Below are 57,671 nucleotides of genomic sequence, written 5' to 3' on the forward strand. Positions count from 1 at the left end.
CTATAATAGGTGAATCCGATTTCGTCCATTTCTTCTGGGTCGTAAATATTTCTACCATCAAAAATGAGTTTCTCGTTCATCAATTTTTCCAGAATCCTAAAGTTGGGCATCCTGAATTCAGACCATTCGGTAACCACAATCAATGCGTCTGCCTCAATAATGGCATCATATTCATCTTTAGCATATTCAACTTTGTCTCCTAAAATGCGATGGGTTTCCTCCATAGCAACTGGATCATAAGCTCTAACAGTAGCTCCGAGTGCTTTTAATTGCTCTATAATTACCAAAGAAGGAGCTTCACGCATATCATCGGTTTTCGGCTTAAAGGCCAATCCCCAAAGTCCAAATTGTTTGCCTTTCAAATTCTCTCCAAAGTGTGCTTTTATCTTTTCAACCAATACTGATTTTTGGCGATAGTTGACATTTTCAACAGCTTTTAGAACTTCCAACGAATGACCATACTCATCTGCAGTACGCACCAAAGCTTGAACATCTTTTGGGAAGCAGCTACCTCCATATCCTGTTCCTGGATAAATGAACTTGTTCCCAATTCTTGAATCGGAACCTATACCTTTACGGACCAAATCAACATTGGCACCAACCAATTCACAAAGATTAGCGATATCGTTCATAAAACTAATCTTGGTCGCCAGCATCGAGTTTGCGGCATATTTTGTCATCTCTGAAGAGAAAATATCCATGAACAACAATGGGTGACCGTTCATCAAGAATGGCTTGTAAAGTCTACGCATTACCTTTTCGGCACGCTTGCTTTCAATACCCACTACTATACGGTCGGGCTTTAAGAAATCATCTACAGCACTTCCTTCTTTCAAAAATTCTGGATTAGAAGCCACATCAAAAGGAATTCTGACATCGCGGTTGGACAACTCTTCTTCAACAGCTGCTTTTACTTTGTAGGATGTACCTACCGGCACGGTACTTTTGGTGATGATTACTTTGTAATCTTCCATATGTTGACCAATCTCCCTAGCCACTCCAAGGACATATTTTAAATCGGCACTTCCATCTTCATCTGGAGGGGTTCCCACGGCGATGAAAACCGCATCACTTTCTTTGATTCCCTTCTCTAAACTGGTAGTAAATGCTATCCTTCCCTTGTCAATGTTTCTTTCTAAAAGTACATCCAATCCTGGTTCATAAATAGGTACTTCACCGTTTCGAAGTTTTTCGATTTTTTTCTCATCGATGTCAACGCAGGTGACATTTATACCTGTTTCTGCAAAACATGTACCTGTTACCAGACCTACGTAACCTGTACCAACAACTGTTATATTCATAATTTTAAAGTGTATTTAAGGTTTGCTATATGTTTAATTATCTTACGTACCAATCTAAATCTTGAGTTCCTCCTGAGTTGGCCCAATTGACAAACTTTGGATACTCAATGGTAATGGGAATAGTCTCCCGTGGAGGGACAAAATCCCCGAATATGTTCAATGCCCAAGGCAAATTCTTATCGGTTTTATAATATCTGTCTTCACCAGAGTCGCTATCGTCATCTGAGGTTCCAAGTAGACCAGCTTTGCTGGTAGGTGCAAAATCTGGAAGGTGTACTTCCCGTGCCCTGTTTCCTCCTGATATTAAAAATGGATTGAATGGAACCTGACCCAAAGCCTCGTAGCTCACTGGGGTACTAAAGTCAATGACCAATTCTATGGTATCACCTTCCATCTGTTTGGTATTTCCGGCAATGAATATTACGGTCTCATTCGCTTCAGTTCCCGATTCTGTTCCATTGGGACTATTGTCGATGAATGCAGCATTCAACACTTGTCCTTCAACACTTTCAATAGATGATGGTGCAATCGGAAGTGTTATTCCAAATCCATTCTCTAAAGAACCTCCAATATGATCGATGGTAAATGTGCCTTCAATTCTTGCCACAAGATTGGAAGTGTTAGTGATGATATTATATCCGTATGACACAACTAAGTCGTTGAAATCATAATCTCCCTTGCTCGGCCACAAGTCTTCATAAGCCAACACCCCTGTAAGGTTTTCGCTGGGTGAAAAGTTGTTAAAGGCCAGATTTGTATCAAAAGGAAATTCATCCAGCTCGTCGTTTACCCCATCTCCATCTTCATCATTGGCCGGAATCAATGCAACTACATTGGTCAGTTCAATAGATTCTACCGGATTGGCTCTTGCATAGAATACGGCATCATTAAAATCATCATCAGAGTTTCCATCCCTTCGTAAATCCTCAAAGGCCAAGAAATTGATTTCTCGCGCACTATCGTACAACTGAACCATATGGGTGTTTAGATCGGATGCTTCGGGATTTAAACTTGGATCGGAATAAAAAATATTGTTGCCGTCCCCTACGGTAGAACCATTCCAACCATTGGCCACTATAAACCAAGAGACTACCGTGTTAGCAGGAAATCTTCCCAGATGAACTCGGTCTCCAGGAACCAATCCACCGCCGGACCCGACCATAGAGGTATTTGGAAAAATGATATTGTGGGTAGTAATGTCGTCAACAGTGGCTGGTTTGGAGCCCACTGGATACGTATAATATCCAAGGGCATTTCTATATCCGGCTCCCTCTGAAACAAAGGTCACCCATACATCGGCCAAATCTGTTAAAACCAAACTGGTTTCCGAAGAATTGGCTAAAAACTCTGGATTCGCCACTGGAACCCTACTGTATTCGGGAAGTGACATATTAATGTCATCTAGCAGGTTTTGCTGAATAACATCGGGCAATTCCATTTCGGCCGGCACCCCAAGGTTATCAAACCCACTTAAAAAAGTATAAGGGACTTTTCCTGCCAAGTTGCTGGTTCCCTTATTGTTTCTAAGAATTTTTCCTTTATTGCTGGATGACCTTTCATATATAGGTCTATAATCAAATGAGACACTGCCATTGTTAACGGCCAAACGAACATCCCTGGTCAGTCCAATATAATCGGAGTAGAATAGGACACTATCGGTTTGTGCCTCAACTTGGAATTTATTTTCGAAATGTCCATTGGCATCAAAAGTGGCCCGTCCTAAAATGATGCTATCTTGAGTACGTGTTTTACCATAAATTGAAAAAACAGCTTTACCCAAAAACTCGGGTACATCCAAGGTCACTTGGATTTCCTTACTTGTAGCATAGTCAAAACTTGCAGCAACGTTTAAGGCCGCCAATGGATCTGACTCCTCATTAGATGGCTCCTCACTGGACGGCTCATCCTGTGGTGGATCCAATTGATTTTCACTTACGCATCCGCAATACATGGAAAGCAATGCAAGAAGTAATGATACTCGTAAGACCTTGAACATTTGTTGTAAGGATTAATATTTTTGTAAATATTATCTTACATTTTAAGAAGGAAAAGTATTTGTTGTAAAGTGCTGGATTCGTGTTGTAAACGACTAACAAAAGGATTCTTACCCCAGAAATTTACTTATACTCAATATATAAAAGTTGGTCTTCTTCGTTTAAGGTAAGGATGACTTGACTTCCATAAAAATCCGTTACGTCTTCCAAATCAGCCATGATAAAATCTTTGGAGCTTATCACAAATTCACTAGGCTGCACGGATGTTTTGATCATGAAGGATTTTAAATAGCAATTTTTACTAGCAACAGATTTGAAAGTCCACATATTGGTATGCCATTTGACATCAAAGGTTTTTCCCGTTTGCTGATTCAATAACTGGACCGTATTGACACGTATTTGTTCACCTATTTTTTCCGTGTTTTGATTTTTAAATGAAGTTTCAAAACAAGCTGAACCACTAGAGGTCACATAACCATCGATACTCTCTTCGGAATGGTTATGTATTTCATAATTACCACAAAGTAAACTGGCAATCTCCTTTAGTTTATTGGGAGCAATAAACAGTTTGCCATCTTCTTCAAAAACCTGGATAAAAGGAAATGTGCCTGGGCTTTCTTCTTTTTTAAGACTGTTTTGAACAACAGCTTCTCCCATATGGGAATAGACATAAGTTTTGCTTTGCTTTTTTAATACTAGGTTCACCACTGCATTATTGGTTTCACTAGAAATCATTCTATAAACCATAAATCCACTGAAAAAGACCATTCCCAAAACAAGGTAAATACCCCAGCGTTTCTTTTTTTGTGCCATATGAGCCGATTTAGCCCCTTAAAAATAGAAAATATAGCATCGTACTGCTTTTTAAATTGACAAAAGCCAGTGTACGATTGATAAAACTGGAAATGAATCTCTATCCTAATTCTGTCTTATGTATGAGGTTCCAAGAAATTGCCCTCCAAAATGCCTTAAAGTGAGCCATTTCCCTTTTCAATAAAAACATCAGACTATTCTTGGGAATGGAAACTAGGCATTGAAACAAAAGGCTTATTCCCAATTGAAATGGTTTGAAATTACGTCTAGCAAACAAGATTCTGTTTCGGGAAATGTAATAGGTTTTCAATGGGCTAAACTTCCCTGTAGAAATGGACTCTTTGTGTAAAATGTATGATTTGGGCTGATAGTAAATCTTATAACCTGCTCGCTTGATCATTTCGGCCCAATCATGTTCCTCATAATATAAAAAGTAGATTTCGGTCATCATTCCTACCTTGTCAACGACTGTTCGAGGTACCATCATAGCGGCGCCATGGATGGACTCCGTTTCACCAGCCGTATCAAAACGACCGTCGTCTTTTTGGTGATATCCAATGCTACTATTTCGAATGGTCCAGTGGTTCATAGGGGTGTAACCTGCATATTGAATCAACTCAGGGTTCCAATGAAATTTGATTTTGGGGCTTACCATTCCTATAGTTTCATCTTTCTGGAGTGTTTCCACCAACGGTTCAATAAATCTTTCCGGAACAATGGTATCGTTGTTAATAAATAATAGATATTCTCCTTTGGATGCTTTCACACCCAAATTGTTTCCACCGGCAAAACCCAAATTTTCCTTGCTCTTAATCAAACAAACCTCTGGAAATTGCTCTTTGATCACATCCGGGTTGTCATTAGGCGATGCGTTATCCACCACAATAATCTCAACATTAGGATAACTTAATCCCTTTAGGGATTGCAACATTTCCAATGTCACCTCAGATTCATTGTAATTTATTGTGATAATCGATACTAAAGGTTTCTGTTTTTCCATGCTTCAAGGATTATGCTTGATTCAGCTGTAATTTTGCTTTTTTCAGTTCTAATTCTTCTGTAGCCGTCTCTTTCGCAGCCATAATTTTCTTATCAATTTTAGGAGCGATGAACATAAATACCATACCTGTGTACATCAAAATACAGGTCGGAAATTGTCCAAAAACACCATTTCCATAGGACGCTCCCATGATACCGAACATACCACAAACCAGTGCGGCAATCTGCCCCTTGAGCCAGTCGTCCCGTATTTTGAACATGACATTATACGCTCCGGTAATCAAAACAAAAAAGAGGATAAAAAGGTGTATATAAAGACCCACCACACCCGTATCGGCCCAAATAGCCACAAACCAACTATCAGTGGCCGTGTTAGCTAAAAATGTATGCGGCGTAAAACGTTGCCCCCAGTTACCTGTAGAGCCTATACCTCCACCAAAAGGCCTGGAAGACAAATAACTAGCTAATTTTCTTTGATTAGCCAAACGAACCTGTAAGGAGGCATCGTTAGGATCAAAAGCAGTTCGCATTCGTCTAACCTGTGCATTATTATTGAGCAATGTGGTGTATTTAAAAAATACAAACACTCCAATACCCATTATAGCTCCTGCAATAAGGATTGGAATATTTTTTCTAAGAATTAAGAACATGACCCCTCCAGCAGCTGGCACAGCGATTGCTCCTCTGGTTCCTGAAATCATCATTCCGTAAAGTCCGGCCAAAGCCACAACAATGCAGAATATTCTGAATTTTTTACTCTTAGCGAAGAGCGCCAAGACTCCAAAGACCACCCCCGCATGGCCTTGCGAAGCTCCAAACTGGCCTGCATCTGAATAGAATGAGAAGACTCTTAGTTTTCCGAACAATATATGGGTCAAAGACCCACCATTATCCAACCATCTTTGTTCAAAAGGATCTACACCAAACATTACTTGTTGAAATCCTTTTAAGGTTCCCAAAAACGACATAATACCCCAGATGATAAAAAACAATTTTAAGTCTTTGGAATCATTGTAAATGATGAAAAGTAGGGGCACAATCAACCATTGGTATAAGGCCAATCCGCGCATGGCATAGAACCATGCTTCAAAACTTACGGCCTCGGGGTTCACTGCTTGAAAAAGTGCATATCCAAACCAAATGGTGACCAATAAGGTCAACTGTGATTGAGCTCGATTCCATGGAATCTTAATTTTAAATGCCTTAAAGAAAAGGGCCAGATACATTAAAAACAATAGGCCATCTATCAACAAACCCCATGTCATCGGGATGTATCGCCCCAAGCCAAGGATTAGAAAATTCAGTATAAAAATGGTAATCAATCCGATTCTTGGGGTAACAAACAATACGGCCAAATACACCACAGCAATAGGAAGTATGATCATGGCCATCCCAGCAATTAATCCTTTGGATGCGGTAAGATGCGCACAGGTAATGCAAATGGACAGCAATATCGCAACAGGCAATGGCTTTTTAAGATAATCCGTACCATATGTTTTGTGAAACGGATTCATCCTCCCAAATAGGTATTTAAATTCTTGAAAAAGAAGATTCCTTCAGGCAGTATCTGCCTAGTTTGAATCTGTATTTCCTTTCTTAAATAGTGAAATCCAAGGATGATTCCCAAAATGGTAAAAAGAACCGTTCCTAACGCCACTACAACCAAACTTTCAAAAACGAAAACAGCCACCAAATCAATGATAATATTGGCAGTGGTCATATAAATGACCTTGTAGAGGTTGAGTTTGGGTTTGTTTATGCTATCCAATAGCACTCCTGTAAAGCGATCTACTGGTAACAGTAGTGTATAAACCGTAAAAATTCTAAAGACCACCGAGAGTAAGGGCAGCGAACTTTCGTATTCCTTTCCCCCCAACAATAGAATTAATTCTTCGGCAAAAATGTAGCATCCAATTGCCACTGGAACGAACAGTAAAGTTATGGCTCCGGAGTAGGCGTAGAAGGTTTTTCGAACACCATTAAGGTCTCCTTCGATGCTTTTTTTGGACATTCTTGGGTAGGCTGTCATAGTAAAGCTTCGCAGTGGAATACCCAACAAATCGGTAAGTTTTAATGGGATGGCATACATAGCAATACCTGCGGAACCCAATACCGGGCTCAATCCAATGATGAAGGTATCGGCACTTTTCAATAAGCTGGAGCCAATCAAAGTTCCCATGGAGTATTTCCCAAAGTTGATCAATTCTTTTTCTGAAGACTTATCAGCATATTTTAAGTAAAGTAATCCATCCCATTTTTTTAGGATACACCACATACTGGAAATCAGATTCACCACAAGGTTCACCCAAATGATCTCCAACAGTCCCCAGCGCAACCAAAACCCATTTACTATCAAGAACAACACAAACACTCCAATATTGGAAAAGCGAACCACCATCATGCGGTTAAAATTCTGCTCCGCCTGAAAGAGTGCTGAAGCATTGTTCCATCCCAAATTGCATAAAGCCAATAACGGATACCAAAGCAAAAAAAGTTGATATCCATTTATAGGTTCTATTTCCAGTACTTTTATCAGCCCATAAGAAGTCCAACATAAAGTGGCAATAGCCAGCAATAACATTAGGTTGATTCGACTGCTAGATCCCAACAATTTTTTATAGTCTTCTTGATTAGCCCCAGCCAACAGTCGTACTACTGAGGTTCGAGTTAATCCAAATCGCAATAGATCTACAAAAGTGGCCAGGGTAATGAACAGCACCCAATCCCCAAACAAAGGTTTGCTTAATTGGCGGGTAAGCAACATAAAACTGACCAAGCCTAAAAAAGCGACCGCCACATTGGCTATCAACGATGAGATATTTTTCTCCTTCCTTATTTTTTTGAGTTTCTGAATCATTACGCCACTGTTTTCTTGGTAAAGAATCTAAATTGGACAACTTTCTTGATCCATTTTCTAAGCAATGACCTTTTCTTAGGCAAATCGCCAACTACGGTTTCCATTTCAAGAACTTTGACGCCATTCAAGATAATTGTTGGTTCTGGTCCTGTGGTTGCTTCGTTGAACAAACTCAGGGCATTTTTATCTGCTTCGCCCCATGCCCTATTAGCCCTGGTAACCAAAAATGTATAATCCATTGTGGAAGCCAATTTTACCGGGAATGGACTTTTTATGATTCCAGGAATTTCGAGTATGATAAAATCGAAAAATGTGAAATCCGAAATCTCCCCATTATGGTCAAACTCTTCAACATTGGAAATTTTGTACAATCGATCACTAACCTCATACCAAAGTTTTTGGTAGCATTCTCCTGACAGTCCAAAGTCAAAATTATCATAGGTAATGTGAAGGGTCTTATAGTCCAATTCACATAGTTTGGCAATTAAGTGCTGACAAACAAAGGTTTTGCCCTCTCCTTCTTGTGTAGAAAAGAACATGTTCACCACGGGCATATTGCCTTTTTCTTTTTTAAACTGATTTAAGATAATGTTCCTGGAAATGGCATTGACCGCCTTATTTTTCAGGTACTCAAAATCGATTTTTTTACTGTTGGTATTAATGACAGGAAAAATAGAAGACACTTTAAGTTCAATCTTGTCCTCCGCTCTTGGAGCTGTATTCAGATTACCATCCAAAAACTCAAGTACCAACACCGTAAAAGCTACCAAGATGAAGCCCATCAATCCAGCCACAATAACCAATATCATACGCTTACTAGGCTTTGGGGATATTGGGAAGAACGGTACTTCTATAAGTTTAAGGTTAGATTTAAGCTCCACGTTTTGCTGTCTGAGTTTAGCTAGTCCTAGACTATGCAGTAAGCTTAGGTATTCACGTTCGGCAATATCAATCTTACGTTCTAAACGCTTCATTGTTGCACCCAAAGGTGAGAACACTTGGTACAACTGTTCAAACTCCAAGCGCTTTTCGTCCATGACCTTTAACTGGGCCTTGGTTCCCTCGTAGATGATCGTGTTCTCCAACCAGTCGGCCAAAATATTGGTAACAGCCAAGGTCTTATGATCATAATCGGTAACATAAAGTTGATCTACCTGCTCTTTTAGGTTCTCTTTTATTTCTGTCGCACGATCTTTTAAGCCAACAACATCTTTTGCATTTTGAACTTGTTTTAAGGAATCGCTTTCTATCCCCAAGGATTTCATCGAAATCTGAAAATTGACATCGGCCAGTTCGTTCCGCAGTGAAATAATATCCTTGCTGGACAATCGCTTTTTTTCATGTGCTTCCAATTTGGATTCCAAAGTTTCCAACACAGCTCTTGCCGCATAGTGCTTTATGTGTACTTTTTGGTATTCAAGCTCAAAATGCTCTTTCTCTGAGGCAATGTGTTTGGTCTGTTCGTAATAGTTGATGATGTTATGGGTTCTGTTGAAATCCAACAGTTCATTTTCGGCTTTCCTAAGCGTTTTTGTTGAAGTATTGAGTTGTCCTTCAAAATATTTGACGACAGCGTCGGACTGATTTACCTTAATATCTGCATTCAGTTTTACAAATACTTCGGAAAGAATGAGCAATGTGTTTTGACAAATTCCTGGATCTTCGGATTCAAACTCAATATCAACAAAGTCACTACTCAATATTCTTCTTACACTTATCCTTCCCACAATTTTTTCAATACTATAGTCAGGATGCTTTAGATTGATGAGCTCGTATATAAAATTAGTGTGGTTGGATTCTTTTAGTTTTTTAAAATTCTCATAGGTTTTCTGTACATCTCCCTTTACTACCAGAGCTTTTACGTCTTCTGGCACTATTTCCATTAGCACCTTATATTTCTCTTTGGAAATAATTCTCGCATCGGCACTATCCAAGGACATGTGTTGAGCGAACAACTTCAACCCTACAGTTTCGATAGTTGTTCGTGCCTTTATAAGATTAATAAGATTGTCATATGCCGTATTCGTTGCTCTAAAGTCCAATTTGGTATTATCCAATTCGATGGTAGACCCTGAGGCGATTCCGGTATAGACCCTAGCTTTGGAGTTGTAGATTTTGGGTTGGTCTTTGGTGAGGAAAAAGACCAAGGACGCCAAAATAATTGGCGTAACCAGCAATAAGGTAATATGCCTTAAAAGTAAACGAACGAAAAATAGAAGGTTAAACTTCATTATTCAAATTGTATTTCGATACCTACTGTACCCTCCAATGCCTTTAGGGCGATTAAAAATTCTGCTCTTTGCGATTCAAAAGAACTAATGGCCTGGTTCAACATTTGCTGCAACCGTGTATATTCTGTTACATTGATGGCTCCATTGGTAAAATCTTTTTCTGCCCTTATGGACTGGACTTTATAGGTCTCCACAATGGAGTTTGATATAAAAAAGAGCCTATGTATCTTAATAAGGTTATTATATTGATTTACTATTAGCTGTTCCAGCTCCCAGACAGCAAACTCTTTTTGATATTTGGATTTATCGGCTTCTGCCTTTGCATTCTTTATTTCCCGTTTTCTGTTGATAATAGTTGACAGCGGCAATTTTATGGATGCTCCAACGGTGTACCTGCTTTGTTCTGTTGAAAAAAGAGCTTGGCTTCCAGGGTCACCTGCAATTTGTTGATTGCTTAGATTGTCATAAATTCCATAGCCATAACCTGCTTCTAAATTTATGTTTCGCAACCATGCCCTTTTGGACAATGTTACTTGACCATCCCAATATTCATAGTCAGCATCAAAAAATTTGAGTCTTGGAGAGTTTTGTTTGGCTATTTCTATGAGGCTATCCAAAGGAGGGAGCCGCTGGGAAATGTCATTCTGTTTAAGCCCTCTATTCACAAAATCCGTTATAGATTGGCCATAAGAAATCCCAGCAATCATTACAATTGCCAAAGTAAACTGTATGCGTTTGTTCATCCCCTAAACGTTTTCTTTTTGAAAGACGGCCCTAAATGTTCTGATCACAATCCACATGTCGATCAAAAATGCATATTTGCTGTTGGCGTACTCTACATATTTTACATCAAGTTGTTTACGTTCTTCTGGGGACATTTTAGAGGACCGCCCCCTGGCCTCTACTTGCCAGAGTCCGGTGATACCAGCTGGGCCATTAAACCTTTCCGTCCATTCATCCGTAGTCAACATTTCGGCCTCATACAGTGGTAGCGGCCTGTTCCCCACTATGGACATATCTCCTTTTAAGACATTGATCAACTGAGGCAACTCATCTATACTAAGTTTTCGAATGATTTTTCCAACCTTGGTTATCCGAGGGTCATTATCAAATTTCACGAATGCACTTTCTGCACTTTTTTTCCTTTGATTGTTATGCGAAATTTCATCCACTTCAGTATCATCTCCGATAAGTAGGGTTCCCTTGGTTGAGGGTTCCTCTGAAACTATGGGTTCTTCTCCACCTTCTTCATCGTGAACATATTGATTCAGATGTTCAAATTCCTTTAATCGCTTATCGGCATCGGGATACATGGACCTTAATTTTAAGAAATTGAAAATCTTGTAGCTCGTACCGACCCTCTTGGAAATGTAATACACCTTGCCTTTGGATTCTAATCGAATGGCCAGAATCACCAATAAAAGAAAAGGTGATGCCAATAATAACACGGTTAACGCCACTGCTATATCAAAACTTCTTTTAAAGAAACCTATTCTATATTCCTTTACTTTCTCTTTGCCCAAGGTTATCTTTTGATCTCTTAGGTTTGATTTCAGTTCTTTAAGAAACCCTATTCTTTCCAGTACCTGTTCAAAGCTGATTGGGTGAATGAAAATATCGTCGAAACCGCGTTCCAACGCCGCAAGTTTGTCTTTCTTGCTCACCTTTTCACTCAGTAGAACAAAGGGTATCTTTTTGGCTGGGTCGAACACTTCTTCCACATACTCGCTGAATTCCCCCAATTTTTTAGCAGGAATATTTTGCTCACAAAGAATTGCATCAACCGCTTGATTTGCATTTATCCACTTTTTTGCCTTAAAATCACAATTTAGATGCAACCATTTAATGGCATCCACCATGGTTTGTGAAGAATTGACCTCCACATTTTCAGAAAAACGGTGAAATTCATCAGCAAACCTCCGATTGGTTCCCAGATATAGTATCCTGGTTTTTTCTTTTGTAAGCACTTCCATATTACTGTCTAATTAACAACTTCTCTACCCTGATCAACAATTCTTCTGGGTTAAATGGTTTAACGATATAATCATCTGCGCCCAATCTCAGGCATTCCACACGATCCGAACTACTGTCTCTGCAACTCAAAACAATAATTGGGATATCTGAAAAGACACCTGATTCCTTTACCCTCTTGATTAATTCAAATCCATCCATTTCGGGCATTTCAAGGTCTGTGATAATTAAATCTGGTAAATTCCCTTCTTGCAACCAAGAAATAGCTGCTAAGCCATTTTCCATAGTCGTCACGGAATGTGCTTGCCCCAAAAATTGGGCTACCAACTCACTTAACGATTGTTTGTCATCTACTACTAGTATTTTCATGATATAATTTTTTGTAGTCTTTATTTAATTTAAAAGTAGGATTTGTATTACTTTATATAAATTGATTGTTGTAAAAACAAGTAAGCTTGTTGTAAGCATCTATATATTGGAGGTTTGATTTTTAAAGCCTTTATCGACATACTACATAACCTTGCCCAGCTAAGGGTTCCTGCATTAGCCAATAGTGTGATAATAATACAAGTTCCTATTGCAATGGAACCACTATCCAAACTTTCCCCAACGGTTTACACAGTGGCTCTAAGGAGTTTATGATTTCTTTGTTTTAATAGATCGCGTGGTAGGATTGTTAAGATTAAAGGTCAAATCCAACTAAGTGAGCAATACAACTAAATCGTTTATGAAAGGAATGTTTAGATACGATCCGAACTCAGGATATAATTCGTTTTAGTGGCGTTAAGGATATCGGTGACATTGGTGTTTTGCCTACCTATCAAAGAGATTACTTTGTTTTGTTTAATAGATTTTTGATAAAGGTCTTCAAAAAAATGTGCAGCAGAAGAATCCAATACAGTAACCTTTTCAAGACTCACCACAACATTTTCATGTTTTTCCAAAATGTGGTCAAAATAAGAGTTCAAAGTTCCAATATGTTGGGTGGTTACTTTTCCTAATATTTCAAAAATTCCTCTGTTTTCTCTGATTTCCAATGACATATGTTAAAAGATTTAGTTGGTTACGAACTCTCATTTAACATTTTCATAATAGTGCTTCTATATATAACGTAAATCTCTTATTAAATTGTAGTATTTTTCTTTCTTTTTATAAAAGATTGAGTCGTTGCATCAACTCTGGTCTATTGGACCTACTAATAGGGATTACGCTTTTTTCAATCAACACACTGTTATCCTGTATGTCTATTATCTGAGTGAAGTTGATAATGAACGATCTATGAATCTGCAAAAAACGTGATGTTGGGAGTTTTTCCTTGATTTTTTTCAATGTGGAATGCACCCGATATCTTTGATTTTTTGTTTTGATTTCAATGTAATCTCCATGGGCTTCAATCAATAAAATATCGTGGAATTTAAGTTTAATCAATCTTCGGTCAATATTTATGTACAAATCCTCATCTTCAGCTTGCAAATATTGTTGACTAATGTTGATTGAATTCGATTGCTTTAGGGCATTTTCCAATTTCACAACACATTTTTGAAATCGTTCTTGTGATATGGGCTTTACCAAATAGTCCACGATAAATTCATAACCATAAGCTTCAATGGCAAAGTCCTTATCCGATGTGGTCAATACAATCTTTGGTGGGTCATTTACCATTTCGATGAAATCCACCCCTGTGAGCTTAGGCATGTGAATATCCATAAAAACCAGATCAACACTATTATTCTTCAAAAACTTAAGCGCTTCAAGAGCATTTGGAAATTCGGCAACGACCTCCATATTGGTAATGGTCTTGCACAATTCTCTCACAATGGCCCTTGCACTTAATTCATCATCTACAATTATGCACTTCATTTATACGATTTTTAAAATAAACTCTTCTACCGATTGCAGAATTTGTTGAAACTCTTCTTTGAGTTTGGTGTCTCCGTACTTTAAATCTTCTTCGTACTTAATGGCCAGCTTGTATCCTTCGGTAAGCCCAAGAATTCCCAGTTTGTGTTTGATTTTATGGACAACCTTTGCAGATTCCTCTAAATTGTCATTTTCTAGATTTTCGAGATATTCAGTCCTTTCCTTTGGAAACTCTGTCTGTATGATGCTGAGGAATTTCTTTTCAAATTCTTCGTTACCACCAGAAATTTCCTTTATATATTCAAGATTGGGTTGCTCAACCATTTAAATATTGTTTTTAATTGTAAAAAAGAAGGTGGTTCCCCTGCCTTCTTCCGAAGACAGCCATATATCACCTTTGTAGTAATTAATTATTTTCTTAACCAGGGCCAGTCCGATTCCGGTTGCTCCCGAATTGTTCTCCAACTTTTTAAACATTCCGAATATCCCATTTTGTAAGTGCTTGGGAATACCTTTTCCGTTATCGGTCACTGTAAATAGCCATCCATCATATTCTTCCTTAACATCGATCATAATACAACCATCATCTTTCTTTTCGGTTGCGGTGATGGCGTTTGTGATTAAATTTTTAAAGAGCTGCTCTATTCGATACTTCCCGGTAAACAATTTTGGAAGGTTCTTGCTCTTTTTAATGGTGACATTTTCTGGTACATAAATGGTTCGTTCAATTTCAGAAATAAGCTGTCCAAGATCTACTACCGTTGCGTTTTCCTTTATGGAGTCTATTGTGGAGTGCCTTAATATCCCATCAATTAAACTGTCCATCTTGGCAAGATTCTGGAAAATGAGCTGAACATTTTCCCTGCTCTTCTCTTTAAACCCATCTTCACCATCCTCAAATACCCAGCTTACCAATGAATGTACATTTCTTATGGGAGATTTAAGATCATGTGATACCATGTGGGCATAATTGTTAAGCGACTCATTTTGTTGCTCCAAGTTTTTGAGCAACATATCCTTTTCTGCCGTCATCTCAACAAGTTTATGTGCCTGCTTTGCAATATCTTCCACTAACTTTTGTGGATTGAACTCGATAATTCCGTTGATACGGTCGGTGGTCTTATCTTGCATAGAAGCCACCGCCCGACTCAACGATTCCAGTACTTTTCTCTGATTCGCTGCTTCTTTGTTCAACTGCTGATTAGCAGCATATAGTTCTTCTGAACTTAAGGAAGTGGCCCGTTGAATCATTTTCAGTTTTTCATCAAAATCTGTATATGATTTATCGATAGAATCGAAGAACACCTTTAAATCAGGGTGTTCTGCCAATTCTTTGGGCAAAAACTTCTTTATTTGTCTTTTAAGCAGCGAATGCATCTACTCACTCAATAATGTTAAGGTCATGGTTTGATTGTGCAGCTGGCATTCATTTTTCCCTGCAAACGGTGCCATTTCACCATAAGAGTAGAACCCGGTTATCCTTGCCTGGCCACCTATAATATCGGCCACTTCTTCTATTTCATCCTCGGTGCGCTGGTCCAGAACCAATTTTCTTCCCACACAACTTACAAGAATTGCCAGTTCAGGTTTGTTTTTTCTATCCCGCATGGCCAATTCAGCAGCGTTGGACGCTCCCTCGGCAATATCATCCATAGTGGACATCATTAATTGCACTTTTGAATTCAAGGGTACGTCGCCAGCTAAAATCATAGAATTTGCCTCTTCGTCAATGTTTAATATGGTACGCACCAATGGTTCCGATGATTCATCTTGCTGTACTGTCAATGGGTACAAAAGAGCTGCCTGCGGAAGCTCATCTGCCTTGCTCCCAAGGTACATTTTGTAAAGGTCCAGAGCTGGTTTCCCATCGATTTCGTACAAGACATTTCCCTCTGATTTGGTAATTGTTCTTTCAGGTCCAAAAGGAGTCCAGCCGCCAAAATTGGCATAGGACACTTCCAATTCTTCTCCATAAAAACCTATCGCCACTACTTCACCCTGTTTTGGGTTTTCATTGTATGAGGTCAGTGTTTTTTCGAATCGTGCACCATCTCCACACAAACCACCGGTAATGGAGGCTTGGAACCCTTCGGCCGATTCTAACCCTTCAATCAACCCGCTGCCATTCACAAAACTTCCATCAGAAACGATGAACATATGACTAAGTTTTTTTGCATTGAATTGATTGGAAATAGCCAATCCCATTTTTTGGATGTCAACATAATCGGAAACATTTTCACTGATGATTTCAAACTTTGTCCGTTCAAACTCAATCGCGGTCAATGCGATGCTCTCTTCAAATACATTGGTTTCAATAATTTCTCCTGAAGTTGATCCAAACACCAAGTGGCCATCTGGATATAGCTTTTTAACCTCTTCGTAAATGTCTTCAGATTCTAGCAAGAATCTATCGCCAAATACCAATACCAATGGTTCTTTTAGGGGTTGATCTTGAATAATTTCCCATTCCCCGCCTTTTAAACGTTTTGCTTGATTTACTTTCATTGCTTTTTAATTTTAGAGTCTTTTTGTAATGTAAAATAGAAGGTTGTCCCTTCGCCTATCTCGCTTTCGAGCCATACTTTTCCATTGTACCTGTCAATAATTTTTTTGACTATGGAAAGTCCAATTCCAGTGGAACGTTCATTGTTTCCAATGGACTGGAATATTTGAAAGATCTTTTCGTGATATTCCTTTGGAATACCAACCCCATTATCCTTTATACTGAACTGCCAATGGGTTTTATCTTCTTTATAATCTATCTCTACCAGACCGTCTTCTTTATCAATATTCACCACGGCATTGCTCAAAAAGTTTTGGAATAACTGATGTATCTTGGTCTTGTCTGCCTTGATCGATGGTAATTTTCTTTTGGTCTTTATCGTTACATTTTCAGGGATATAAATGATTTCTCCTATTTCCTGAATTACTTCATTTACATCAACATCAGTGTTGTCCAAAGTATCGCTGTTCACGGTAGAGTACTTAAGAATTCCTGTAATCAACTTGTCCATCCCTTCAATTTTTTCCTGCATCATTTTAAGGTTGTACCTCCCGTTTTCATCCAAAGAATCCTTGTAATCGTCATATAGCCAACTTGCTAGAGCACTTACGCTCCTCAACGGTGATTTAAGGTCGTGAGATACGATATGGGCATATTCTTGAAGTCCTTTGTTGCTGGCTTCCAGTTCCTTTAACAGATTCTCTTTTTGAAGCTCAAGGTTTTTTTGTTCTGTGATATCCAAGTGGATTCCTATGGAACCAATGATTTTTCCAGCATCATCATATCGAGGAGCTCCACTTATCAGCCAAAATCTTTTTTCCCCATTGGCCACCTTTACGGCCACCTCATAGGAATCTGAAATCCCCTTTTTTCTTTTCTGATTATGTTGTTCCAATTTTTCCCTATCCCCATCTATCAATTGTATGGCTTTTTTAGCATTTTTTCCGATAAGCACTTCTTTGGAATGTCCTATCATATCACAAAAGCTCTGATTGACCATAAGGATGTTCTCATCACTATCCACCTCAACCAAACCCAGGTTCATATTGGCAATTATGCTACTGTATTTTTCCTTCTGAATCTCAAGATTCTTTCGATAATTCTTCTTAAGTGTCACATCATTGTAACTCCATAGATGTCCTTGATATTCTCCATTATTGAATAGTGGAATATAATCCCGCTCAAAGGTTCTTCCATCCAATAACTCCATTTCGTCAGCTGTGACAACCTCCTTTTCCTTTATTACTTCATCTATTCTTTTGATGGCCTCAGCAGGTTCCAAAAACATATTTTTGTACTTGTGTATGGCCTTCTTACCATTCACGCCCTTGAGAACTTCTGGGGAAACAGGAATACCAATGAGGTCACAGAATTTTTGATTGGCCAATACAATCTTCCTAGTCTGATCTTCAAGCAATATTCCAGTTTGGAGGTTTTTAATCAAGGTTGCCAAGCGTTCTTCAGATGCCCGAAGCTTTTCTTCTGAAATCTTTTCATGGGTAATATCCTCAATCATGGCCACACTGTATTCAATCTCACCGTTTGAATCGGTAATTGAACTCATGGATGTTTTTCCATAAAGAGTACCCCCATCTTTTTTATAAAACTTTCGAACAATCGAGAATTTTTTGGTGTCATTCTCCAAACTCTTACGTACCAGATTGTCATATAAATTGCTATCTTCTAAAGAGGAGATGTCATTCATGGATAGTTTTTTCAATTCTATTTCGCTATACCCCAAAAGCTCTACGAACGATTTGTTTGCTTTAATAATCTTATCCTTGACAATCAATAAAATCCCCAAAGAAGAATTCTCAACAATAATATCTTGTTGCTTCTTCTGGTTTTCCAAAAGCTTTCGGATTTCAACTTCTTGGGTAATATCCCGAATCACCCCTTGAGCGGCTATAGGGTTTCCATCTTCATTATAAATGAGGCTAGCATTAATGTTCACATATTTTTCACCTAAGTTCTTGGTGATGATTTTTGCAGAATAGTTTTTTAAAATTCCAACCTGCATTAGTGTTTTGAAAGATTCTACAGTGTATTCAACAAAATCAGGGTGTACCAAGTTAGAAAGCGTTACTTCTTCTTTGGTATGGTCATAGCCCAAAAACTCTTTGGCTGAGGCGTTCATGTTGATGACATTGGTCATCATATCCATTACCACATACGGGTCTATTATGTTGATGAAAGCACTGTCAATTCTGTTTCCTTTATTGTTCAACAATGCTTCTAAACGGCCATTGGCTTCTTTAAGGTGCAAAGAGGCATCATAAAGCTCTTTGGCCTTACTTTCCAAAAGACCTTCTGCGGCCTTCCGTGCCTTCTTTTCACGTTCAAGAGCCCGCTTTAAGATGGAAACTTGGTTGTTATCCTTTTTGGGTGATGTTGAATCTGACCTCTGTGCCGTTTTCATTCAATAATTTATAATCTACATTAACCGCCTTATGAAAGTACTCGAACGTTTTTACAATCAATCCATGGGCAAGTGCATACAGTCCCCGCGAAGATGAATAGATCATTTCCATGGTATTTTCAGTTTTGGAAATAATCTTGAACTCTGGAAGCTCCGCGTCTGGATAAAGTTTTCTTACATGGACATGAATATGGTCCTCTATACAATTCAGCAATCCAATTGGTGATTTATAATTAGTGACCACATCTGGATGAGCTTGAACCAGACCTCCAAATAAATAATGGCCGAATGAGTACAGTAGATCTTGTTGGGATGCACCTGTTACATTACTCAACTGAGATAACAGGCTTACCATTTCATTGAAGTTGTATGTTCCTACTGCGGTATATGCACCACCGGAAGGAAGTTCACAGTTTTCGATAATGGAATCTACCACTTCTAATCCGTAAGAAGCTTCGACCATATCCAAAAACTCTGTAAAAACAATTCCTTTCATAATGAGAATATTATGAATTAAAAGTAGGAATTGTACTACTTAATTGTAAAAATAATGTTGTGAAATACCGTTTTTTGTTAGCCTTTGATCAATTCGCTGATTTCCCAGTAATCAAAAACCTTTTTTAGTTTGGATTCGTAATCCTCATATTTTAAAGGCTTTATAATGTAACCTGCGATTCCAATTTCGAAGCATTTAAGCAAGTCGACCCTATTTTCAGATGTGGTAAGAACAATTGTGGGAAGATATTTAAGTCTCTCATCTCCCTTAATCTTGGTAAGAAACTCAATCCCACTCATTCGTGGCATATTCAAATCCAGAAGAATGATATCAGGCAATGGACTATTCTTTAAGATTTCTAAAGCTTCTTCTCCATTTTTAGCTTCGATAATCTTATGTTTGGATTCAAACTTTGAAATTGCTCTCTGCATTTTCATAGTCTCAATCATATCATCTTCTATGAACAGTACATTCATGACATTTTTGTATTAGACACCAAAATTCTAAAAATCTACTCAGAAAAAGACTACAAAATAGTTAAATAAAAAAAAACTGTCGACGAATGGTAACAATGTTTCGGTGAAATTCGAACAATTTTTCTTATTCTTATTGCAGAGCCTTCAGTTCGTCTTTCAACTTTTTGGTAAGACCTGAAACAACCAAGTCGTAAGAGTGGTTTACCAATTCCCTAATTATATCAGGAGATAGGTTGTCCAAGAAAAGTGTGTTCCAATGTTTTTTGTTCATATGATAACCCGGGGTAATCAGACCATCATACTCTTCACGAAGCCCGATAGCTTTTTCTGGTTCACATTTTAGATTGCACTGAGGTGGAATCCTTTGCAAAGGAATCAATGCAAATACCTTTCCCATTACTTTGAACACTAAAGTATGTTCGTCAAAAGGAAATTCTTCTGTGACTCCTTTTTTACTGAGACAAAAAACTCTTAATTCTTCTACATTCATGGTTTTAAGCCGAACGAATCATATACAATTACCTTTTCCCATAACTCTTTGCACTCTTCTATAAAAATCAGATGTGCTTCTTCTTTTTGATAATTTTCCTGTGCCTCTGCCGACTCGAACGTAACAATCAAGGAATAGGTAAAGGATCCGTCTACAACATCTCGGGTGGCAGTGGGCGGCGTGCCAATAAAATTGGTCTTGGCGAATTTTGAGTTTTTAAGGAACTTCTTTAGCGAAGTTTCAAATCTGGCTCTATCCAATTCATTATCTGGATTTTTAAACCAAAAATAGACTGTATGGGCAAAGGCGGGGTCAAAAGTTTTCATTTCACCTGAAGATTGTGCTTTAGTGGTTGCTGCTATTACAGTTGCCAATATTAATGTAATTATTACCTTTTTCATAATATGTTTATTCTTCCAAAAGTTGTTTTTCTCTATTTGTGATTTCCAAAGCTGAGTAATCCAAGGTCCAACCAATGGTCTCGACAATTTTTTCAACCAGCAACACGGCTTGCAAAGCTTCTTTCCTTGCTGTTTGCATCAGACCGCTTTCGGGTATCATTTGTTTTATATGATCTTTGGCTTCTTGGTTGACCTTGGTCAAATCTTCCGAAGAGAAGCTATTGAACAGTCCATTTTTAACGTCATAATACTGTAGCTCTGGTTCGATGGACAAAACTTCAGGCTCTGGAAAATTGGTGAGGATGATTTTTTTATTCTTGTTATCAGCTTTCAATCCAAGCTTTTGCAGGTCATAACCAATATGTGCCTTTGCCTTGACAATAACCAATGCCTTTTTTTTACTGCTCAAGAGGTTCATCAACCCTCCTTTCGTATTCTCATAATGGTAGATTTCCGCAAAATCACCTTCGACAGAAATTAATTTACATACACTTTTAATCTTATCCAATAGCACCGTGGATTGTTGGTGGGTCAACTCTTTATTTTTCTTTTTCCGAAACAAAGAGAACAGCCAATACATAAGTATTGCCCCCAAAATCAGGCCTAAAAAGGTTTCCAAAAGACTATCCATATATGTTTACTAATTTATACATTAAATTGATCTAGGTGATGGTTTAGATGATAGAGTGCCAGTTGCGTCCATTTTACCTCTGACATATCTCCAAAATAAGGGTGTGGAGCGAATTGGTAATCTTTGGGTAGTTGAGTGAATTCAACAATGAACTTTTTCAAAACAGTTTTATCCTTTTCAAAATCTATTGGCTTGGTCCCATCTCCCTCTACCTGTCCAAAACCCTTTGGTGATGGTACCGTTTCACCTCGTTTTGCACTTGTTGTAATCTCCCTAGGGTCTACTTGACCATATTCCAAAGCTTTCTTTTGTCCGAATGCCATTCTAAAGAAGTCAGCACAGTGACAAATCATTTGATGGGCATTCATTTTACCAAATAAAGGCTTCCGATCAATTGCCAAATTATCGATTCTCGAAAAGAATCCTTGCAATACTTCTTCAGTGAAGATATCTGCCATATCGAGAACTAATTTGATTGAATCATTTCATAATTTCAAACAAAACTGGTCTACTCGGACTCGCATCGTTTTCAAAAGGTGCAACTTGAAGGTTCAAAAAATAAGAACCATCCTCAATTCCATTAGCTACATAAATGAACTCCGTAATAGTAGCATGTTTTCGAGGCATTCCATTTATATCCCAAAAGGCGTTATGGGCTAAAAGAGCACCATTGTCCTTTTCCTTATCCACAGACGGAAGATCCACCAACAAATGGTCTATTCCTTTTTCCGCTAGATATTTTGCGGCTTCCTCCAAAAGGTACGGAGGATTGGTATTGGAGTACTGCTTTGAGCACTTGTCCTTGAGATTAGGTATGGTCCTTATGATCAATGCTTCCCTCTTTTTATTTCCCAAGGCATATTTCAGTTGTTTTTCAGATATCACAAAGTCATCTCCCCGCTTTTCGGGAGCAATTGTAATTACTTCTGCCAAAAAGAAGTATTGCTGCAAATTCTGGTTTACAGAATGTGAAGCCTCGGTAATATGACCCAGACACTCTGTATGCGTCACATGTGAATGTGGATTGAACCAAATATCATTGAAATTAACCGGTGCTCCTTCCGACACCTTCCCTACAAAATCGCCTTCACGATGCGGAGTAATTGTAGGAGCATCCAAGTACCACGCATTTATGTTATCACTTCCATCGCGCAACGGTATAGAAATATCCAAGGGTTGAGACAAATCAATTTTGAAGTTTCTGGAGTTGTATTTTATGGCGGCAATCATGATTTCAAGTTAACCATAAATAAATCGGATGCAATTCCATCGACCAAAAATTTTCCTTTCTTAGTCGTCAACAATTTATCTTTTACCACACTAAGTAAGCCTTGTTCTATATATTTTTTGGTATGAAGGTTTAGATAATCTTTATACTTTTCCCCAAAGTCATTTTCTATTTTTTCTAAAGAAACGCCCCAAATAGTTCGAAGACCTGTCATAATATATTCATTATATCTATCCGTTTTGGTCAAGGTTTCAATCTCACTTGACAACTCTCCTTTTTCCAAGGCCTTAATATAATGTATGTTGTTTCTGATATTCCAACTTCTTTTTTTTCCATCATAAGAATGCGCTGACGGACCTATGCCCATATATTTCTTCCCTTGCCAATATGCAGTGTTATTTTTAGAGAAATATCCCAACTTGCCAAAATTGGAGGTTTCATAATTCACAAAACCCTGTTGCTCCATTAGGTCCACTAGTATATCAAACTGTTCTTTAGCCTTCTTATCATCCACATCGGGAATACTTCCCTTTTCAATAAGCTTTTTTAGGGCCGTTTTGGGCTCAACAGTCAACGCATAGCTGGAGATATGGGGTAAATCAAAATCCAGCGCTTTTTGAATATTGTCCTTCCAGCGATTATTATCCATTCCAGGAATACCGTAAATTAAATCAATGGTGATATTATCAAAGTGTTTTTTGGACTCTTGGATACTGTGTTTGGCTTCATGGGCATTGTGGGCTCGATTCATCAGTTTTAAATCCTCATCATAAAAGGATTGAATTCCGATACTTAACCGGTTAATGGCTGTTTGGGCCAGTTGGGCAATTCGATTTTTAGATAAATCATCAGGATTAGCTTCTAAAGTAACCTCTGGATTCTGAATTACATTGTAATTGTTGTATATCGTGTTTATGAGTTTCTCAATTTCGGGAATTTCCAAAACTGAAGGTGTACCACCACCAAAATATATTGTTTCAACCTTCTCGGATTCAAACTCTGTCTTTCGCAGTTCCAGTTCTTTTAGGAGCGAATTCACCATTGCCACTTTCTTTCCCATTTGCGTGGAAAAATGAAAATCGCAATAATGACAAGCTTGTTTGCAGAATGGCACATGGATGTATATTCCGCTCATTTATGTGTACAATTAACAGTTGACAATAATCAATTTACAATGTACAATTAACAACAGACAATATTTATTTATTGATTCTTGTCGTTTTTAGAATTGAGAACATTATTTTGGATAATTCATCCGCATCTTTAATTAATTCAACAGCTTCATTATCATTAAGGTAATCTGAATCTTTTAATAATGAAAGCCAATACTTGGTTTCAAGACTTTCTTTATATGAAATTGAAATCTTTGCCGAAAAGTCTGCCTTGGATATAGCTCCATTTGCTTCTGAAATATTGGCTCCTATCGAAGTGCCCGAACGAAGTAATTGTTTAGATAGAATATACTCCTTTTTTTCTTTATTCAATTTTTTATACAATCGAATTATTTTCAATGCAAAGGCATAAGACTTTTCGGAAAGCGGATTTTCTTTGGGCATGTAAGTAGGTTTTGATTTGTCATTGGAAACTTTTTAATTGAATATTGAGGGTTGTTCATTATTTATTGATTTTTTTAGGATTTTGCTTTACAAAAGCCTCCCAGCCCGTATAGTGTTTGCCGACCTCAACCCTACCCTCATTGTAAAAGTGGCAAACGGCCGCAGCCAATCCATCAGTACTGTCCAAGTTTTTTGGCAAGGATTTCAACTTCAAAACACTTTGAAGCATTTTAGCCACCTGCTCTTTGCTAGCATTTCCATTTCCGGTGATAGCCATCTTGATTTTTTTTGGCATATATTCTGTAATAGGAATCTGTCTGGAAAGTCCTGCCGCCATGGCCACTCCTTGTGCACGACCCAGCTTGAGCATTGATTGTACATTTTTCCCATAAAAGGGAGCCTCTATTGCTATTTCATCTGGGTGGTACGTGTCTATGAGCTCTAATGTACGTTCAAAAATTAGCTTGAGCTTGGTATAGGGGTCATCATACTTACGCAACATTAGCTCATTCATCTGTACAAAGTGCATCTGCTTGTTAATCACCTTAATGATTCCAAAGCCCATAACCGTTGTCCCAGGGTCAATTCCTAAAATAATTTTTTCCGTTGCCAAATGATTAGTTCGTGTTTAGTATAAGGGGGAGTCTAAATCTAAGGCTTACAGGCATTCCCCTTTTAAGGGCTGGAGCCACTGTGAGGTCCGCCAATCTTTCGGAAATTTGCTCATTAAAATTGGCAATTTCATTTAAAATGACCTGTTTTTCTTCAATTTCCACAATTGAAATAAACCCATGTTCATCTACCTTAAAATCAATATAGAGCGTATCCTCCATATCGTTTTCCACTTCAAAGGAAAGACTATCCAACGTATCAGCAGCAATCTGCAACATTCTTGTTTGAAAACACTCTCTTTGAATTTCTTTGGGCGCAGTTTCATCACAACCTTCAAAAAGAGGATATTGGTCAACATCGTTCCAATCAATGGCCAAAAGTTCTTCGTTGACTCTATTTTTGGTCTGCTCTTCCTTTGAAGTGAACAGTTCACATGAAATGAGCAAACCCAAAAACGACAACAATATTAGCTTTCGCATACAGCCCCAAATATTTGGCTGAAATTACGATTTTTTACACTATTGTAACTTAAATGAGATTGGAATACTAAACGGAACTTCAACCGTCATACCTTTCTGTTTACCAGGTTGCATCCTAGGTAACTTGTCAATGATACGTTTGGCTTCATCTTCCAATAATTTATGTGGTCCGCGCATTCTAAAATTAGTAATCTCCCCTTCTTTAGAGATTGTAAATATTACATTCACCCTACCTTGAATCCCTTGCACCTGAGCTTCTTGCGGATATCTAAAGTTTTTTCGGATATGTGTTTGCATCATATCTTGAAAGCACCTTTTTTTATCCTCAGCGTTTTCGCAGCCCGGAAAAATTGGTGCTTCTTCAATTACGCCAAACGGAACTTTTACGTCCTGATCAACAATTCCTCCATTTGGAGCCGCTGTTTCTTCATTCAGGTTGAGACTACTTCCTGTTTGCTTGCGTACGGACACACTGAAAATTTCACCATCCTTCATAATAAGTTCTACCGAATTGCCAATTTTATCCTTCATATCTATTGTGGTGGAAATCTTTTTATTTGCCACTTCACTAAGCAATTTCTCTTGTCTTTGTTTCTCCTTAGTGGTTAAGTCATTAAGGTTCAACTTTAAAATCAATCCGATCTGTACCTAGACGAACCACCACGGTTTCATCCAAAGGAATAAGCTCAACAGCTTCCTCCACTATTTTATCTTCTTTCTCGCAAGAAGTATATGTAAGCATGCTTAACAGTATTGGCAATAGCAAAGCATACTTTAACTGATAAACTTTTTTTGATTTTTCTTTGGTCATCATAACTATCCGTTTTTTGATTAATGATTTTTTATAAAACTGGTTGACCAAACTGAAGTTTTGATTTTGGAATACTTCAGAAAGCAGCAACTCATACTGCTGTTTTTTATTTGATTTGGATGCCTGATCATCCGCAATAAATTCGTGGAGTTCCGAAATGCGCATCTGGTATAAATACACCAAGGGATTGAACCAAAACACAATGCGCATCAACTCAAAAAAAATAAGATCCACAGAATGCATTTGTCTTACGTGGACAAGTTCATGTGAAATGATACTTTCTTGTTTTTCTTCGGGAATGTCCGCTCCAAAAAACACGTTCCTAAAAAATGAAAAGGCCAATGAGCTTTGGGGGATGGTTATCTTGACAAAATCGGAATAGTATTGAATACTGCCTTTTTTTCTCAAGCGGTACAATCCCATTAATTTGACCATAAACCAAATGAGCATGATTGCAATCCCTGAAGCAAAAACTATATACTCCCAAGTGATGGTTCCCCAAAAAGAGTCAGCAGCTTCGGAGGCCGTAACAACTACTTCATCTAATTGTAAAAAGAATGTCTGGAACGCAGCTAAGCTATTAGGAACAGTAGTTTTTAATGCCTCTATTTTTATCCATGGAAGAATCATTGAGAGTACAAACGTGGCCAAAAGGTAAAATCGGTTCCATTGAAAAAAAGTTTCCTTCTTCAGAAACAGGTCATAGACCAGTAAAAAAACCAATTGTATTGTGATACATTCCAATATATAGGTTATCATTTTTCTTCTTTTTTAATTTTTTGCATAATCTCTTCCAGTTCGCTTAAACTGATATCGTTCTTCTTCATAAAAAAGGAAACCATACTTTTAAAGGAGCCTTGAAAATAGCCGTCGACCAACTTTGATATGGACTGATTACTATACTCTTCCTTTTTCACCAAAGGAAAATACACATGCCCTTTCCCTACCTTTTCATGATTCACAAACCCTTTGTCTTCCAAAATCCTAATAATAGTTGATATGGTATTGTATGCCGGTTTGGGTTCGGGTAATTCTTTAAGTATGGCGGCAACGTTGGCTTTTTCCAATTGCCATAATAATTGCATTACCTCTTCCTCTGCTTTTGTCAATTGCTTCATAACAATTAGTTTTTCATATTAATTAATGTGATAAGGTCTTTTTTCAATGTGGGGTCAGATGGTCTTTTGGCATTATGGTGGATAATGTTGCCAAAATCATCTAAAAGGATATATCTAGGAATACTTTCGATACCCAGTAATTCTATAAATTCGGGATTGTTGTTTGTTTTCAACTGAACTCCTTTCACCTCATGCTTTCGTATAAAATCCTTCCATTTAGTAAAGGTGTCATCTTTATTTATACCGACAAACTTGATGTTTTCTTTGCCAAGATCCCTTGAAAGCTGGTTTAAATATGGAAATTCTGCAATACAAGGCTCACAAAATGACGCCCATATATCAATATAAACATAGTTGCCTTTAAAACTTTTCAATGAAGCTTCTTCACCATTTTCATCGATTAAAGAAACTTGCCTCAAAAACTTACTCCCCAAATTATTTTTTAAGGCTCCATACAGGGTAAAAAGTTCTTGTTTATAGTCATCATTTAATATGGCTTGATCAAATATTTTATGGAACTCATCTAATTCTTCAGTTTTTCCCATTCTCCATTTGGCTGCTACATAACCGACCTCATCTTTCACCTTCTGATTCGTAAAATAATTTGATATAAAACTCATTTTTTCCAAATGCAGATCACAATCTATACATTTGAGTATATCTCCATTTGTATCTAGATCTACCACGTTTTTCAAAAAATAATAGTCATTAATAGCCAGCGTGGGAGCAAAAAAAGGAACGTCCAGCCATTGGTTATCATTTATATTTAATAACTCAATCACATCTGGATAATCATTTGAGACTTTAAAGCTTTTATCATTTGTAGTCAACCTTCGTAGAACTTCAAAATTCATCAATCGGTGGGCTTTCTCAGCCAAAAAAACTTTTCTTTCCAATTCATTGAAAAAATCATTTTCAACCTCCTTTTTGGATAAAAAGCTTAGTAGAACGTTCTCAATCGAATCGTTTAGCCTTAAAAATTTTTTCTCTGTCAATTTTGGGTAATAGCTATAATGTGTCAAATGGAAAAGTTTTCCAACAAGAGCCTGTTTATCTGCCAAATACATATTCTCGGCGGCTCCCTTACCCTTAAATGAGATTCCTTGACTAGTTATCTTGAGCCACAAATCAAAATCTGGTTGTAGGTAAATATTATGTCTTGCATTGTTGTACTCCAAATAGTAATAACCTCTATCTACTTTATGAAGAGTGTCTAAGAAACTAAAATTGTCTCCTTCAACAACAATAGTAAAGTAGAGGTCATCTCTTTCTGAAACTTTTTGTTTTCTAACATGAATAGTATCTACTGATATATTTTCCACCGCTCCATTTAGTATTACATAAGATTCTTTGTCAACTCTACATGAGAGAACAACAATGAACATTATTAAGAAAGCAACAGCCGAATTCAAACATTTCATATCGCTAATATAACTAAATTTTTAGTTTAAACTAATTTTTTAGTTGAAAAATAATTGTTCACAACTAATTTTGTAACAAAACCCCTTTACATTTGTCTCATAAGAAATTAAACTATGGACATTGCACTTCTTATAATAGGGTTCTTGTTAATGCTTGTAGGTATCTTGGGCAGCTTTCTTCCAGTTTTGCCAGGTCCACCTATCAGTTGGGTCGGATTGCTGTTATTGTATATTACCAAAGCGGTACCAGATAATTGGTGGATTTTAGGAGGTACTTTGGTACTTGCCCTGGCAATTACGGTTTTGGACTATATTATTCCAGCTGCAGGAACCAAAAAATTTGGTGGAAGCAAAGCAGGGATGTGGGGAACCATTATTGGATTATTGGTGGCCATATTTTTTCCCATATTTGGTCCATTTGGAATCATTATATGGCCTTTTATAGGCGCTTTGGTTGGAGAGTTGATGAACAAAGCTGACCAGAAAACCGCTATGAAAGCCGCGTTTGGGTCATTTTTAGGTTTTTTGACAGGGACCTTTATGAAGTTTGTTCTTACTGCAGGCTACTTAATCTTCTTTATTATAGTAACCATAAAGTACGCAGCGGAGCTTTTCTCATTCTAACCATTCCACTTTATCTTCAATAGGCCTACGCGCTACTGAAGGAGGTTCTTCATCATAATATCCCATATAGAAAAAACCGAGGCATTTTTCGCCTTCCGGTAAATCCAAAAACTCATCCATATATTTTATGAGTCCGGGTGAGCTCCAATAACTGCCTATTCCCATTTCCGTAGCACATAACCACATGTTTTGGACAGCCATGGCGGTAGCGGCAACTTCCTCCCATTCCGGTAAGCTTTCATTGGGGTCCCTTTGCATACAAATTGCAATTACCGTTGCGGCCCGTTGAGGATTATCCTGAAGTTTTTTAATCTTTACCTGTTTGGGTTTTGGGTCAACTTCTTGGTATTTTTTGGAGAGAAACTCACCTAACGCTTCTTTTTTTCCATTCATAAAAACCTTAAAGCGCCAAGGCTCCGTTTTTTTATGGTTCGGGGCCCAATTCGCGGCTTCCAAGATTTTTTCGATAGCTTCCTTCTCAATGGGTTTGTTGTTGTATTGAGCAGGAAAAATGCTCCTTCTATTTTTGATTAAATCAAATATCATGGTCCATTTTATTTCGAGCAAAGTTAGGTATTGTCTTCTTATCCCTTCAAAAGCAAATCAATACAGTTCTGCAATGCTGGATTCCGATTGTCCTCTTTCCAAACCATGGATAAAATAGCCCGCTGTTTTATTTTCTTAAGTTCGATAAATTTCACCTCCATTTGAAATCCATATTGCAAGGCTGTTGGCACAATGGCAATACCCAATTTATTCTCCACAAGTTTAAAAATGGTTTGTGCATGTACGGATTTATGGGAAACATTGGGTGTGAAGCCTCCATCCTCACAAATGCTCATCACAGTATCAAAATACAAGGGGCTATAATCTTGGGAAAAGAGGACAAAATCGTCCTGTGAGACTTGACGGATTCCTCTAAAGTTTTTTTCATCCAAGGGATAGTCTTTTGGTAATACCAAGGAAAACGTATCTTCAAAAACAGGTTTGATCTTTAATCCCTTGGGGACTCTGGACAACCTTACAAATCCCAGGTCCAGTTTGTCTCGTAAAATAGCACTTACTTGAGCCTTGTTGGAGAGTTCATCCAAGCTAGTATGCACCAATGGATACTTCTTTTTCATGTCCAACAGAAGTTTTGGTACCACATTTTGCATAGCCGAACCCAAAAACCCAATTCTAATCTCACCCGAGTGTCCCTCTCCAATAAGTTTGAGTTGCTTCTTGGTTTGCTCCAAATGGTTCAAGATAAATTCGACTTCACCTTTTAAAAATTCCCCAGCGGGAGTCAAACTCACTTTCTTTTTATCCCTTACAAAAAGTTGAGTCTGCAAAATTTTTTCCATCTGCTTAATCTGCGTACTCAATCCTGGTTGCGAGATAAACAGTTTTTCAGCCGCTTTCCTATAATGTAATTCTTCGGCTACTGCCAAAAAATAAATGAAATGTCGCAACTCTATCTGATAATTCATAGTTATTAAATATTACAAAAATAAGTATTAGTAATTATCAATAATGTACAATACCTTTATATTTCTTAAATGAAGCTTATGCAGTTACCCAAAACATTTCATTTTGGCGAAGACCATCTAACGGCAAGTATCGCCATTGGTATCTCCGAAGGTGGGATAAAAAGTGTTTTATCCGATTCATGTTTGGAAAAAATCAAGGCCAGTCAAAACAGGGTTCAAAATATTGTTGAAAAAGGCGAAACCGTTTATGGAATCAATACAGGATTTGGCCCTTTGTGCAACACCAAAATTTCCAAAGAGGATACAAAAATCCTACAATCCAATATTTTACAGAGCCATAGTGTTGGCGTTGGCAAGCCCATTTCAGAAAAGCTGGCTAAACTAATGCTCATTTTAAAGATTCATGCCTTGGCAAAAGGTTATTCTGGAATAGCGGTGTCCACTATTGAACGTATGTTATGGCATGTTGAAAATGACGCCACCCCTGTGGTTCCTTCGCAAGGTTCCGTAGGAGCTTCAGGTGACCTTGCTCCGCTTTCCCATCTATTTTTACCACTTATTGGTTTGGGAAAGGTCCATTATAAAGGTGAAATCATTTCCGCTGAACAATTGTTTAAAAAAACCGGGCTCAAATCGCTGGAACTTGGTCCAAAAGAAGGTTTGGCCTTAATCAATGGCACCCAATTTATTGCTGCACACGGAGTTTTGGTGGTTCAAAAACTGCAACATTGTTTACGACAAGCCGATATTGTTGGGGCCATGATGTTGGAGGGACTGCAAGGCTCGATAAAACCATTTTTTGAAGAATTACATGCACTTCGTCCGTTTAAAGGGAATCAACATGTGGCTGGAAGAATTCGAACCCTGCTTCAAGGTTCAGAAATTTTGGAAGATCATATCGATTGCGAACGAGTGCAAGACCCATATTCGCTCCGATGTATTCCGCAGGTGCATGGAGCATCGCGAAATGCATGGCTGCACTTGAAAGAATTATTGGAAGTAGAGCTGAATTCGGTAACGGACAATCCCGTCATCATAAATGATGACTTAACCATTAGCGGAGGTAATTTCCATGGACAACCTTTAGCCATGGCTTTGGATTATGCTGCTCTAGCTGCATCGGAATTGGGCAATATTTCAGACCGAAGAATTTATTTGGCCCTTGAAGGTAACAGTCCCGGAGTTCCTAAATTGTTGATGGAAGACACCGGAATCAATTCGGGCTATATGATCTTGCAATATACCACAGCGGCATTGGCTAGCGAAAATAAAAGCTTGTGCTTTCCAGCAAGTGCGGATAGCATTCCCACCTCATTAGGCCAGGAAGATCATGTGAGCATGGGGTCCATCAGTGGTAGAAAAGCACTTCAGATTATTGAAAATGTTGAAAAAATATTGGCCATCGAGTTACTTACCGCCTCCCAAGCATTTGAATATAGAAAACCCCTAAAGTCGGGTGTGGTATTGGATGAAATCCATAAATTCATTCGAACCAAAGTCTCCTTTGCAGATAGTGATCGCGTTTTTGCAGACGATATTGAAAAGGGAATCGACATCATCCAACAGGGAGAAATCATCAGTTTGGTCGAAAGAACCATGAAAGACAAAAACCTTCAGTGGAATGCACCTCATCTAGCAGAATTTGAAACATATTAATTAATCCATGAACAAACCCATATTAATAGGCCCCTTTACCCAATTACTGCCAATGTCCGGCCTGCCTTTAAAGGGCGCACTTGCCGATGAGCAATTGCCCATTATTGAAAACGGTGGAATTGTGGTTTCCGAAGGAAAAATTCAGAAAATCGGTGTTTTTACTGATTTGAAGTCCGATGGTATCGATATCCATCATATTGAAGGAGAGCAAGTTTGTCTCCCCGGACTTGTCGATGCCCATACCCATATCTGTTTTGGTGGCACCCGCGCAAGGGATTATGCGATGCGCAATGCGGGAGTCTCTTACTTGGAAATTGCCAAAACCGGCGGAGGTATATGGGACACCGTAACCCAAACCCGGAAAGCTACTCGAGAAGAACTGGTAGAGGGAATTCTAGAACGAAGTCAAAAACACTTGCAAAATGGCATCACTACGATTGAGGTCAAAAGTGGTTATGGCCTATCCGTGGAACAAGAATTGAAAATGCTTCGGGCCATTAAACAGGCCAATGATAAAACTGAAGCTGATTTGGTGGCCACCTGCTTGGCCGCTCATATTAAACCCAAAGATTGGAGCGGTAACAACACATATTTGGAGGAAATGACCTCTACCTTGTTTCCCACAATCAAATCGGAAAACCTGACAACACGAGTAGATGCTTTTGTTGAGGAAAGTGCTTTTTCTCCGGAAGAAATTGCCCCATATTTTCAGAAAGCAAAAGAAATGGGCTTTGACATTACCGTTCATGCCGACCAATTTACTGCTGGAGGAAGTGAGGTAGCTGTACAATTTGGAGCTTTAAGTGCCGACCATTTAGAGGCAAGCACCGAAAAAGAAATCCAGCTCTTGGCAAAGAGTGATGTGATTTCCATGGCTTTGCCAGGAGCTTCAATGGGATTGGGATGTGCCTATACCCCGGCCCGTAAAATTTTGGATGCCGGTGGAGCATTGGCCATTGCCAGCGACCATAATCCAGGTTCTGCGCCTATGGGAGACCTGCTTACACAAGCGAGCATTTTGGGGACTTTTGAAAAGTTATCGAATGCTGAAGTATTATCCGGAATCACCTTTAGGGCAAGTGCTGCTTTAAAATTAGCGGATAAGGGAGTTTTGCAAACTGGAGCCCAAGCCGATTTTGTGACTTTCCTAACCAATAACTATCAAGAAATCACCTATCATCAAGGGCAGCTAAAACCCAATGCAGTTTGGAAAAATGGAAAGCAAATCTTTAAAAAAGATTGATATGACAACAACATTAACAGCATTTCAAGAAAGTATTCTACAGGGAATTCCTTCGGAATTACCTCCAGTCAAAACATATCCTGAAGGCGGAAATCCAGCTCCCAAACGCAAGGACATCTTATCTAATGAAGAGAAAAAACTGGCTGTTCAAAATGCACTACGCTATTTTCCAAAAGCCTGGCATCAAGAACTAGCGACAGAATTTGCCGAAGAGCTCAAGACCTATGGTAGAATCTACATGCATCGTTTTAAACCTGATTACCTGATGTATGCCCGTCCTATTGACGAGTATCCGGCAAAGTCAAAGCAGGCTGCGGCCATCATGTTGATGATTCAAAACAACTTAGACCCAGCTGTAGCACAGCACCCTGAAGAACTTATCACCTATGGCGGCAATGGAGCTGTTTTTCAGAATTGGGCTCAGTACTTATTGACCATGAAATATTTGGCTGAGATGACCGAACAACAGACCTTGCACATGTACTCAGGACATCCGATGGGACTATTTCCTTCTTCAAAAGAAGCACCAAGGGTTGTTGTAACCAATGGCATGATGATTCCCAACTACTCCCAACCTGATGATTGGGAAAAATTCAATGCACTTGGTGTTACCCAATACGGTCAGATGACCGCTGGTTCCTATATGTATATTGGCCCACAAGGTATTGTCCATGGAACAGCAATTACCGTAATGAATGCTTTCAGAAATGTATTGGACAAGGGTGATTCCCCAAAGGGGAAAATATTTTTGACGGCTGGATTGGGTGGAATGAGCGGGGCCCAACCCAAAGCTGGAAACATTGCCGAATGCATCACTGTTTGTGCCGAAGTGAATCCCGAAGCGGCTAAAAAAAGATACGAACAGGGTTGGGTGGATGAGTTATTGACGGATATATCCGACCTTGTCCAAAGAACAAAAGCTGCTATTGCCAAAAACGAAGTTGTTTCTTTAGCTTACATCGGAAATGTGGTAGAAATTTGGGAGCGATTCCTTGAGGAAGATGTTTTTATCCATTTGGGTTCCGACCAAACCTCCTTACATAATCCATGGGCTGGTGGGTATTATCCCGTTGGATTATCGTTTGAGGAATCCAATCTGATGATGGCTGAGAATCCATCAGAATTCAAGAAAAAAGTACAGGAATCGCTGCGACGACAAATTGATGCCATTAACAAACACACAGAAAAGGGTACTTATTTCTTCGATTATGGTAATGCCTTCTTGCTTGAAGTATCGCGAGCAGGTGGTGAGGTCATGGCTGAAAACGACATTGATTTTAAATACCCCTCATATGTACAGGATATTTTGGGGCCGATGTGTTTTGATTATGGTTTTGGTCCATTTAGATGGGTCTGCACCTCTGGAAATCCAAAGGATTTGCAAAAAACGGATGCCATCGCTTTGGAGATCATGAGGCAAATCAAAGCTGAAGCTCCCGAAGAAATCCAGCAGCAAATGCAGGACAATATTAAATGGATTGAGGAAGCTGAACAGAACAAATTGGTGGTCGGCTCACAAGCTCGGATTTTATATGCAGATGCTGAAGGTCGGGCCAAAATTGCAGATGCTTTCAATACTGCAATAGCTCAAGGTGAATTATCAGCTCCTGTAGTCTTGGGTAGAGACCACCACGACGTAAGTGGTACGGATTCTCCCTTTAGAGAGACCAGTAATATTTATGATGGCAGTAAGTTCACTGCTGATATGGCCATCCATAATGTGATTGGCGATAGTTTTAGAGGCGCAACCTGGGTTTCCATCCATAATGGTGGTGGTGTCGGCTGGGGCGAAGTGATGAATGGCGGATTTGGAATGGTACTCGATGGTTCTGAAGAAGCCTCAGTTCGATTGAAAAATATGCTTTTTTATGATGTGAACAATGGCATTTCCCGAAGAAGTTGGGCACGAAATGAAGAAGCCTTGTTTGCCATCAAAAGAGAAATGGAGCGAACTCCAAATCTTAAAGTAACTTTGCCAAATCTTGTGGAAACCAATATTTTGGACCATCTTTTTGATGCGTAATAAAACATTACAGTTAAACTAAGAAAGAAGATTTTGACAACAAGAAATTGAAGGAGAAATCAGAAATGGTGTAATAGGATTGTAATATGAAATCAGTCTATATTCTTTTTATTGTAACGGTATTTTCTTGCAGTAGCAAGCTGGTTAATAAACAAATAGAGGGTTCCATCAAACTTAAACGCGCCGATTTAATTGTTTTTAATTTCCCCGAAAAGGGAGTCATGAATTTGCGCCCTCCTCAATATCAAACTGATAAATACATAATAGAAGAAAAGCCAAGAAGTACTGACTTACCACCAGTATTAACTTATTTTTATTTCTTCATTAAAGAAAAGGATACTATGCGCTTAGAGTGTCGAAGATTAAGTTCTCATAGTGGTAATTACTATTTCGACAACATTTCTTTTCGGAAAGGCAATTACTATTTAGGTATTGATAATGATAAGAGACAAATAATTAAAGGCAAATACCTTTTTGAAAGTTTTCCAGAAATAAGAAATATAATGGTAGAGTATATTCCATACGGAAGCTTTGAAGGAAAAACTAAACAGATGGAGGATATTACATTCTCCTATTATCAAGTAAGTGAGGAAAATCTAATTCCAAAAAAAGAAAAGGAATAAAAATAAAGCTTACCAAAACAATTGTATGAACTTTGTGCGAATTCGTGTCGGAAATTTGTAGAAATTGAAAATCTTGTATTATCGTAGGTAATTGTGACCAATGAAACACTACAACAAACCCAAAAAGGACATTTGGCAAGGGCGAATCAGCAACAAGAGCCTTTATCTTCATGAAAAAGTGAAGTGCGTTCCCTTGGAAGAGATTCCAGAACCGCCAAAAAAATCAATTACCTTATTGGGGTATGCTTGTGATGAAGGTGTTAAACGAAACCAAGGAAGAATCGGGGCCGTTAAGGGTCCTGAAGTCATTAAAACCAGTTTTGGGAAATTACCCAATCATCTTCCCAGCCATGTACAATTGTATGATGCAGGTTCCATAACTTGCAAAAACACAGCCATGGAAGCGGCCCAAAATACACTTTCCGAAGCGGTGACCACACTTCTCAACAACAAACAATTTCCTATTATCTTGGGTGGAGGGCATGATATAGCCTATGGACATTATCATGGCATCAAGAATCATCTCGACTCAAAAAAAGAAGGGCAAACCATCGGAATTATCAATTTTGATGCACATTTTGATCTTCGGAAGAATGTTCCCAATAACAATTCGGGCACACCCTTCTATCAAATTGCAATGGAATGCCAAAACGAGAATTGCAATTTTAATTATCTCTGCTTGGGCATCCGAAAAGATGCCAATGATCGGTCACTTTTTCAAACTGCGAAAGATTTAAATGTCAATTTTATTCTATCGGATACTTTCCAAATCCAATTTTTGGATGAAATCAATACTTGGATCAATGCCTTTATCAAAACCGTTGATAAAGTTTATGTGACCATTGATTTGGATGGATTTTCTTCTGCCTACGCACCAGGGGTCAGTGCCCCCTCACCTATGGGGTTCACACCTCAAATTGTTTTGGAATGCCTAAAGATCATTATCAGTTCGGGAAAATTAATCAGTATGGATCTCGCCGAAATGAATCCCAAATACGATATTGATGGACAAACGGCAAAGCTGGCCGCTTCATTAATGCATCATGTAATGCACACTTTGTATAAGGCTTAGTCCCAACAAAAAAAGCCTTCCATATGGAAAGCCTTTCATTGGCGAACATCGTTTTCGATATTTCAACCTGATTCCAATCGTATAGATTGAAATCCAACACAACACGGCAAAGATAGCAAAGTTTTGGGTTAACGTTGATCTGATAGAACTTTTTTCATGTTTAGTTGATTTTTACAATTCACCGTTTATTGTCAAATCGAATACAATCAAGACCATTTTAAAAGACCTCTCGACTACGCTCGAGGTGATATTTCCCTGAATAATATTAAACGGCTTTAATCACGTAAGTAACTATTCCCCAAACCAATAGATTACTCCCTTCGGGCACCTCGATTGGCTTATATTTTTCATTTTCAGGGATAAGGGTGATTTTATTTCTTTCTATGCGAAGTCGTTTTACCGTGAATTCACCATCCAAAAAACAAACTGCTATTTTACCATTCTCCGCTTCCAGATTTCTATCGATAACCAATAAGTCACCATCATCAAGTCCGGCCCCAATCATAGATTTTCCACTCACTCTTGCGTAAAAGGTGGCCTCTTTGTTCCTGATTAAAGTTCGGTCAAGACTAATGCGCTTTTCCTTAAAATCTTCGGCAGAGGATGGGAAACCTGCAGAAACTGGGTTATTGGAAATAGGAACCCCTATATTTTCTATTTCATCTGGTGTAAAAAAGGTAAGCTTTTCTGTATCATTTGACTTTTTTTGCTCATTTTACAGTAATAATATCATTAATATCGGTAGTGTATCTTGGTGAAAGATGTTCCTGTCTCATTTTCCAGGTGCGTTTTAAATCTTGGTTGGCAATTTTAATCTTGTAACCGTATTTATTATTTACATTATCCATTACTTTCATAATATTATGGTGTTTCGGGTTTTCGGTCAAAAACAAATCCAATTGTCTTTGGTCGGTAGGAATCAGACCCGACACAATCACTCCAGCTCTTTTGTATTTGATGCCTGGTTTATAGATTGCACCCACTGCCTCTACTGCATGATTGGAAATTGTTAGGCTGGAATCTGTCGCATACGGCAATGTCACTATTGTGCTTGCTCTATGTTGGGGGTCATCTTTTTTATGCCTATTGCTTCGTAAAAAAACCACAATATGGTTACAGCTACTGTTTTGGGAGCGCAATTTTTCGGCACAACTACTTGCAAAAGTGGAAATACGCTCCTTAATGTTTTCGATATCGGAATATGTATATTCAAAACTTCGTGTGGTGGCAATGGTCTTCCGATCGCGGGCATCATCGTCCAAATCCAAAGTCGGGATTCCTTCCAAATCTTTCTTCAGTCGTAATCCAATGATTGCCATTTGCTTTTTCACCCACTCATCCGATAATTGGGTGAAATCGTAAGCAGTCTTTATGTTTCTGGACCGAAGTCTTTTTAAGTTCCCATGTCCAATTCCCCAAACAGTTTCAATTTTTGACCATTTCAATGCTTTTATACGACTTTCATCAGATTGTATAACGAATACGTCACCAGTTCTTGTCCTTAATTTTTTGGCTATCTTATTGGCAATCTTGGCCAGCGCCTTTGTTGGGGCCAAACCTATACTAATGGGTATTCCAGTACATCTCTGGATTGTTTTTTGAATCTCCCTCCCATAGGTATCAAAATCATAAGCATCAAAACCTTCAAATTTCAAAAAAGCTTCGTCAATGCTGTACACTTCCATGTCAGGAGTAAACGTGTTCAAAATATTCATTACCCTTGTACTCATATCTCCATATAAGGGATAATTGGAAGAAAATACTTTTATACCATTTTCCTCACAGAACCTTCGATACTTAAAGGCTGGTGCTGCCATAGGAAGTCCAAGTTTTTTGGTCTCATCGCTACGCGATATAAAACAGCCGTCATTATTAGACAAAATTGCCACAGGAACATTGTTGAACTGTGGCTGAAAAGCCCGTTCACAAGAGGCATAGAAGTTATTGCAATCGACCAAAGCAAACATATACTAAAATACATGTTTTTTTATTTGATCGTAGTGTTTTTAACCCTACAAAGACAAAGAAAATAACTACCAAAAACCTTCTTCTAAAAAAGATGTTTGACCCATTTCGCGATTCGCTCCGGTAATTTATACGGAGCATATCTCAATGGAGGGTCTATCCAATTTCCTCTTTTTACAATCGCTTTTTTGTGCGAAAACAAATCGAATGATGTTTTTCCATGATAGGCACCAATACCACTATGACCCGTTCCTCCGAAAGGAAGCTTTTTATTAGCTATCTGAATCACGGTATCATTGATTGCGCCTCCTCCAAAACCATACTTTGTAATGCATCTTTTTTGAAAGGCTTTTTTTCCTGAAAACACATATGCTGCCAAAGGTTTTTCATATCGTTTTATGACGGCATCAATATCAGATTCGTCCTTATAGGATAAAATTGGTAAAATAGGGCCAAAAATTTCACCTTGCATCAATGGACTATCCAAATCAGGTTCGTCCACCAAAGTAAGACCAAGGAAACAATCTTCATCCACTGTTTCTCCCCCATAAAGTACCTGTTGACCTTCTAAAAGCAATTTCATGCGACTGTAGTGTCGTTCACTTACAACCCTTGCCAAATCAGGTGATTGAGATTGCTTATCTCCATAAGAAGCGACTATTTTGTTCTTCAGGGCCTCAATCAATTTATTTTTGACCGCATGCTTTACCAAAACATAATCAGGAGCAATACAGGTTTGCCCCAGGTTTATGGACTTACCCCAAACAATCCGTTTGGCTGCAAGCGATATATTAGCCGTCTCATCCACTATGCATGGATTTTTTCCGCCCAACTCCAAAGTCACCGGGGTCAAATGTTTGGCTGCGCTTTCATATACAATTTTCCCTACTTGTGTACTTCCTGTAAAAAAGATATGATTCCATCGTTGGGCCAATAGCGCCTGCGATACCTCAACTCCACCCTGTACAACTGCCACATATTCATCATCAAACACTTTGTTAATGATTTTTTCAACGATTGCTGAAGTGTTTGGAGTAAGTTCCGAAGGTTTTACCACCATAGTGTTACCTGCAGCAATTGCTCCCACCATGGGAGCCAAAGTCAACTGAAAAGGGTAATTCCATGGAGCAATGACCAAAATTTGACCTAGCGGCTCACTATAGACATAATTTCTGGATGGAAAGTTGGCTAAATTCCCTGAAATCCTTTCTGGCCGAGCCCACATCTCCAGATTCTTAAGCATTGTATTGATTTCAGCCAGCACGAATTGCGTCTCTGCAATAAACGTTTCGAACCGCGGTTTTTTGAAATCAGCATAGATGGCCTCGGCAATCGCACCTTCCTGGTTTATAATTTCATCCCGCAACTGCTTTAGGGCTTTTTTTCTGAAAGAAACTTCTCTTGTCTTTTGGGTTGAAAAAAATGCCTTTTGCTTTTCTATGATCTCCATAAGTATATTCTTGCCCTTTATCCAATATGCAATTTATTTAATTTTTTTTCCGTAAGGTTTGTTCACATTATTGGATAATTCTTCTAGTTTGCTTCCAAGGTTAAATGAAAAAGCAATGTAGGAAAATTGGCCAAAGCAGGTTCCGTATGGATCTCCAAAGCAATTTTCATGATATCTGCAGTAAGTTCTTTTACTATCACCACTGTTTTAATGGTTCCTTCATCATCAAATGTTTCTTTTTCCTTGAACCCAAGATATTCATCCAACACCAAATATTTTTTATCGGTAAACTGTACCGGAACAACACCAGTACTGGTCAAGGCATTTATAGTAAAATCTCCTTCCCTAAGTTCCCACGTTGCATTTGTTTTTGAGGTATACAGCACATTGGCCAAGGGCACATTGGCCTGATCGAAGGAAACTGCTGCTATATTGGGTGCATGTTCTGGGGTAACGCTAGCAAACACGAGACTCATCAAACTTTGTCCATCCTTATTGTCAACCACGTAGGTCCCATCATGAATAAAAGTAAAAGTGTCTTCGTATGAAGCACCCAATCCCACAGCATCCAATAGGTTATCTATGGAAGGTATCAAAATTCCCAGATTATCTTCTATCAATCCGGCACCTTCTCCACCCACAAGTAATTTTTTGAGTCGCCATGGCTTTCCTTCGGGTCTTGCTGGACCGCCTGTCAACAAGATTAAATCAGATTCCTGGATGGTCACTTCCTTGGTTTCCGTGAAGGAGTCATTGGCACTTGTTACCGTAAGTGATACAGAATAAGTTCCAGCAGCGGCATAGGCATGTTTCGGATCTTCTTCCGAGCTTGAATTGCCATCACCAAAATCCCATTGAATGGTGTCGTTATTGGCTACTGTGCCATTGAAAATAACTTCGGCACCTTCTACCAAAAACTGGAAATCTGCTAAGGGGCTTGGAACAGTATCGTCATTTGAACAATTCAGCACAAATATCCCCAAAATCGTCAAACAAATTAGCTTTATATGTTTCATCTTCAATATTTTATATTAGTTTTTATCCCACCATACGGGAGTATCAATTGCATTGGCCCCTTGTCTTGCTATGGCTTCCTCAACATTGGTCTTATTGGAGCTCAGCTCAAAGGTGCTGTAAAGAAACCGTGTTGGAAGCACCCCATTGGTCACTCCCTTATCAAGATTATCAGCGGTCCGTTGTTCAATTTCAGGGTACCCTGTACGTCTAACATGCGACCATCCTTCAAAATAATCGGGGATTAAGGCCAGCCACATTTGGGTACCGATTTTCAACTCTCCGTCACCAGCACTCAAACTAGCTATTGGGGAAGCCAAAAATGTTGTAATCAAATCTGAGGAAATGTTCCATTGTTGCAGTGATGTTTCAATCCCTTTTCTATATAAGGTAGTTGCAGTTCCCAAATCATTATCATAGACCAAAGCAGCTTCAGCACGTAGCAACCATACTTCTGAAGCGGTCATAAGATAAAGTTCACTCTCTGGTAAAGAAAGTGAAATTCCTATGTCGGATTTATTGGCAAAATCGGAATTACCAAAGGCAACATCAGTAAGTCCGTTGGTCATACCACTAAATTGTCCATTTCCATCTGGTGTCACAAAAACTGGTAAACGAGGGTCATCGGTAGATTGAAGCTGATCAATCAACATTGTAGACATTTTAATCGAGGGAAAACCCGTTCGACTGATAAACCATGGATTCCCATTTCCCTCAGTCTGTACCATGGTCACATTATGTCCATTTTCTTCCATCAATGGTTCATTAAGGCATTGGGCTACAGTTTGTTCAGAGAATGAAATATCCACATACCTAAGGCGCATGGCCAAACGCAAACGAACACTATTGGCAAAGCGCGCCCATTTATCCATATCATTACCAAAGACAAAATCGCTTGGACCATATCCCCTTTCTGGATTTGCAGTTTTAAGCACCTTAATGCTATTCCCTAACCGGGCTATCAAATCTTTATAAATTTCGGATTGAGAATCGTATTTAGGAGTTATTATATCACCTGTTTTTCCTTTACCTCCTTCTGTATATGGAATATCTCCAAAAGCATCCGTAAGCTTGGCATAACCCAACACTGCGATTATTTGTGCAATGGCATGACGGACTTCATTTTCACGTTCTCCTTCCAAGGTAAGAAAAAGGGCTTCTTCGATATGTTTAATTGGTCCGCCGTACATTCCCGTGAACATTTGGTTGTACTGCAAATCAAAATTATCTCCGTATTGGTCCGGAAACCTTGCAGTGCTTCCAGCAACAAAATAATGCCCATAATGCCCGGCAAAACTTACTGCTGAAACACCTGAAGTGCCCAAGAAGAGTTCCCTGGTCGCTTTGGTGAACAGTGCTGCATCATCAATATCGGTTACAGCATTCGGATTGTCCCTTAAATCATCCAGTTGCTTATCACAAGATGTAAAAGCCACTATTATCGAGAATGCGACAAGACTTTTTATGATACTACTTTTATATTTCATGATAGGTGCTTTTAAAAGTTAACTTTAAGGTTAAGGCCCATGCTCCGGGTAGATGGCAATGATGAGTGTTCAAAGGCCGTTCCGGTTGAACCACTACTGTATCCTGATTCGGGATCGATATCTTCTGCTGCATTGTAAAAGAAGAGTAGGTTCCTTCCCACAGCAGAAATGCTGACCGACTGCAATGGTGTGCCCCTTAAGTGTTTCTTGGGAAAATTATACGTCAAGGTCACTTCCTTAAGCCTGACATTTGTGGCATCCAATATTTGATTGACAGCAATTTGATTGGAGAAAATATCCGTAAACTGTTTTAACATGGCCGTAGTGGCTGTTTCATTGACAAATCCCGTGTTCTCATTTATCCCATCTTCGACAATACCGGTTTCACGACCTTCCAAACTACGGGCGTCCGTACCAAAGAACATGCGATATGCCCTCCCATAGGAATAAAACTCTCCTCCCTTCTGAACACTAACAAGCGCATTAAGGGTAAGGTTTTTGTATCTAAAACTATTACTGATACCTCCGTACCAATCTGGATTAATGCTTCCCATTTTAATGCGTTCCCCTTTTTGGGCAAGGCCTTCGTTCGTAATCAATTTGCGTCCAAAATTGTCCCGGAGGAAATCATTGCCATAGAGGGTCCCAAATTCTTCTCCTGGCCTGGCTTCTACCGAAACCCCCTGCAAGTTATTGAGCACAATACTTTCCAATCCTTCATTTAATGATACTACCTTAGAGTTACTTTTTGTGAAGTTTGCGCTTAGATTCCAACTAAACGAATCGGAATCAAAAGGCACCAGTCCCAGCAACACCTCAACACCTTTGTTTTGAATTTCCCCAGCATTAACAACTTTAGAAGAAAAACCAGATGCTCCTGAGATGGGTACCGCCATAATCTGATCTTTCGTACTGGTTTGATAGTAGGTAGCATCCAAAGTGATACGATTGTTAAAAAACCCCAGCTCTGCTCCTACTTCCCAACTCTCTGAAATCTCAGGCCTTAAATCAAAGTTGGGAAGGCTTGATGGTATGGAGGCAACAGTATAGGGCAAGGTAACCGTCTGGTCTATGGTATAAACTGCCTGGGTACGATAGGGTGCCGTATCGTTCCCGACACGGGCAAAAGACCCCCTTAACTTACCTATATTAAGTACATTCCCCTCAATTCCCAATATTCTACTGAAAAGAACACTTAAGTTTTCGGAATGGTACCAATAGGAGTCATTATCCTTTGGCAATGCGGAGGAGTTATCGTTCCTCAGGGTTGCATCGAAGTAAATCATTCCCCCATAGCCTAATTGTGCAAGGCCATAAAATGAATAGATATCTTTTTCTGATCTTGACTCTCTACTAAAAGTATTCAAGTAATTGGAGATGTTGTAAAATTCAGGCACCTTACTACTGTTTCCCCAAACATTAATGTCTTTTCCAAATTCGCTTCTGTAATTGGAACCCAAACTGAACGAAAGATCTAAATTCTTAGCTCTAGGTGTATAGGTGGCCAATATATCCGAATTCCATATTCCAAAATTTCCTGAGCCATGGGAATATTGCCCAAGTCCATTGGCAATGGCCTGAGCTCCCCTAGGGGCATGGGAAACATTGTCGTAGGTTTGATAGTCCAATCCTGTTTTGGCAGTAACATTGATTTTTGGAGTCGCTTTCCAGTTCAATCCCAAGTGACCCTGGAAACGATCTCTTACATCAGTGTTCTTTACATTATTTTTGGCCCAATATGGGTTGTTGAACGTATTGTCCAGGTTCCATTTAATTTCCTCACCATTGGCATTTATCGTATTGTTCCTCACATCTTCCAAACGGATGTCCCTCGGCATTAATGAAAGTTGTAGCGTTGTATTGGCAGAGCCTTCGGCCAATGAAGGGCGATTTCTCACTTTGGCATTTATATAGGTCACTTTCCCATCAATACTTAAATCCTTGGTAAGTTTACTTGTCCCACGTATATTGATGGTTTGTTTGGATAGGGTATTGTTGCTGATAATGCCCTGTGCACTTTCATTGGTCACAGCTATTCTAAACGACCCTTTTTCCGAAGCTCCCTCAAATGCTACGGTGTTGGCCATATTGTGGCCTGTGGAATAAAATTGCTTATATGGATTTCCTTGGGGTAAATAGGCATCAGTCTGTCCAAGCCAATTGGTATAGGATTGTCCTTCCATTCGAGGGCCCCAGCTCCAAGAAAAAGGATAATCAAGAACTGGACGGCCATCAGCATTGATAGGGGCAAATTGATCAAAAGCTCCAGTTCCATATTCGTTTTGTAAATCCGGTGTCAAAAAAACATCGGTCAAAGTAAAGGTTGAGTTGACAGAGATTCCGATACCCTTCTTTTGGGTTCCTGTTTTAGTCGTTATGAGGATTACCCCATTTATGCCCAATGATCCATATGCGGCGGCAGCTCCAGCACCTTTTAATACGCTGATAGACTCCACATCATCAGGATTGATGTCCGCAAGGGCATCCCCACTGTCAATACCTCCAGAAGATCCAGCTCCTCCAAACCCATTGTTGATAGGAATTCCATCAATGACCACTAAGGGACGATTGGAACCATTTATTGTGGTTACACCACGCAATAACACCCTACTCGACCCATCTACTCCAGTATTCGATTGTGTTATCTGCAAACCGGATACCTTACCGGATAACGAGTTCATAACATTATTTTCACGGGCCACATTCACCTGATCGGCCTGTACCTGAGAAATGGAATAACCAAGCGATTCCTTGTCCCGTTCAATGTTAAGAGCTGAGACCACTACTTCTTTCATTTGTACCAAATCTGGTTCCATGAAAACCGTTATGGGGTTTTGGTTTAAGATGGTCACTTCTTTGGTTTTGTACCCCACATAGGAAAATACAAGTATATCATTCAAATTGGCCACAATACTATAATTGCCATCAAAATCAGTACTTGTTCCATTTTGGGTGTTCTTGACCACAATGGTCACGCCCAATAAGGGTACGTTGGTGTTTTGCTCCATGACATTTCCAGTCATGGTGATTTGTGCTTTTACAAAAAGTGATGTGCCCAGCAGGGCAATCATTATTAATAATCGCTTCATATTATAGTTCAGTTTTAAAAGTTGGTTAATCTTCGTCCATGGCCAGAATGTATTCTGCCACAGCCATTTTTGCTTCGTCTGATAGGTAATCTTGCGGAGGCATTTCGGGATAATCCTTCCTAAGGTTTTTTGGATTATTGATATAGTCCACAATACCCTGTGGATTTCCATTATGGATGGCCTGCATAATCTTGGTTGGCACTCCTATTAATCGTGTATTCCATGCATGACATCCAGCACACACGCCATAATAGGTGAGCTCTCCCAATTCTTCTTGGGATACCGACCTTGGAGCTACCGGTTCCGGTAACATATAGGTACGCACATTTTTGGTGTCTGTTATTGTAGCAACTCCATAACCACCAAGACCAAAAGTTCGATATCGCTCTTTATTTCGAATAGTACTTCCTACTCCGCCACCCACAGCTATTATGTCCGGCCCTTTGTTGGACAACTGAGTAAGCATAATTGCCTTAAGTTCACCTACAGGATTGTTTCCATTATTCTGCATAAAATTGTCCAGAATGATCACCCGATCAGGGTTAGGTTCCGAATTAGGGTCGTTGGATAGGTTAGCGCCTTGGGCCAAATCTACGATAGTGATTCCCGAGTTGTCATTTCCTGTAATGATGTTATTTTCCACGATAACATCATCTGCGGCCATAATAAGAATTCCTGTACCAGCTGGAATACCAGCTACAATGGAGCCCGGGGCTCCAAAGTTTTCGTGGTTGTTGTTTACCACAAAATTGTTTCGGATAATGACATCAAAAGTGGTTTTAATAGGCAGGCCTGGGGTCACAAAAGCCAAGATTCCCCCAGTATTGTTATGGGCATAGTTACTTTCTACCAGACAATGGCGTGAGTTTTCTATTTCTATTCCGGCCACATTATCAAATACTTCATTGTGCTTTACATCTACATTATCACACATGCCCACATAAATGGCGGCATCTTCAATTTCACTTAAAATGTTACCTTCGACAAGGCCGTTTTTCCCATATTGCGGAAATATCCCGTACACCCCGGTATCAATAATCCAGTTATTGCGTAGGACAAAATTATTCCCGGCTTGCCCCATAATCCCATTCCCCTTGTATTCGATAATCTTGAAGTTCTCAATCAGAATATTATTTCCAGAATACAAAAAGGCATCGTTCAATTCTTTTTTTCCATCCAACGTGGGCCATTCTCCTTCTTTAATGATTCCCTGAAGGGCTATATCATCCTTGTCGATATACACGGTCTCCGTATAAACGCCCGGATACACCCTTATCAAATCTCCCGGATTTGCTTCTTTCACAGCTTCTTGAATAGATTCCCCATCCCTAACCTCAAGGATATTCCCGTCATAGGTGTTGAGGTTGACTGTTTGGGTGCTATCGCTGCTCATTTGAGCTCCACTATACCTCAACCCAGTCGGCAAGGGAGCTGTGGTGTCTGAACTTCCACCGAAAAATGTTTTTCCCAGAAAGATGCCCGCTATCAACAAGATTAAGGCCACAATTATTTTTGATACAACTTTCTTCATTATATATGTTTTGGTTAACTATTTGTTTTATGCTTTGTTGATGGCAATGTTTTTGGTATTCGCGGCATAAAGGATTCATCTGTAAGGGTGTGTAGAAAATCTACCAAGCGATTCAATTCTTTATCAGTTAATTGAGGCTCCCAGATATGCCAATGAATAATCAAATCTTCATTTTCGGGAACCGCATGCCCCCTTCCACCAGTGTAAAAAGCAACAGTCTCTTTAAGGGTCTTGAATCTTCCTGAGTGCATATAAGGTGCTGTTTTGGCAATATTTCGTAGACTGGGCACCTTAAATCCTCCACGGAGGGTTTTATCTTTTGATGGGACTTCCGCTCCAGGGTCCAATGGCAATCCATCAGGTTCAGGACTTCCGATTACCGCTATTTGTTGATTGGTGAACAAGGGAGGGGTATGACATTCCGCACAGCGAGCCACAAAAGACCTGAAAATATTCAGTCCCTCTATTTCATTTTGATTCAACGCTTGGTGATATCCATGAGCATATTGGTCGTATTTACTGTTCAATGAAATCAATGAGGCTTCAAAAGCTGTCAAAGCCGTATAAATTTCATCAAGCTGAATTGAATCCTTGCTATTCTTATTTGGAAATGCTTGGGCAAACAGGGCACGATAATTCAAATTTTCATTCAAGGTTTTCAGAAGATTCTCAGGAGTATTTCCCATTTCTTCTTCGGAATACAAAGGACCTTGCATTTGTTTTTCCAAAGATTGGGCTCTGCCATCCCAGAAAAGCTGTTTCAAATAGCCCACATTCCATAAGGATGGTGCGCTTCTTTTCCCTTTTTTACCATGAATGCCAATGCTAGTAGCCATTCCATCACCAAACCCTTTGTTGGGTTGATGACAGGTAGCACAAGAAATACTGCCATCCCCGGAGAGTGAGGGGTCAAAAAAGAGATATCTGCCCAAATCTATTTGTTGAGGAGAAAAGCCTTCTCGAACGGGAGGTAATGCTGTTTTTAACCCTCCTACCCCTAAAGGGTTTTTGAGATTGTATTGCTTATATAGGTTTTGCGATATGCACTCATTGTTTTTGTTCTTTTTAAAACCAGGAGGACAGTTTGAGCTCAACTCATTTACCGTGATGTAAACTTCACTTTTAAATCCAGCCTCAAATCCGAATATTAGCCAACTTGATAGTACCACCAAAAAAACGGGTATCACCATCTTTGTCACAAGTGCACTTATTTTCCTTTTATAGGTCATTCCATCATTCTAATCTTGATAAAGATTCAATCAATGCAAATCATTCAACCAATATCTAGGTTGAATCCAAGATGTTTTCATGGTCAGCAAAATAAAATGCTCAACCTTTTCAAGTGGCTGTTTTAAAAGGTTTTGTTACGAAAAAGGCCCATAAAGGTATTAATGGGCCCTAATTGGGAAGGTGCGCTTTGAAGTTTTCGCGATATCCAGATGAAACTGTCAAGGTTTCTTCAGGCATGTGTTTTACGCTCAATGAGTATCCTTTTCTTGTTTTTTTAACCGATGCCAAGTGAGCTATATTGACCATATAAGAACGATGAATTCTGATAATGGACGAGTCCTCAATTTTATCCTCTAGTTCTTTGAGGCTACTTCGCACGAGCTCGCGAACTACTTTTTCTCCCTTCTTACAATAAAGTTCCAAATAGTTTCCGGCAGATTTTATGTAAAGGAGCTGCCCATATTTTATGGCTAATATAATTTTATCGTTCTCTCCCTTAATGACCAACATGCTATTGGATCCTTGTTTAGAAATATCGATCTTATTTTCAAGCTCGGTAACTTTATTTACTTTTTCTATCACCCAGAAATAAATGAGCACTAAAACATAGGGCACTACAGTAACCAATCCAACTTGTCTAACAGAAGTCAAAAAATCATCCCATTTTTCGGAAAATGCTTCCAATTCTGGCAAATACATTAGATGAAAAACGTATGAAATCAGTAAAATCTCAAATACACCAAAAAGAACTAGGCTGTACAGTTTAAAATTATTCAACTTAAGAAGTCTTCTAACACCAAACTGAGTAGTTAAAAGAATAGCCGATCCAAGTAAGATATATTCATGAATCAAGCTTTTCCCCCACTGATTAATGTTAAAGGGAACATACACCAAAAGAAAGGCCAATGAAAAAAGCCCCACAAAACCTATAAGAATCAATCGGTTGCGAGTGGAGTCAAGATATGGGGTCCTTTGGAGGAGTATCGCCGTAAAGTCTTTCATAATAAAAAAGCCGCGTATTAGGCAGCCACTTTTATCGAAACTACTAAAAATAATTGAATGTCTCTGGGGTAGAGAAAATCCCTTTTTTATTTAAAAGCAGCGTGACCTGTAATATCAGCTCCAGTGATTAGGAGGTGGATATCGTGCGTACCTTCATAGGTAATTACACTTTCCAAATTCATCATGTGCCTCATAATACTGTACTCACCTGTGATTCCCATACCACCAAGCACCTGTCTCGCCTCTCTGGCAATCTTTATGGCAATTTCCACGTTGTTCCGCTTGGCCATAGAAATTTGAGCCGTTGTCGCTTTGCCTTCATTTCTGAGTTGCCCCAATCGAAGCGCTAATAACTGAGCCTTTGTAATTTCAGTAATCATTTCGGCCAATTTCTTTTGTTGTAATTGTGTGGCCGCAATAGGTTTACCAAATTGAACACGTTCCTTGGCATACCGAAGTGCTGTGTCGTAACAATCCATAGCAGCGCCAATAGCTCCCCAAGCAATTCCATAACGGGCAGAATCTAAACAACCCAAAGGAGCACCTAAACCACTTTTACCAGGCAACAGGTTTTCCTTGGGAACTTTGACATTGTCGAAAATCAACTCCCCGGTAGCGGAAGCCCTCAAAGACCATTTATTATGTGTTTCGGGAGTGGAAAATCCTTCCATACCACGTTCAACAATCAATCCATGAATTCGACCTTCCTCGTTTTTGGCCCATACCACGGCAACATGAGCAAAAGGCGAGTTAGAAATCCAGAGTTTAGCACCGTTCAACAAATAGTGGTCGCCCATATCCTTGAATTTGGTCTCCATTCCTCCTGGATTGGAACCATGGTTGGGCTCGGTAAGTCCAAAACAACCCATCCATTCGCCGGTGGCCAGTTTGGGTAAGTATTTTTTTCGTTGCTCTTCGATTCCATAAGCGAAAATCGGATACATAACGAGTGAAGATTGCACAGAAGCGGTAGATCTTACCCCGCTATCTCCTCGTTCAATTTCTTGCATGATCAAACCATAGCTAATCTGATCTAAGCCTGCTCCTCCATATTCTTCAGGAATATAGGGACCAAAGGCACCTATTTCTGCCAATCCACCAATAATTTCTTTTGGAAACTCCGCTTTTTGGGCATACTCTTCAATAATCGGTGACACGTCTCTTTTTACCCATTGGCGGGCAGCGTCACGCACCAATTTATGTTCTTCTGAAAGTAAATCATCAAGATTGTAATAGTCGGGAGCTTCAAATAAGTCTGGTCTCATGCAAAAGAAATTTGGCTAAAGGTAATAATGAAAAACAACAGAACAAGTCATTTTTGTTACATTTTTAAATAGAAGTCCTTGGTTAGTTCAATATATTCCTTAGTGAATTGATGACGCCCTAGTTCTATGGTCAATTCATTGGTTTCGACAGGTTTTTTCGAAGATCCAAATTCCAAAAGACTTCTTTTTAATTCAGCATCCGGATTTCCCTTTACCCTAGTTATTCTGAAGGGGAAAAGATCAACATTACTGGCCAGATCCACAAATCGCTTTTCTTCCTTAAAAGGAAGGATTACGGAAAAAAGTCCTTCAACCGACAGCAATCTGGAAGCTCCTTTCAAAAGTTCTTCGAACGGAAGGGAGCTTATTTGACGCGCTGCATCCCTCGATTCATCTCCACTTGAAACCTCTTCTGTATAAAAAGGAGGATTAGAAACAATGAGATCATATTTTTCTTCTACCTCGTCCATAAATTCATCCAAACCTGCATGGTAGCAAAACAATCGGTCACCCCAAGCTGAGGCTTCAAAATTTTCGACGCACTGCTCATAGGCACTCTCATCCAGCTCTATGGCATCAATAATTTCAGCACCACATCTCTGGGCCATTTGCAAAGCAATCAACCCTGTACCCGCACCAATATCCAAAATAGAGTCAGGTTTTTCGGCAATAGAAGTCCAAGCTCCCAACAAAACCCCATCGGTTCCCACCTTCATGGCACATTTGTCCTGATGGATGGTAAATTCTTTGAATTTAAAGGGCTTGTTCATCCAATCTTCCCGGTTCCCTGGTTTCAGTGCCCTCCAATTCAAGTAAAGAATCCCCAAGTCTTGTTCGCATCTCGTTGGCTAAAAGTTTTATCCTCTCGACCACTTCGGGATGCTCGGCAGCTACATTTTTGGTTTCGCTTATGTCATTCTCAACATCATACAACTCAATATCCTCCATGTCAATCCAGCGGTATTCTCCGGGTAGACCATCTTCTCCAGGTTCCTGCCCATCCATGGTACGATATCGGTGCGGAAAGTACAATTTCCACTTTCCAGAGCGGACCCCAAACATTTCGTTAACCCTATAATAAAAGAAATATGCTTCCTGGACAGGTTCTTCACTCGTCCCAGTCAATACTTTCCAAGCACTTTTACCATCAATGATATTGTCGGGCAGTTGTGAATCCGTAAGCTCAGCAATGGTTGGTAAAATATCAATGGCCATCACTGGTGCGTTGATTTCTTGTCCCGCTTTAAGCTTGGCAGGATACTTCATAATAAAAGGCTCGCGTTGCCCACCTTCCCATGCGGTACCTTTTCCTTCGCGAAGTGGTAAGGCACTCCCGGCATGGTTTCCATAAGATAACCACGGGCCATTATCTGAAGTAAAGATTACAATGGTGTTTTCCTCAAGCCCATTTTCTTTTAAAGCGTTCATGATTTGACCTACAGACCAATCGATTTCCATAATCACATCGCCATACAATCCTCTTTCTGATTTTCCTTTGAATTTATCCGAAACAAAGAGTGGCACATGAGGTTGCGGATGTGGCACGTACAAAAAGAAGGGATTGTCCTTATTCCTTTTGATGAAATCCACGCTACGCTCGGTTATCTGGGTGGTGAGCTGCGATTGCTCTACCAAGGTATCGATTACGGTCTCATTTTCGTATAGCGGTAAATCAGGAAAATTAAATATAGGCCCTTGCTGCGGATGAAACGGCCACATATCGTTCGAATACGGAATACCAAACCATTCGTCAAACCCATGTCGAGTGGGTAAAAACTGCTTGTGATGCCCCAAATGCCATTTACCATATATGGCAGTGGTATAACCTTTATCCTTGAGCATTTCTGCCAAAGTAGTTTCAGTATCATTTATCCCGTGGGTATTGTCCGGCCCCAAAGCATTGTGAATTCCGATACGATTGGGGTAGCATCCAGTCAAAATCCCTGCTCTTGATGCAGAACAAACCGCCTGGGCAGCATAGTAACTGGTCAATTTAACGCCGTCAGCCGCCATTTGATCCAGGTGCGGTGTTTTTATATCAGGAGAACCAAACACCCCAACATCTTGATACCCCTGATCATCAGTGAAAATCAAGACTACGTTCGGAGGTGACTTGGGCTTTTCTTGTTCAGTAGTTTTCTCTTTGCACGAAAGAAGGCAAAAAGCAATGACAATACAATAGTAGCGAATCATGGTTGGAAATATAAGTTTGATATAAATATAGGCCTAATACTTTTATCAATTCAAATTGGGGTTTGATAAACCCAAACGGGGCATTCGTTAAATGGCACATCGAATCACAATCGGTAAAACGTACATTCGCGGCTAATTCTAAAACATCCAAATTTATTATGAAGAAAATTTTATTTGTATTGGTAGCTGTAGTGGGTTTAACAGCCAGTGCGCAGAATGACAACAACTCAAGTGCATTATCTAAAAACAGTTGGGTCGTTGAAATCAACACAGGTTCTTATGCAATAGGCAGCACGGCTTTTTCCTTAATTTCCGTTGATGGGTCTACATTTTATTCTGTTGGAGCAGAAGCCGGCTATTTTATAGCTGATGACTTGGCCCTCAAAGCTGGTTTAGGCTATGGAGGTGGAGATGACTCCGATGGAGTTTTTAGCTATAAGCTTGGAGCCAAGTATTATGTGATTGGAGAGTTTCCTATTGGGGTTGACTTCACTGGAAATACTGCTAACGGAGACAGTACCAACTGGGTAGGGCTTCAAGGTGGTTATGCTTGGTTTGTTGCCAACAATGTAAGCATAGAACCCACTTTACGTTACAACGTTGCCATAGACAAAGAGGCTGCGAGTGTTTTTCAAGGTTTAATCGGATTTGCTTTCCATTTCTAAATTTTGATAAAGCAAATAAGTTATTGAAAAAGGGAAGCCAAATGGCTTCCCTTTTTATCTTATATGAGTTTTAAAAACACCCCTACCCTTCGACTGTGCTCAGGGTGACACCCTCTCAAAGACACAATCTCAATTGAAACAGCTAGTTTAAATACAAATCCACCAAACCTTCGGGAGTTTTTACATGGATGGTTTTTGATTTTCTGTCTACTTTGGTAATGATATCATCACTTATAGGAATCAACAATTCCTTACCATCCTTTTCCGCTTCAAAAAGCTCTTGAGAAGCGCTATCGTTTACTGCCTTTATAATTCCAATATTTCCATGGACCTCGTCCATCAAAGTGAATCCTATCACTTCATGGAAATAGAACTTGTTTCCGGTCAGGGGAGGAAGCATCTCCAGCGGGAGGTATAATTCCGAACCTATGATTTTATCTGCTGAGGATTCATCCTCCACTTCTTCAAAATCTATCCGAAGCAGGGCCGATTTGTGCAACCGACAACGGTCAATAAAAAATGGAACCAGATTGTTTCCCAATGAAACAAAAACTGATTCCATGTTTTCGTAGATTTCGGGCTCATCGGTATCGAGTTTCACCAACACCTCACCCTTAAAGCTATATTTTGAAACGACTTTGCCCAGATAGAAGCAATCTTCCTTGCGCATCGTCAGAGTGGTTTACTCTTCTTCTTTGCTAGCTTCAGCGGCAGGAGCCTCTTCAGTTTCAGCTGTAGGCTCTTCAACAGCCGCAGTTTCTTCAGTTACTGCTTCAGCAGCTTCCTCAGCTACTTCTTCTTCAACTTCTGGCAAAGCAGCAGCGGCTCTCTTGTCGCTTACTTCTTTTTCAGCTTCCAAAGCTTTTGCCTTGGCTTCCGCTTGAGCTTTGCTCAAACCTTCAACCTTAGATGCAACAGCTTTTTCTTTTTCTTCAATCCAAGCTTTGAATTTTTCTTCAGCTTGCTCCTCGGTCAAAGCGCCTTTTCTAACCCCACCCAACAAGTGGTGCTTCAACAACACGCCTTTATAAGAAAGGATAGCTCTTGCCGTATCGGTAGGTTGTGCTCCATTGTTCAACCACTTAACGGATCCATCTACATCCAAGTTAATGGTGGCAGGATTGGTATTTGGGTTATAGGTTCCCAATTTTTCCAAAAATTTACCATCTCTTTTTGCTCTGGAATCTGCAGCAACCACCCAATAGAATGGTTTACCTTTTTTACCGTGTCTTTGAAGTCTAATTTTAACTGGCATATCGCATTAATTTGTAGGGTGCCCGACCCTGGTTATTAATTCTATTTGAATCGCTTTCTACTTAAGCGGGTGCAAATATAATGTTTTTGTTAAACTCCACAAGATGCGACACTTAAATTCCCATCCACTATTTTAGATGTGGACCATAACTTCTCCCGCTGATTATCTTAGTATTATGTTGATCAGCCATCACAATTGCATATCGACTATTGAAATAAGGTTGAAGCTCCAAAACCTTATCGGTATTCACTATAATTGAGCGATGCACTCTTAAAAACATATCTGTCAATTGTGCCTCCAACTGAACCAAAGATAAATCCATCAAATGTTCTTTCCCCTTCATTGTAAAAAGACTCACATATTTGTCCTTGGCCTTAAAATAAGCGATGTCCTCCAACCGAACAAAAGTGATTTTCTTACCGGAACGTACGGTGACCGACGTAGGCTTTTTGGCCTGTACAGTTGAATCGTTGATTTTTTGCAATAACCCCAAAAGGTGTTCCGTACTGTTTTCTTTTTTAAAGAACCTCAATTTGTCAACGGTCTTGGCCAACCTCTCCTTTCTAACAGGTTTTACCAAATAATCAAGACTATTGGTTTCAAAAGCCTCAAGTGAATAAGTATCATAAGCAGTACAAAAAACCACTATCGGGATTTCTTCGAGTTGTTGGAGCATTTCAAAACCAGTCATTCCAGGCATTTGTACACCCAGAAAGATAAGATCTGGCTTCAAGCTGACGACCATTTCAAGCCCCTCCACTCCGTTGGCGGCCTCACCAATCACATCAAAAACATCTTCATGTTCCTTAAGCAACATCCCCAAACGTACCCTGGCAGGGGATTCATCATCAATCAGTAAAGTTCGATAAGGACTATTCATGGCTAATCGCTTTGGAACCCTTTGTTGGTAATTTCTATCCAAATGCGCTTCTTTGGCAAACTTTCCCAATTAAGATAGGCTTCTTTTTTATAGGTAAGTTCAAGTATATCATGTACACTTTGCAGGCCATATCCATTGACCACTCCTTCAGGAAAATCAGAACCATTATCATACACTGAAATTGTGATGCCTTGTTCATTCTTTTCAACCTTAAGTTCAATAGCTCCTTTGTCCATAATCTTTGAAAACCCATGCTTTATAGCATTTTCAACTAAGGGCTGTATGATATTTCGGGGAATTTCCAATGTGCTGGCTGATTCATCCACGAAAATAGTGTACTGCATACGTTCACCAAAGCGAATCTGTTCGATTTCAAGATATGATTTTATGGCTTCAATTTCATCATTGATAGAAGTCATGGACCGATTTTCCCGATTGATGTTATGTCGGAACAAATCAGAAAGGGACAAAGCCATTTTTTCGGTCTTGTCAGCATCGTTATGAGCCAATCCCGCTATAGAATTCAATGAGTTGTACAGAAAATGAGGATTGATCCGTGCATTGAGGGAAGCCACCTCAGCCTTAGATTTGAGCTCTTTAAGCTTGCTCAATTCTACATCTTTTTGACGCAATAAGGCATCGGAACGTTCTTTAAAATAGAGGAAGACACCTCTTCCAATGGCAAAAACTGCAATACATGCCACCGTTAACACAATCATCAAAGTATCTGGATTACTCCGTGACGATTTTAGAAAAAGTATTACCAAAGCAAGAATCAAGACAAGCATCGTAAAGAATATTTTCAACAATATTTTATAGAAAAGGCCATATGAATCTTTTACAAAATATTTTTCCGCAAAAAACAAGGCCATCGCCAAAACAATAGCAATCATTGCAAGACCAAAAGAACCAAAGAAATATTCAAACAAAAAATCTCCCTTAGGACTATCATTCCCATCAAAATAAGTTATGACAGGAGTGTACAATTCAACACAGGCAACCATAATAATCACCAAGAATATCAACAATGCATTTATCAAATATGCCATATAAGGTATTTTGAACTTTCTTGTCAATATGGTTTTGTATGATAAAGCAATCAACAAAAGAAAAAAAAGCACATAGATAACAATCTTAAATCCCAGAACTAACTCCTCCGGCCAATAAAAGTTCAGATAATACCACACTCCCTCGTTGAGCACCTGCGCTTTAAGTTGATCTTCCAAATCAGGTGCGTAGAGCTTGGAAAGGCAGAATTTATCCCT

At 39.2% G+C, this 57,671-nt stretch carries 56 protein-coding genes (2 of these 56 cut by a window edge); 7 read left to right on the forward strand and 49 right to left on the reverse strand.

Annotated features, from left to right (window positions below):
* The 31 genes from E4661_RS11935 to E4661_RS12085 form a co-directional block, all read right to left on the reverse strand.
* On the reverse strand, positions 1-1,301 hold the 5' portion of the coding sequence (locus tag E4661_RS11935) for a UDP-glucose dehydrogenase family protein (RefSeq protein WP_136467650.1). Its footprint begins 52 nt before the window's first position; 1,301 of the gene's 1,353 nt are visible here — the first part of the coding sequence; the start codon lies at positions 1,299-1,301; the stop codon falls past the left edge of the window.
* A gap of 37 nt (positions 1,302-1,338) precedes the next feature.
* Positions 1,339-3,297 (reverse strand): LruC domain-containing protein, encoded by a 1,959-nt coding sequence (locus E4661_RS11940; RefSeq protein ID WP_136467652.1) that lies wholly within the window; start codon positions 3,295-3,297, stop codon positions 1,339-1,341.
* 121 nt (positions 3,298-3,418) lie between these two features.
* Positions 3,419-4,108: a hypothetical protein gene (locus E4661_RS11945; RefSeq protein WP_136467654.1), complete on the reverse strand. Its 690-nt coding sequence runs from the start codon at positions 4,106-4,108 to the stop codon at positions 3,419-3,421.
* Positions 4,109-4,208: 100 nt separating this feature from the next.
* Positions 4,209-5,108 (reverse strand): glycosyltransferase family 2 protein, encoded by a 900-nt coding sequence (locus E4661_RS11950; RefSeq protein WP_136467656.1) that lies wholly within the window; start codon positions 5,106-5,108, stop codon positions 4,209-4,211.
* Between the two features lie 10 nt (positions 5,109-5,118).
* The gene (locus E4661_RS11955; protein WP_417936399.1) at positions 5,119-6,498 is read right to left on the reverse strand and encodes an O-antigen ligase family protein; all 1,380 of its coding nucleotides are present in this window, start codon (positions 6,496-6,498) and stop codon (positions 5,119-5,121) included.
* A 119-nt stretch (positions 6,499-6,617) separates the two neighbouring features.
* Positions 6,618-7,964, reverse strand: a complete 1,347-nt coding sequence (locus E4661_RS11960; protein WP_136467660.1) for an oligosaccharide flippase family protein — start codon at positions 7,962-7,964, stop codon at positions 6,618-6,620.
* A complete protein-coding gene (locus tag E4661_RS11965; protein ID WP_136467662.1) occupies positions 7,964-10,195 on the reverse strand; it encodes a GumC family protein in 2,232 nt (743 codons plus the stop codon). The genes E4661_RS11960 and E4661_RS11965 overlap by 1 nt, the downstream gene beginning before the upstream one ends.
* The gene (locus tag E4661_RS11970) at positions 10,195-10,938 is read right to left on the reverse strand and encodes a TolC family protein (protein ID WP_136467664.1); all 744 of its coding nucleotides are present in this window, start codon (positions 10,936-10,938) and stop codon (positions 10,195-10,197) included. The genes E4661_RS11965 and E4661_RS11970 overlap by 1 nt, the downstream gene beginning before the upstream one ends.
* Before the next feature lie 3 nt (positions 10,939-10,941).
* Positions 10,942-12,168, reverse strand: a complete 1,227-nt coding sequence (locus E4661_RS11975; RefSeq protein ID WP_136467666.1) for a sugar transferase — start codon at positions 12,166-12,168, stop codon at positions 10,942-10,944.
* 1 nt (position 12,169) lies between these two features.
* Positions 12,170-12,535 (reverse strand): response regulator transcription factor, encoded by a 366-nt coding sequence (locus E4661_RS11980; RefSeq protein ID WP_136467668.1) that lies wholly within the window; start codon positions 12,533-12,535, stop codon positions 12,170-12,172.
* 371 nt (positions 12,536-12,906) lie between these two features.
* Positions 12,907-13,209 (reverse strand): STAS domain-containing protein, encoded by a 303-nt coding sequence (locus tag E4661_RS11985; RefSeq protein ID WP_136467670.1) that lies wholly within the window; start codon positions 13,207-13,209, stop codon positions 12,907-12,909.
* Positions 13,210-13,315: 106 nt separating this feature from the next.
* Positions 13,316-14,026, reverse strand: coding sequence for a LytR/AlgR family response regulator transcription factor (locus tag E4661_RS11990; RefSeq protein ID WP_136467672.1), 711 nt, complete (start codon positions 14,024-14,026; stop codon positions 13,316-13,318).
* On the reverse strand, positions 14,027-14,350 hold the full coding sequence (locus E4661_RS11995) for an Hpt domain-containing protein (RefSeq protein WP_136467674.1): 324 nt from the start codon (positions 14,348-14,350) through the stop codon (positions 14,027-14,029).
* Positions 14,351-15,367, reverse strand: coding sequence for a sensor histidine kinase (locus E4661_RS12000; protein WP_240751469.1), 1,017 nt, complete (start codon positions 15,365-15,367; stop codon positions 14,351-14,353).
* Positions 15,368-15,403: 36 nt separating this feature from the next.
* Positions 15,404-16,531, reverse strand: coding sequence for an FIST signal transduction protein (locus E4661_RS12005; RefSeq protein WP_136467678.1), 1,128 nt, complete (start codon positions 16,529-16,531; stop codon positions 15,404-15,406).
* The gene (locus tag E4661_RS12010; RefSeq protein WP_136467680.1) at positions 16,528-18,948 is read right to left on the reverse strand and encodes a PAS domain-containing sensor histidine kinase; all 2,421 of its coding nucleotides are present in this window, start codon (positions 18,946-18,948) and stop codon (positions 16,528-16,530) included. The genes E4661_RS12005 and E4661_RS12010 overlap by 4 nt, the downstream gene beginning before the upstream one ends.
* The gene (locus tag E4661_RS12015; protein ID WP_136467682.1) at positions 18,902-19,444 is read right to left on the reverse strand and encodes a heme NO-binding domain-containing protein; all 543 of its coding nucleotides are present in this window, start codon (positions 19,442-19,444) and stop codon (positions 18,902-18,904) included. Before E4661_RS12015 ends, E4661_RS12010 begins: the two co-directional genes overlap by 47 nt.
* A gap of 77 nt (positions 19,445-19,521) precedes the next feature.
* A complete protein-coding gene (locus E4661_RS12020) occupies positions 19,522-19,920 on the reverse strand; it encodes a response regulator (protein ID WP_136467684.1) in 399 nt (132 codons plus the stop codon).
* 130 nt (positions 19,921-20,050) lie between these two features.
* Positions 20,051-20,410: an MmcQ/YjbR family DNA-binding protein gene (locus E4661_RS12025; protein ID WP_136467686.1), complete on the reverse strand. Its 360-nt coding sequence runs from the start codon at positions 20,408-20,410 to the stop codon at positions 20,051-20,053.
* Complete coding sequence (locus tag E4661_RS12030; RefSeq protein ID WP_136467688.1) at positions 20,407-20,811, reverse strand: Dabb family protein; 405 nt, start codon at positions 20,809-20,811, stop codon at positions 20,407-20,409. Before E4661_RS12030 ends, E4661_RS12025 begins: the two co-directional genes overlap by 4 nt.
* 7 nt (positions 20,812-20,818) lie before the next feature.
* The gene (locus E4661_RS12035; RefSeq protein WP_136467690.1) at positions 20,819-21,442 is read right to left on the reverse strand and encodes a DUF4230 domain-containing protein; all 624 of its coding nucleotides are present in this window, start codon (positions 21,440-21,442) and stop codon (positions 20,819-20,821) included.
* A 14-nt stretch (positions 21,443-21,456) separates the two neighbouring features.
* Positions 21,457-21,900, reverse strand: coding sequence for a DUF1569 domain-containing protein (locus E4661_RS12040; RefSeq protein WP_136467692.1), 444 nt, complete (start codon positions 21,898-21,900; stop codon positions 21,457-21,459).
* 22 nt (positions 21,901-21,922) lie between these two features.
* A complete protein-coding gene (locus E4661_RS12045; protein ID WP_136467694.1) occupies positions 21,923-22,672 on the reverse strand; it encodes a cyclase family protein in 750 nt (249 codons plus the stop codon).
* Positions 22,669-23,805 carry a radical SAM family heme chaperone HemW gene (gene hemW, locus E4661_RS12050; protein WP_136467696.1) on the reverse strand — a complete coding sequence of 379 codons (1,137 nt, stop codon included), beginning with the start codon at positions 23,803-23,805 and terminating at the stop codon, positions 22,669-22,671. The genes E4661_RS12045 and hemW overlap by 4 nt, the downstream gene beginning before the upstream one ends.
* Before the next feature lie 64 nt (positions 23,806-23,869).
* Entirely contained in the window at positions 23,870-24,226 is a 357-nt protein-coding gene (locus tag E4661_RS12055) for a four helix bundle protein (protein WP_136467698.1), read from the reverse strand.
* A 58-nt stretch (positions 24,227-24,284) separates the two neighbouring features.
* Positions 24,285-24,839, reverse strand: a complete 555-nt coding sequence (gene ruvC / locus E4661_RS12060; protein WP_136467700.1) for a crossover junction endodeoxyribonuclease RuvC — start codon at positions 24,837-24,839, stop codon at positions 24,285-24,287.
* Positions 24,840-24,843: 4 nt separating this feature from the next.
* On the reverse strand, positions 24,844-25,317 hold the full coding sequence (locus E4661_RS12065) for a hypothetical protein (RefSeq protein WP_136467703.1): 474 nt from the start codon (positions 25,315-25,317) through the stop codon (positions 24,844-24,846).
* A gap of 39 nt (positions 25,318-25,356) precedes the next feature.
* Positions 25,357-25,848, reverse strand: a complete 492-nt coding sequence (locus E4661_RS12070; protein ID WP_136467705.1) for an energy transducer TonB — start codon at positions 25,846-25,848, stop codon at positions 25,357-25,359.
* 82 nt (positions 25,849-25,930) lie between these two features.
* On the reverse strand, positions 25,931-26,887 hold the full coding sequence (locus E4661_RS12075; RefSeq protein ID WP_136467707.1) for a M56 family metallopeptidase: 957 nt from the start codon (positions 26,885-26,887) through the stop codon (positions 25,931-25,933).
* Positions 26,884-27,246 (reverse strand): BlaI/MecI/CopY family transcriptional regulator, encoded by a 363-nt coding sequence (locus E4661_RS12080; protein ID WP_136467708.1) that lies wholly within the window; start codon positions 27,244-27,246, stop codon positions 26,884-26,886. Before E4661_RS12080 ends, E4661_RS12075 begins: the two co-directional genes overlap by 4 nt.
* Before the next feature lie 5 nt (positions 27,247-27,251).
* Complete coding sequence (locus E4661_RS12085) at positions 27,252-28,667, reverse strand: TlpA family protein disulfide reductase (RefSeq protein ID WP_136467709.1); 1,416 nt, start codon at positions 28,665-28,667, stop codon at positions 27,252-27,254.
* Between the two features lie 114 nt (positions 28,668-28,781).
* On the opposite strand from E4661_RS12085, the gene E4661_RS12090 reads away from it, so the two are divergent.
* On the forward strand, positions 28,782-29,291 hold the full coding sequence (locus E4661_RS12090; RefSeq protein WP_136467710.1) for a DUF456 domain-containing protein: 510 nt from the start codon (positions 28,782-28,784) through the stop codon (positions 29,289-29,291).
* Here the strand turns inward: E4661_RS12090 and E4661_RS12095 are convergent.
* Positions 29,283-29,837 carry a nitroreductase family protein gene (locus E4661_RS12095; RefSeq protein WP_136467711.1) on the reverse strand — a complete coding sequence of 185 codons (555 nt, stop codon included), beginning with the start codon at positions 29,835-29,837 and terminating at the stop codon, positions 29,283-29,285. The genes E4661_RS12090 and E4661_RS12095 overlap by 9 nt on opposite strands.
* A 38-nt stretch (positions 29,838-29,875) precedes the next feature.
* On the reverse strand, positions 29,876-30,763 hold the full coding sequence (locus E4661_RS12100) for a LysR substrate-binding domain-containing protein (RefSeq protein WP_136467712.1): 888 nt from the start codon (positions 30,761-30,763) through the stop codon (positions 29,876-29,878).
* A 78-nt stretch (positions 30,764-30,841) separates the two neighbouring features.
* Between E4661_RS12100 and hutH the strand changes: the two genes are divergently transcribed.
* The 5 genes from hutH to hutG all read left to right on the forward strand — a co-directional run bounded on the left by hutH (position 30,842) and on the right by hutG (position 37,380).
* Positions 30,842-32,419 carry a histidine ammonia-lyase gene (hutH, locus tag E4661_RS12105; protein ID WP_136467713.1) on the forward strand — a complete coding sequence of 526 codons (1,578 nt, stop codon included), beginning with the start codon at positions 30,842-30,844 and terminating at the stop codon, positions 32,417-32,419.
* Between the two features lie 7 nt (positions 32,420-32,426).
* On the forward strand, positions 32,427-33,662 hold the full coding sequence (gene hutI / locus E4661_RS12110) for an imidazolonepropionase (RefSeq protein ID WP_136467714.1): 1,236 nt from the start codon (positions 32,427-32,429) through the stop codon (positions 33,660-33,662).
* Between the two features lies 1 nt (position 33,663).
* Positions 33,664-35,685, forward strand: coding sequence for a urocanate hydratase (locus tag E4661_RS12115; protein WP_136467715.1), 2,022 nt, complete (start codon positions 33,664-33,666; stop codon positions 35,683-35,685).
* A gap of 86 nt (positions 35,686-35,771) precedes the next feature.
* On the forward strand, positions 35,772-36,308 hold the full coding sequence (locus tag E4661_RS12120) for a hypothetical protein (RefSeq protein ID WP_136467716.1): 537 nt from the start codon (positions 35,772-35,774) through the stop codon (positions 36,306-36,308).
* Between the two features lie 100 nt (positions 36,309-36,408).
* Positions 36,409-37,380 carry a formimidoylglutamase gene (gene hutG, locus E4661_RS12125; RefSeq protein ID WP_136467717.1) on the forward strand — a complete coding sequence of 324 codons (972 nt, stop codon included), beginning with the start codon at positions 36,409-36,411 and terminating at the stop codon, positions 37,378-37,380.
* 265 nt (positions 37,381-37,645) lie between these two features.
* Here the strand turns inward: hutG and E4661_RS12130 are convergent, their stop codons facing one another.
* The 12 genes from E4661_RS12130 to E4661_RS12185 form a co-directional block, all read right to left on the reverse strand.
* The gene (locus E4661_RS12130; RefSeq protein WP_136467718.1) at positions 37,646-38,038 is read right to left on the reverse strand and encodes a LexA family protein; all 393 of its coding nucleotides are present in this window, start codon (positions 38,036-38,038) and stop codon (positions 37,646-37,648) included.
* 52 nt (positions 38,039-38,090) lie between these two features.
* Positions 38,091-39,347 (reverse strand): Y-family DNA polymerase, encoded by a 1,257-nt coding sequence (locus E4661_RS12135; protein WP_136467719.1) that lies wholly within the window; start codon positions 39,345-39,347, stop codon positions 38,091-38,093.
* A gap of 83 nt (positions 39,348-39,430) precedes the next feature.
* Complete coding sequence (locus E4661_RS12140) at positions 39,431-40,795, reverse strand: aldehyde dehydrogenase (protein ID WP_136467720.1); 1,365 nt, start codon at positions 40,793-40,795, stop codon at positions 39,431-39,433.
* Between the two features lie 83 nt (positions 40,796-40,878).
* On the reverse strand, positions 40,879-41,811 hold the full coding sequence (locus E4661_RS12145) for a PKD domain-containing protein (protein WP_136467721.1): 933 nt from the start codon (positions 41,809-41,811) through the stop codon (positions 40,879-40,881).
* Positions 41,812-41,826: 15 nt separating this feature from the next.
* On the reverse strand, positions 41,827-43,296 hold the full coding sequence (locus tag E4661_RS12150; protein ID WP_136467722.1) for a SusD/RagB family nutrient-binding outer membrane lipoprotein: 1,470 nt from the start codon (positions 43,294-43,296) through the stop codon (positions 41,827-41,829).
* Between the two features lie 11 nt (positions 43,297-43,307).
* Positions 43,308-46,385 carry a SusC/RagA family TonB-linked outer membrane protein gene (locus tag E4661_RS12155; RefSeq protein ID WP_136467723.1) on the reverse strand — a complete coding sequence of 1,026 codons (3,078 nt, stop codon included), beginning with the start codon at positions 46,383-46,385 and terminating at the stop codon, positions 43,308-43,310.
* 25 nt (positions 46,386-46,410) lie between these two features.
* Positions 46,411-47,916, reverse strand: coding sequence for a parallel beta-helix domain-containing protein (locus tag E4661_RS12160; RefSeq protein WP_136467724.1), 1,506 nt, complete (start codon positions 47,914-47,916; stop codon positions 46,411-46,413).
* A 14-nt stretch (positions 47,917-47,930) separates the two neighbouring features.
* The gene (locus tag E4661_RS12165) at positions 47,931-49,145 is read right to left on the reverse strand and encodes a cytochrome-c peroxidase (protein ID WP_240751470.1); all 1,215 of its coding nucleotides are present in this window, start codon (positions 49,143-49,145) and stop codon (positions 47,931-47,933) included.
* 169 nt (positions 49,146-49,314) lie between these two features.
* Positions 49,315-50,148 carry a LytR/AlgR family response regulator transcription factor gene (locus E4661_RS12170; RefSeq protein ID WP_136467725.1) on the reverse strand — a complete coding sequence of 278 codons (834 nt, stop codon included), beginning with the start codon at positions 50,146-50,148 and terminating at the stop codon, positions 49,315-49,317.
* 86 nt (positions 50,149-50,234) lie between these two features.
* Positions 50,235-51,413, reverse strand: coding sequence for an acyl-CoA dehydrogenase family protein (locus tag E4661_RS12175; RefSeq protein WP_136467726.1), 1,179 nt, complete (start codon positions 51,411-51,413; stop codon positions 50,235-50,237).
* A 56-nt stretch (positions 51,414-51,469) separates the two neighbouring features.
* Positions 51,470-52,183 carry a tRNA1(Val) (adenine(37)-N6)-methyltransferase gene (locus tag E4661_RS12180; protein ID WP_136467727.1) on the reverse strand — a complete coding sequence of 238 codons (714 nt, stop codon included), beginning with the start codon at positions 52,181-52,183 and terminating at the stop codon, positions 51,470-51,472.
* Positions 52,167-53,606 carry a sulfatase family protein gene (locus E4661_RS12185; protein WP_136467728.1) on the reverse strand — a complete coding sequence of 480 codons (1,440 nt, stop codon included), beginning with the start codon at positions 53,604-53,606 and terminating at the stop codon, positions 52,167-52,169. The genes E4661_RS12180 and E4661_RS12185 overlap by 17 nt, the downstream gene beginning before the upstream one ends.
* 158 nt (positions 53,607-53,764) lie before the next feature.
* Here E4661_RS12185 and E4661_RS12190 point away from each other — a divergent pair, with 158 nt between their 5' ends.
* Positions 53,765-54,271, forward strand: coding sequence for a hypothetical protein (locus E4661_RS12190; RefSeq protein WP_136467729.1), 507 nt, complete (start codon positions 53,765-53,767; stop codon positions 54,269-54,271).
* A 142-nt stretch (positions 54,272-54,413) separates the two neighbouring features.
* Here the strand turns inward: E4661_RS12190 and rimM are convergent, their stop codons facing one another.
* The 4 genes from rimM to E4661_RS12210 form a co-directional block, all read right to left on the reverse strand.
* Positions 54,414-54,941, reverse strand: coding sequence for a ribosome maturation factor RimM (gene rimM / locus E4661_RS12195; protein WP_136467730.1), 528 nt, complete (start codon positions 54,939-54,941; stop codon positions 54,414-54,416).
* A gap of 12 nt (positions 54,942-54,953) precedes the next feature.
* The gene (locus tag E4661_RS12200; RefSeq protein ID WP_136467731.1) at positions 54,954-55,526 is read right to left on the reverse strand and encodes a 30S ribosomal protein S16; all 573 of its coding nucleotides are present in this window, start codon (positions 55,524-55,526) and stop codon (positions 54,954-54,956) included.
* A gap of 127 nt (positions 55,527-55,653) precedes the next feature.
* Entirely contained in the window at positions 55,654-56,406 is a 753-nt protein-coding gene (locus tag E4661_RS12205) for a LytR/AlgR family response regulator transcription factor (protein ID WP_136467732.1), read from the reverse strand.
* 2 nt (positions 56,407-56,408) lie between these two features.
* Positions 56,409-57,671: the 3' portion of a sensor histidine kinase gene (locus E4661_RS12210; protein ID WP_136467733.1), read on the reverse strand. Its footprint extends 633 nt past the window's final position; the window shows 1,263 of its 1,896 coding nt (coding positions 634-1,896); the start codon falls outside the window, past its right edge; the stop codon is at positions 56,409-56,411.

It is taken from the genome of Flagellimonas onchidii (genome assembly GCF_004804315.1).
Classification (GTDB): Bacteria; Bacteroidota; Bacteroidia; order Flavobacteriales; family Flavobacteriaceae; genus Flagellimonas; species Flagellimonas onchidii.

Coding starts and splice junctions, on each gene's coding strand:
- E4661_RS12200 (WP_136467731.1), bottom strand. CDS start 55,526: ATGCCAGTTAAAATTAGACTTCAAAGACACGGTAAAAAAGGTAAACCA.
- E4661_RS12150 (WP_136467722.1), bottom strand. CDS start 43,296: ATGAAATATAAAAGTAGTATCATAAAAAGTCTTGTCGCATTCTCGATA.
- E4661_RS11945 (WP_136467654.1), bottom strand. CDS start 4,108: ATGGCACAAAAAAAGAAACGCTGGGGTATTTACCTTGTTTTGGGAATG.
- E4661_RS12015 (WP_136467682.1), bottom strand. CDS start 19,444: ATGAAAGGAATTGTTTTTACAGAGTTTTTGGATATGGTCGAAGCTTCT.
- E4661_RS12080 (WP_136467708.1), bottom strand. CDS start 27,246: ATGAAGCAATTGACAAAAGCAGAGGAAGAGGTAATGCAATTATTATGG.
- E4661_RS12160 (WP_136467724.1), bottom strand. CDS start 47,916: ATGAAGAAAGTTGTATCAAAAATAATTGTGGCCTTAATCTTGTTGATA.
- E4661_RS11960 (WP_136467660.1), bottom strand. CDS start 7,964: ATGATTCAGAAACTCAAAAAAATAAGGAAGGAGAAAAATATCTCATCG.
- E4661_RS12155 (WP_136467723.1), bottom strand. CDS start 46,385: ATGAAGCGATTATTAATAATGATTGCCCTGCTGGGCACATCACTTTTT.
- E4661_RS11940 (WP_136467652.1), bottom strand. CDS start 3,297: ATGTTCAAGGTCTTACGAGTATCATTACTTCTTGCATTGCTTTCCATG.
- hemW (WP_136467696.1), bottom strand. CDS start 23,805: ATGAGCGGAATATACATCCATGTGCCATTCTGCAAACAAGCTTGTCAT.
- rimM (WP_136467730.1), bottom strand. CDS start 54,941: ATGCGCAAGGAAGATTGCTTCTATCTGGGCAAAGTCGTTTCAAAATAT.
- E4661_RS12070 (WP_136467705.1), bottom strand. CDS start 25,848: ATGAAGGATAAAATTGGCAATTCGGTAGAACTTATTATGAAGGATGGT.
- E4661_RS11975 (WP_136467666.1), bottom strand. CDS start 12,168: ATGGAAGTGCTTACAAAAGAAAAAACCAGGATACTATATCTGGGAACC.
- E4661_RS11955 (WP_417936399.1), bottom strand. CDS start 6,498: ATGGCCATGATCATACTTCCTATTGCTGTGGTGTATTTGGCCGTATTG.
- E4661_RS12185 (WP_136467728.1), bottom strand. CDS start 53,606: ATGATTCGCTACTATTGTATTGTCATTGCTTTTTGCCTTCTTTCGTGC.
- E4661_RS12140 (WP_136467720.1), bottom strand. CDS start 40,795: ATGGAGATCATAGAAAAGCAAAAGGCATTTTTTTCAACCCAAAAGACA.
- E4661_RS12120 (WP_136467716.1), top strand. CDS start 35,772: ATGAAATCAGTCTATATTCTTTTTATTGTAACGGTATTTTCTTGCAGT.
- E4661_RS12020 (WP_136467684.1), bottom strand. CDS start 19,920: ATGAATGTACTGTTCATAGAAGATGATATGATTGAGACTATGAAAATG.
- E4661_RS12175 (WP_136467726.1), bottom strand. CDS start 51,413: ATGAGACCAGACTTATTTGAAGCTCCCGACTATTACAATCTTGATGAT.
- E4661_RS12010 (WP_136467680.1), bottom strand. CDS start 18,948: ATGAAAACGGCACAGAGGTCAGATTCAACATCACCCAAAAAGGATAAC.
- E4661_RS11990 (WP_136467672.1), bottom strand. CDS start 14,026: ATGAAGTGCATAATTGTAGATGATGAATTAAGTGCAAGGGCCATTGTG.
- E4661_RS12005 (WP_136467678.1), bottom strand. CDS start 16,531: ATGAAAGTAAATCAAGCAAAACGTTTAAAAGGCGGGGAATGGGAAATT.
- E4661_RS12040 (WP_136467692.1), bottom strand. CDS start 21,900: ATGGCAGATATCTTCACTGAAGAAGTATTGCAAGGATTCTTTTCGAGA.
- E4661_RS12190 (WP_136467729.1), top strand. CDS start 53,765: ATGAAGAAAATTTTATTTGTATTGGTAGCTGTAGTGGGTTTAACAGCC.
- hutG (WP_136467717.1), top strand. CDS start 36,409: ATGAAACACTACAACAAACCCAAAAAGGACATTTGGCAAGGGCGAATC.
- E4661_RS12145 (WP_136467721.1), bottom strand. CDS start 41,811: ATGAAACATATAAAGCTAATTTGTTTGACGATTTTGGGGATATTTGTG.
- E4661_RS11985 (WP_136467670.1), bottom strand. CDS start 13,209: ATGTCATTGGAAATCAGAGAAAACAGAGGAATTTTTGAAATATTAGGA.
- E4661_RS12170 (WP_136467725.1), bottom strand. CDS start 50,148: ATGAAAGACTTTACGGCGATACTCCTCCAAAGGACCCCATATCTTGAC.
- E4661_RS11965 (WP_136467662.1), bottom strand. CDS start 10,195: ATGAAGTTTAACCTTCTATTTTTCGTTCGTTTACTTTTAAGGCATATT.
- E4661_RS12100 (WP_136467712.1), bottom strand. CDS start 30,763: ATGAATTATCAGATAGAGTTGCGACATTTCATTTATTTTTTGGCAGTA.
- E4661_RS12085 (WP_136467709.1), bottom strand. CDS start 28,667: ATGAAATGTTTGAATTCGGCTGTTGCTTTCTTAATAATGTTCATTGTT.
- E4661_RS12055 (WP_136467698.1), bottom strand. CDS start 24,226: ATGCCCAAAGAAAATCCGCTTTCCGAAAAGTCTTATGCCTTTGCATTG.
- hutI (WP_136467714.1), top strand. CDS start 32,427: ATGAACAAACCCATATTAATAGGCCCCTTTACCCAATTACTGCCAATG.
- E4661_RS12035 (WP_136467690.1), bottom strand. CDS start 21,442: ATGGATAGTCTTTTGGAAACCTTTTTAGGCCTGATTTTGGGGGCAATA.
- E4661_RS11995 (WP_136467674.1), bottom strand. CDS start 14,350: ATGGTTGAGCAACCCAATCTTGAATATATAAAGGAAATTTCTGGTGGT.
- E4661_RS12090 (WP_136467710.1), top strand. CDS start 28,782: ATGGACATTGCACTTCTTATAATAGGGTTCTTGTTAATGCTTGTAGGT.
- E4661_RS12065 (WP_136467703.1), bottom strand. CDS start 25,317: ATGCGAAAGCTAATATTGTTGTCGTTTTTGGGTTTGCTCATTTCATGT.
- hutH (WP_136467713.1), top strand. CDS start 30,842: ATGCAGTTACCCAAAACATTTCATTTTGGCGAAGACCATCTAACGGCA.
- E4661_RS12045 (WP_136467694.1), bottom strand. CDS start 22,672: ATGATTGCCGCCATAAAATACAACTCCAGAAACTTCAAAATTGATTTG.
- E4661_RS12095 (WP_136467711.1), bottom strand. CDS start 29,837: ATGATATTTGATTTAATCAAAAATAGAAGGAGCATTTTTCCTGCTCAA.
- E4661_RS12075 (WP_136467707.1), bottom strand. CDS start 26,887: ATGATAACCTATATATTGGAATGTATCACAATACAATTGGTTTTTTTA.
- E4661_RS12180 (WP_136467727.1), bottom strand. CDS start 52,183: ATGAACAAGCCCTTTAAATTCAAAGAATTTACCATCCATCAGGACAAA.
- E4661_RS12135 (WP_136467719.1), bottom strand. CDS start 39,347: ATGTTTGCTTTGGTCGATTGCAATAACTTCTATGCCTCTTGTGAACGG.
- E4661_RS12165 (WP_240751470.1), bottom strand. CDS start 49,145: ATGACCTATAAAAGGAAAATAAGTGCACTTGTGACAAAGATGGTGATA.
- E4661_RS11950 (WP_136467656.1), bottom strand. CDS start 5,108: ATGGAAAAACAGAAACCTTTAGTATCGATTATCACAATAAATTACAAT.
- E4661_RS12115 (WP_136467715.1), top strand. CDS start 33,664: ATGACAACAACATTAACAGCATTTCAAGAAAGTATTCTACAGGGAATT.
- E4661_RS12030 (WP_136467688.1), bottom strand. CDS start 20,811: ATGAAAAAGGTAATAATTACATTAATATTGGCAACTGTAATAGCAGCA.
- E4661_RS12025 (WP_136467686.1), bottom strand. CDS start 20,410: ATGAATGTAGAAGAATTAAGAGTTTTTTGTCTCAGTAAAAAAGGAGTC.
- E4661_RS11980 (WP_136467668.1), bottom strand. CDS start 12,535: ATGAAAATACTAGTAGTAGATGACAAACAATCGTTAAGTGAGTTGGTA.
- E4661_RS11970 (WP_136467664.1), bottom strand. CDS start 10,938: ATGAACAAACGCATACAGTTTACTTTGGCAATTGTAATGATTGCTGGG.
- E4661_RS12205 (WP_136467732.1), bottom strand. CDS start 56,406: ATGAATAGTCCTTATCGAACTTTACTGATTGATGATGAATCCCCTGCC.